Origin of the sequence: Gordonibacter sp. 28C (assembly GCF_003339845.1) — a bacterium.
Lineage (GTDB): Bacteria > Actinomycetota > Coriobacteriia > Coriobacteriales > Eggerthellaceae > Gordonibacter.
In genome coordinates this window covers 55,331-113,001 of record NZ_PPTR01000003.1, presented here as the reverse complement: position 1 = coordinate 113,001, position 57,671 = coordinate 55,331, and the positions used below count along the sequence as shown (strand labels likewise).

The window sequence follows — 57,671 nt, the reverse complement described above, 5'->3', positions numbered from 1 at the left end:
TCGGCATCGAATTCGTGCGCCAGCCCGACGTGCAGCTAGGATATCTGTGGGGCGGTTGGCTGACCATGGGCCAGCTTCTGTCCGTCCCGCTCGTGCTCGTGGGCATCGGGGTGCTCGTTTATGCTCTTCGGATGAAAAAGCCGCAAGCGGGTCTTCCCGAAATGACACAGGCAGAGTAACATATAAGCCGTACCATCAAGAAGACGAACCTGAAACCCGGACGGCGGACATGGCGTGCGAAGCGCGCGACCCGCCGTCGGGGACGACCTCGAAGGGGGAACCATGGAACTCAAGTTCTACAAGTGCCAGCATTGCGGGAACATCGCCGTCAAGCCGTTCGACTCCGGCGTGCCGCTGGTGTGCTGCGGCGAGCAGATGGAAGAGCTCACCGCCAACACGACCGACGCCGCCGTCGAGAAGCACGTGCCCGACGTGAAGGTGGACGGCTCGAACGTCCACGTGCAGGTGGGCAGCACGCTGCATCCCATGACGCCGGAGCACTACATCACGTTCATCTGCCTGCAGACGAAGAACGGCTACCAGTTCGCGCAGCTCACCCCCGAGGACGCCCCCGTGGCCGACTTCGCCGTGGCAGAGGGCGACGCGCCGGTGAAGGTGTACGAGTACTGCAACATCCACGGCCTCTGGGTGGCCGAGGTCTAAGCATCCAGGTTGAACCGTATCGAGCGCCCGTCCCGCAATCGCGCGGGGCGGGCGCTCGCGTATTCCCTTTGTGGAACTCCGCTTCCGATTCACGCGCCTTCGAGCGCGCGGGGCGGGTTCACGGTATGATGCAACGAATAGGGCCCGATGGGGCACGGTTTCGAGGCGAGGATGGGAGAAGCATGGCGAAGCGCACGAAGATCGTTTGCACGCTGGGGCCCGCGGTGGACGGCGAGCCGACGCTGCGGGCCCTGCTGGAGGCCGGCATGGACGTCGCGCGCCTGAACTTCTCGCACGGCTCGCACGACGAGCACCGTGAGCGCATCGAGCGCTTGTGGGCGGTGTGCGGCGAGCTCGACTCGCCCTGCGCCGTGCTGCTGGACACGCGCGGCCCGGAGATACGCACGGGGCGGCTGGCAGGCGGCGCGCCGGTGCAGCTGGTCGCCGGCGACGAGATCGTGCTCACCGAGCGCGAGGTGGAGGGCACGGCCCACCTGGTCACGCAAACCTGCCGCGGGCTCTCCCAAGTCGTGGCGCCCGGCGCCGCCATCCTGGTGGACGACGGGCTCGTCGAGCTTCGGGTGGAGGGCACGGACGGCGGCGACATCCGCTGCAGCGTGCGCAACTCCGGCCTTTTGGGCGAGCGCAAGTCCGTCAACGTGCCCGGCACGGCGGCGCCCCTGCCGGCCATGACGGAGCAGGACCGCGCCGACCTGCTGTTCGGCATCGAGCAGGACGTCGACTTCGTGGCCGCCTCGTTCGTGCGCGACGCCGACGGCGTGCGCGAGATACGCCGCTTTTTGGACGAGCACGGCGGGCAGGGCATCATGCTCATCGCGAAGATCGAGTGCTCCGAGGCCGTGGACAACTTCGGCGACATACTCGAGGCGGCCGACGGCATCATGGTGGCGCGCGGGGATCTGGGCGTGGAGGTGTCCGCCTACCGCGTGCCCCATATACAGAAGGAGATCATCCGCGCGTGCAAGCGCGCGTCCAAGCCGGTCATCACGGCCACGCAGATGCTGGAGTCCATGGTGCGCAACCCGCGCCCCACGCGCGCCGAGGTGGGCGACGTGGCGAACGCCGTGTACGACGGCACCGACGCGGTCATGCTGTCGGGCGAGACGGCGGCGGGGCTCTACCCGGTGGAGGCCGTGCGCATGATGGCGCTGGTGGCCGAGGCGAGCGAGCCCTACCTGTACGACGAGGCCGCGCCCGACCGCAGCCGCGACCACGCGCCGCGCGTGGCCCTGGCCGTGGGGGTGGCCGCCGTGCAGACCGCCGAGACGCTGGACGCCGCGTGCATCGTGGCGCCCACGATGTCGGGCCGCACGGCCCGCCTCATGTCGAACCTGCGCCCGCGCGTGCCCATCTACGCGGTCACGCCGTTCCCGCGCGTCATGCGCCAGCAGCAGCTCAACTGGGGCGTGACGCCCATGCTGGGCGACGTGCAGGGCGACATGCAGCGCGTGATAGACCACGCCCGCGCCACCGTGCTGCGTTGCGGCTTGGTGGAGCCGGGCGACGTGGCAGTGTTCACAGCGGGCGATCGCGGCACGAGCCCGCTGGAAGACGCGGGCGGCGGGCGGGCCGACGTCGCCGCGACGAACGCCATGTACGTGGTGCAGATTCGGGAAGACTAGGCCGTGAGGCCCCGCGGATCGACGTCGCGGGGCGACGGACGGAAGGGCCGCACGGGCGGCCGGACAAGGAGCAGACATGGGTTTCTTCGACAACGCGCAGGAAGTGATCGATCGGGGCGTCTCGGTGGCGAAGGGCGCCGTCTCGGGCGTGGCCGTCGAGCAGCAGGGCTTCGTGAAGGGCTTCGTGCGCCTGTGCAACGACGGCTGGGAGCAGGGCTGGCACGAGCGCAACGGCGGCAACGCCACGTACCGCCTGACGCCGGAGGACGTGGCGTCGTGTCGTTCGTTCTTCTACGACACGGCCAGCTCGTGGGTGCCGCTGGGCCTGGCCGCGCCGGGCATGCGCCGCGCGTTCTTCCTGGTGACGCGCGCGGGGGCGTTCATGCGCAACGTGGCGCTGGACCCGGACGCGACGCTCGGCATCGTGGAGCTGAACGACGAGGGCGACGCCTGGCGCATCGTGTGGGGCTTCAAGAACGGGGGCATGCCCACGAGCGAGCTGGCCAGCCACGTGCTCATCCACGAGCGCCGCGCCGCCGCCACGGAAGGCGCCTGCCGTGTGCTGTACCATGCGCACCCGGTGAACGTGGTGGCGCTGTCGGCCGTGATGCCCCTCGACGCGCGGACGTTCACAAGGGCGCTCTGGAAGGCCATGACCGAGTGCGTGATAGCCTGCCCCGAGGGCGTGGGCGTGGTGGAGTGGATGGTGCCGGGCGGCGCGGACATCGCGCGCGCCACGGCCGATCTCATGGACCGGTACCCGGCCTGCGTGTGGGCCCAGCACGGCCTGTTCTGCTCGGGCGCGGACTTCGACGCCACGTTCGGCCTCATGCACGCCGTGGAGAAGGCCGCGGCCGTGTACGCGCAGGCGCGCCTGCTCAACGGCGGCCGCGACGACTTCCCGAACACGATACCCGACGCCGGCCTGCGCGCCATAGCCGCGACGTACAACCTGCCCATCAACGAGGCGTTCTTGGAGGGGTAGGTTTTCGACTTTGGGAAACGCCTATTGTCCGATTCGTTTGAATTTGCGAAGTATTCCCCGCAACCTCTCGCGTGTGCGGCGAACCTGTGCTATAGTGCAAAGGCTTGTCTTCGCCTTGGTCGGAAACCAAGGCCCGTAAAGGAGAACCAAATGAAACAGGGAATTCATCCGGAATACGTCGAGTGCACGGTGAAGTGCAGCTGCGGCAACACGTTCACCACCATGTCGACGAAGCCCGAGCTGAAGATCGACATCTGCAACGTGTGCCACCCGTTCTACACTGGCCAGCAGCGCTTCGTGGACACCGGCGGACGCGTGCAGCGCTTCGCCGACAAGTTTGGCTCCGCCAAGGAGACCGTGGCCGAGCGCGAGGCCGCGAAGAAGGCCGCCAAGGCCGCTGCCGTCGCCGAGGCCGAGGCCAAGAAGAAGGCCGAGCGCGAGGCAAAGGCCGCCGAGAAGGCCAAGCGCGCCGAGGAGTTCGCCAAGAAGGCCGAGGCCGAGGCCGCCGCTCCCGTCGAGGAGGCCGCTGTCGAGGCCACGGCCGAGGAAGTCGCCGCCGTGGACGCCCTCGTGGAGGCTCCCGCCGAGGAGAAGGCCGCCGAATAGCCGATCGGCACCAGCACCGAGATTCCTGCGAGCGCCCCGACTTCGGTTGGGGCGCTCGTGCGTTACGGGGTTCCGGTGGGATAGCGCTCGCTTGCGATCCGCGATCGTCTCCCGAAAAAGAAGAGCGCCCGGTCGAAGCCGGGCGCTCTCGGAAGCGACGTTCGAGCGTGCGTCTAGCGGGGGAGCGCCTTGGACATGAGCTCGTCGTAGTCGGCCTGCGACAGGTCGTAGTCGTAGAACGTCTTGTAGTAGCTCGTCACCACGTCCTGCAGGTCGTTGTCGAACTTGTCGGGGTAGCACAGGCGCGGGAACCACTGCAAGCCCATGATCTGGTTCACGGTCGGCGGGTTGTTCAGCCAGCACCACGGCTCGCTGGGAACCTCGTAGTAGTTCTTCGACTCGACGGCGGAGATGCCGGCCCACGCGGCGTCGTCGCCCACCGTGTCGTAGATGCTCTTCGTGCCGAACACGATGAGGTCGGGGTTCCACACGGCTATCTGCTCGAGGCTGATCTCGTTGCCCGCGCCGCTGGCGGAGGCCTTCTCCAGCTGCACGACGTTGTTGGCGCACATGTCGATGACGGTGCCCTGGTAGGACGTCTTGGCGATGGCGTTCAGGCCGGAGTCGCCCATGAGGTACGCCACGTTCACGCGCTCGCTCTCGGGGATGGCGGCCATGACGGTTTCAACCTCGTCGTAGGCGTTCTTGCAGTAGTCGCCCAGCTCCTTGCCGCGATCCTCCATGCCCAGCAGGTCGCCGAGCATCTCGTAGGACTTGTCGTAGCCGTCGAGCGGCGTCTCGATGAACACCACGGGGATGCCCAGCTGGGACTGCAGGTTGTCCAGATCCTCCTTCAGGCCGTCTTTGTACTCGCCGGTGTCGATGACCACCTGCGGGCCGGCGGCGGCCACGGACTCCTTGTTCATGTCGCCCTTGGCGCCGAACGCCGCGCCGAACACGGGCAGGTCGGCGAGCTTGCTGTCGAAGTACTTCAGCTGGTCGGCGGTGAGCTCCTGGGACAGGCCCACCAGCTTGTCGGGGGCCATGGTCAGCAGCACCTGCATGGCGGTGTGGCCCGACGGGGCGATCTTGTCGATCTGCGCAGGCACCTCGACCTCGCGCCCGGCCGAGTCGGTGAACGTGCGCGTTGCCGCCTGGTCCGTCTGGGTTTGCTCGGGGGCCTTCGACTCTTCCTTCTGGTCGCCTCCCGAGCATCCGGCGAGCGCGGCCAGGCCGCAGCACAGCACGGCGGCGCAGGCCACCGTGGCGATCCGCTTGCGCCAGACCCCTGTTCTCGTGGTTCTCATGTTTCCCTTCCCTTCTGTCTTGCCGTTGTTGGTCATGCGATCTCTTGCACGGGCACGCACACGCGCACCTTGTCGCCGTAGAGGGAGTTGACCTCGACGTTCACACCGTAGATGGTGCTCACCAGCTCGTTGGTGATGACGTCTTTGGGGTCGCCGAACGCGTGCACGCGCCCTTGGTGCAGCACGAGGGTCTTGTCGGAGTAGAGGAACGCCTGGTCGGGCTGGTGGGTGGACTGCACGATGCTCAGCCCCTCCTTCGCCAGCTGGCGCACGCACGACAGCACGCGCACCGTGTTGCCGTAGTCCAGCGCGCTCGTGGGCTCGTCCATGATGATGGTCTTGGCGTCCTGCGCCAGCGCCCGCGCCACCAGCACCAGTTGCTGCTCGCCGCCGGATATCTGGGTGTAGGTGCGCTTCGCCAGGTGCGCGATGCCTATGCGCTCGAGCGCCTCGTAGGCCTTGCGCTTGTGGCGCGGGCCGGGGGAGCGCAGCATCCCCAAATCGGTTCCGGTGCTCATGAGCACCACGTCGAGCACCTCGTAGTCGTACACCGGGGCGTGCGACTGGGGGATGTAGGAGATCTCGCGCGAGCGCTCGCGCACGCTCAGGTCTTTCACGTTCTTGCCGTTCACCAGGACGGTGCCCGTGAAATCGCCGTTCAGGCACAGTATGCAGCGGAACAGCGTGGACTTGCCCACGCCGTTGGGGCCCAGAACGTTCACGAGCGTCGCGTCGGGGATGGAGATGCTGACGTCGCGGAGGATCTCGCGCTTGCCGTACGAGAAGCCCAGGTTGCTGATCTCGATGCTCATTGCTGCTTCTTCCTCGTGATGAGGTACAGGAAGAACGGCGCGCCCACGAAGGCGGTGAGGATGCCCACGGGGATCTCCGCCGTGGTGGCCAGCCGCGAGATGTTGTCGACGATGAGGAGGAAGCTGGCGCCCATGAGCATGCTGGCGGGCATGAGCTTGCGGTAGTTGGCCCCCACGACCATGCGGCACAGGTGGGGGATGATGAGGCCCACCCAGCCGATCATGCCCGACACCGACACGCTGGCGGCGGTGACCAGCGTGGCCGCCAGGATGACCACCAGGCGGAGCTTGCGCGCGTCGATGCCCATGGTGGCCGCCTCGTCGTCGCCCATGGTGAGGATGTTGATGCGCCAGCGCAGGGCGAACAGCACGATGAGCCCGATGCCCATGGGCACCGAGGTCATGAGGAGGTTCGTGTCGAGCTTGGCGCCGGTCAGGCTGCCCATGAGCCAGTACGTGATGGCGGGCAGGTCGTCGGTGGGGTCGGCCACGAGCTTCGTGAACGAGACGCCGGCTTGGAACAGCATGCTTATCATGACGCCGGCCAGCACGGTGACGAGCACGCGGTTGCCCTTGGCCCGGCCGCTTACCAGCAGCACCAGCAGCACGGCGAGCAAGGAGAACCCGAACGCCGACATGGACACGGCGAACGCCCCGCTGCCGGCGAGGATGGCGAGTGCGGCGCCGAACGCGGCGCCTTGCGAGGCGCCCAGGATGTCGGGCGAGGCGAGCGGGTTCTGGAACGTGCCCTGGAACGCCGCGCCGGCCGCGGACAGGCAGCAGCCCACCATGAGCGCCAGCATGATGCGCGGCAGGCGCACGTTGAAGAAGAGGGTCTCCTGCTGGGCGGTCCAGGTTTGGTCGACGGGGAACACCTTGCCGAGCAGCATGCTCACGGCCTCGTCGGGGGCGATGGGGTAGCGCCCGAGCATGAGGGACACGCCCACGGCAACCACCATGAACACCGCGAGGCCGACGATGATGTAGTTCGCCCGGCGCTCGACGGCGCTGGGGGCGAGGCACGCGCAATCCTGGTCGTCCCGCTTCTTCCGAGGGCTCTCAGGTTCCGCCGCGCGACGGGGTACCCCGTCGGCGCTTCCGATGCTAGACGCATCGGAAGCGCCCTCCTCCCCAATCAAGGTCTGTTCAAGAGCCTCGATCGTCCTCGCCCCCTATAGTCTGTAAACAGAATAATGCTTCGACAAATATATCCTATAAACGGAATATTATCAATTGGGTATATAAAAAAGAAACCGGTTGTGGAATCGGTTGAAGCTGGTAGGGGCCTATACCAAACGTCTAGGGTGTCATCGCCCCTCCTCCCTTCTATAGTTAAATAAGAATACTTTACGACGAGACCCCGACAGGCGAAAAGAGCTTGAGGGGGCATTGGATGGGGGGCTTGCGTGGGCGAGACGAGGGAGTTGGACGACGGGTTCGCGAAAGCGGCCGAATCGGAGCGGCCGCGCGTCGGCCGCCCCCTCTTCGCGCGAACACGTCGCACGGACACGCCGGCCTCTACTTCTGCGGAAGCGACGGTTGCGGCTCCCGCTTTGGCATCTGCCGCGATCCCCGTTTCGCCGTCGAAGGCGAAGGCTGGGCTTCTGCAAGAGCTGGACGCGTCCGACGAGCGCGCCGAGGAGGCTCTGAACAAGAGGGTCCCCCTGTGGATCAAGGCGGCCATCGCGGCCTCGCTGGTGGGCATCATGGTGCTGTCGTTCGCGTTCGGGCGCTATCCCATCAACCCCGTCGAGTTGGTGCAGACGCTGGGGGGCCTCATCAACAACTGGCTGGCCGGCGTGATGCAGGGCGCGTTCGGCGTGACCATCCCCTTGGTGGACGTGGATCCGAAGATGGCCACGGCGTTGGTGAACATACGCCTGCCGCGCATCTTGGTGGTGGTCATGGTGGGCGCGGCGCTGGCCGTGGCCGGTGCCAGCTACCAGGGCATGTTCAAGAACCCGCTCGTGTCGCCCGATTTGCTGGGCGCCTCGGCCGGCGCGAGCTTCGGCGCGTGCCTGGCGTTGCTTTTGGACCTGTCGAACATCTACGTGCAGCTGTTCGCCTTCATCGGCGCCATGGTGGCCGTGGGGGGCGCCGTGTGGATGAACAAGATGGTGAACAAGTACGACGCCATACTGGGCCTGGTGCTGGGCGGCATGCTGGTGTCCACGCTGTTCCAATCGTGCACGTCGCTCGTGAAGTTCATGGCCGACGCCAACGACAAGCTGCCCGCCATCACGTTCTGGCTCATGGGCAGCTTCTCGCGCATCGACCAGGCCGACTTCTGGATGATCCTGCTGCCCATGGTGTTGGGCTTCGTGATGCTCATCCTGGAGCGCTGGAAGCTCAACGTGCTGTCGTTCGGCGAGGAGGAGGCCAAGAGCCTAGGCATCAACACGAAGCGCGTGCGGCTCATCGTGATATTCGCCTCCACGCTCATCGTGGCGTGCTCGGTGGCCGTGTCGGGCATCGTGGGCTGGGTGGGCCTGGTCATCCCTCATTTGGCGCGCGCCATCGTGGGGCCGAACTACAAGGTGCTGCTGCCCGCCTCCATGTTCATAGGGGCCAGCTACCTGCTGCTGGTGGACGACATCGCCCGCTTGGTGTCGTCCACGGAGATACCCATCGGCATCCTCACGGCCATACTCGGCGTGCCGTTCTTCATATTCATTTTCAGGCACAACATGAAGGGGTGGTAACGTGGCGCTCGAGGCGATGGAGAAGGGCGGCGCGGCCGCGGCGGTGGATAGGGGCGCGGTTGCCGGCGGTGCCGGCGCGTCCGCTGCGGCGTCGGCGTGGCGCGTCCACGAGTCGGGAGGATCCCTGCTCAAGGTGCACGACCTGCACTGCGGCTACGGGCGCAAGGAGATCGTGCACGGCGTGTCGTTCGACGTGGCGCGCGGCGACTTCGTGTGCGTCATCGGCGCGAACGGCTGCGGCAAGACCACGCTGCTGAAGAACATCCTGGGCCTTATCAAGCCGCTGTCGGGCGAGGTGACCATGGAGGGCAAGAGCGTGCTGCACCTCACCGACCGCGAGCGTGCGCAGATGTTCGCCTACATCCCCCAGGCGCACACGCCGCCGTTCCCGTTCAGCGTGGCCGACGTGGTGCTCATGGGGCGCACGCCCTACGTGGGGCGCATGTCGCGCACCACGCCGGAGGACCGACGCATCGCATGGAGGGCCATGTGCCTTCTGGGTATCGACCATTTGGCACAGCGCACGTACACGAAGCTCTCGGGCGGCCAGCAGCAGCTCATCTTGGTGGCGCGGGCGCTCACGCAGCAGCCCGACCTCATCATCATGGACGAGCCCACGGCGAGCCTCGACTTCGGCAACCAGCAGATCGTGCTGTCGCGCATGAAGGACCTGGCGAAGACGGGCGTGAGCGTGCTCATGGTGACGCACGACCCCTACCACGCGTTCTACTGCGCCGATCGCGTCATCGTGATGAAGGACGGCCTCATCGGCGCCGAGGGCGCGCCCCGCGACGTCATGACCCGCGAGCAGCTGGAGGATATCTACCACACCCAGCTCAACGTCATCGACGTGGAGCTGTCCACCGGCAGCCGCACCACCGTGTGCGTGCCGCTGTAGCGGGGTGGGGAATGCGGCGCGGCCCGCGCAGGGCGAGCCGGGGCAGGGCCAATCCTGCAAGGAGGAGCGCTACCCCTCCATCCCCAAGATCCGCTCGGCTTGGGCGCGGCTGATGTCGCGCCAGTAGCAGGTGGAGCAGAAGTCGCGCACGACCTCCACCATGTCCACGTCGTAGTAGCCGGGGTAGAACAGGTTCGCCAGCCACTGGATGCCCAGGAAGCGGTTCACGCCGGGCGGGCGGTCGCAGAAGGGGAAGGGCACGTGCGGCATGGCGTACACGCGGCCGTTCTTCACGGCGGAGACGTCCTGCCAGGCTGACGAGGCGCGGATGAGCTGGTCGGCGCCGCCCCTGCTCTGCCAGTCCCACGCGACGATGACCTCCGGGTCCCACTCCGCGACTTGCTCCACGGTCACGTCGGCCATGTCGTTGCGCCCCAGGGACAGCGGCGCGTCGGCGGCCACGTTCGCGCCGCCCGCCACCTGGAAGGCCAGCGAATGCTGCGAGGCGTTCGGTTCGGTTTGCAGGCCCTCGGGCCCTTCGGCGAAGTAGTAGCGCACGCGCTGCGACTTCGGCACGCCGGACACCGCCTGCGTGACGTCGCGGTAGATGCGCTCGCAATACGCCGCCAGCTCCTCGGCGCGCTCGGGCCGGCCCAGCGCGTTGCCCAGCAGCCGGTACGTGTCGCCAATGCGGTCGAACGAGCCGTCGATCAGGAACACGGGTATGCCCGTCTGCTCTTGCAACGCCAGCGCGTCGGCCACGTTCACGTCGGTGAGGTCGGTGCCCGAAATGGAGAAGATGAGCTGCACGTTTTGATAGCGCAGCATGTCCTTGTCGATGACGCTTCCTTGGGAGAGCGAGCCCATAAAGGCGAGATCGCCGGTTCCCACGGGCAGAAGCTCCAGTTGCTCGTTGGTGAACGAGATGGCGGTTCCCGCCAGCAGGTCGGGTGCCATGGTGAAGCAGAACACCTGCGCCAGACCGGAGGTGAAGTACACGTTCGAGAGCGCGGAGGGCGTGGGTATGGTCACGTCGCGTCCCGTGTCGTCGGCCAGCACGCGCTTGCCGGTGAAAAACTCGTCGAACGCCGTGCAGCCGGACACGAGCCCGCCCGCCGCGCCGGCCGCCAAGGCGAGCACGGCGCCCTGCACGAACCTGCGACGCGTGAGAGGGGAACGGTGTTCACTCGGCATGCGGCGTTTCCTTTCCCTCGTCCACGATTGCTTCCTCGCTGCGTTTTGCCAGCTGGACGAGCTCCGATTTGGATTGGATGCCGATTTTGCGATAGGCGTTCCCCAAGTGGAACTTCACGGTGGCGATGGATATGCCCAGCTTTTCGGAAGCGGCCGCAGCGGTGAAGCCGTCCAACACGAGCAGCGACACCTGCAGCTCGCGGGGCGACAGCTGGTAGGGGGCGAGTACGTCCTCGTGCGTCTTCTCGATGATCTGGCGGGCCGAGGCGGCGTCGAGTTGCGGTTCGGGCTCGGGAGCCTTCCGCGTTTCGTCGGCAGACGCTGTGCCGTCGACCGACGTATCCTTTCGAGCTCTCGGGTTCGCGCCGCCCCTTGCGGTGTCGAGAGCCTCCGGCGACTCGCTTGCGCGACCCGGCCCGCGCACGAACAGCAGGAAGAAGGCGGCGGCCAGCACGGCGGTGCATGCTGCCGAAAGGGGTGCGAGCGTCTGCAGATCGTAGCCGAGAAGGCGTTTCGCGAACACGCCCAGGTCGTAGCCCCAGAAGAGCCCCGTGCCCAGCATGCCCAACGCGAACGCGGGCAGGAAGGGCAGCCGGTATTCCCGAACGAGGCCGCAGAACAGCACGAGCGCCACAGCGAAATAGCAGTCGCGCGCGGCATCCAGCATGCCGCGCGCGACCACGGACACCGCCGGGTCGTTCACGGTGAGGGCCGAAAGACCCAGCACCGTGAGCAGCAAGCTGAACAGCAACAGCACGTTCGCGTGGGACAGCGTGAGCACCGGCTTTCGCAGCAGGTACCGCCCTGCGCAGACGGCCGCTGCCAGAACGATGGTCGAACGCAAGCTGGCCGTGAGGTTCCAATCAACGTAGTGGGGCAGATAGGTGAACCCGCTCACGAACGATGCGATGAACGAGGCCAGACAGAGGATGACGGTGTAAGAAAGGGGCACGGATACGTGCGTGGCCTTTGATCGACTTTCGCGGACCGGCTCGATCGCCGCGTCTTCCGGAGGCGCGAAAGCCGCGTCCGAACCCTCCGTCCACAGGGCGTCGCTCGCATGGGGAGTCGTCGGCCAGCCCAACATGCTGGAAGCCGCTGGCAGCAAAGCCAAAGCCCCCAGCATGAAGTCCGAAAACGCATGGGCGTTGCCCAGCAACGAAACGGCGGCGCCTAAACCCACAACGAGGAAATGCAGGGCGGCGGTGGCTGCAAGAGCCCCGAGCGCGCAGGCGAACAGCTTGTCCAGCGGCTGCGACGCCAACAGCCGCCCCCAATGCAACAGCAGGCCGATGCAGGCGGCCATCTCCGCTGCAAAGCAGGCGAACCTCGCATTCGTCCCCGGTTGGGCCAAAAAGGCCAATCCCGAGACGGTGCCCACGACGGCGCACAAGACGAGCAGTATCCGCTCGCCTCGGCCTGCACGCACCGCGTCGGCAGCGGCCAACACGACGAACAGCGCGACGAAAACACAACCGAGGGCGAGCGCGTGGGAGTGCATGACCGTCGAGTTCGTCATGACGGTGCGCGGCAGCAGCACGAGCCAAGCTGCGAACAACGAGAATCCGCACCAGCGGCGCAGCTCCTCGTTCGATATGTCGCGCAGGTGCAGGGACACGGTTCACGCTTTCGTGGTCGATCCTCTTCGATATTCTTTCTTTAGAATACTCTCATAATAATACAATGTTGACCGCGATACATGGAAAACTGAATCAGATAGTCCGCATGATTTTTATGTTTTGCACCTGCCTTGGCTCGCATGGCTTCTCGATCGGCTTCGATGTTGAAAGGCGCAATCAACATGTTAAAGGTTTGCCGATTCCACGTAACCTAAACCAAAGGTCTAGGTTCCCGTTTGTACTAATAAAACTATAATGAAAATCGAAATATATTCTTAAAATTGAATAATTCGTGCACGAGATAAAAGATGTAGAGAGGAAGAGCATGCGGGGTAGCGATACGAAACGGGCGAGCGAAGCACGCGGTGCGGCGGGCGCTTCTTGGCGCCCGCTTTCGGCGCACGGGCACGCTCGCGTCGAAAGCGGGCGACCTATGTGTTCGGGGCCGGAATCGACGTACAGGGGGAGGGCTCTTCGATGAAGGCGCCATCGCACCGCTTTGTGCAACGTCCGTTCTCGTTCGTTCGCGTTGTTCTCGCTTCAAACGACGTCGCTCGACGTATGCTAGCTCTGTTTACGGCGTCTGTTCTGTGCGTCTCGTTGTGCGTTCCTTCTATCGTTGTCGCCGATACGGGCTTTTCCTTGGAGACGTCGCACCAGGCCGCCTTTGCCGCAGACGGCGATGAAGGCTCTGTCGAAGAAGGCGAAGGCGAGGTCGATCCTCCGGTTGAGCCGACGTACGTCAACGTACCGTATGTGATGGGCGCTGCGGTTCCCGCCGCGCGCTCGCAGATCGAAGCCCTTGGACTTTCCGTCGCTGTCAACGGCCCGGAAACCAGCACTTCAGTCGTTACGAGTCAGGATCCTGCGGCGTCAACTTCTGTGGTGCCTGGAAGCACGGTTACCTTGACAAGCGAGGAGCGGCAGGCGGAGACGCCCGCATTGACCGATCTGATCGTCGGATACTACGATGCGGAAGCGGACAACCCCGTTTGGTATCCCGATGTCGCGCAGGGGCAGATTCCGACGGTGAAGCAAAAAGGCGGCAAGATTCAGCTTCTCGCATCGGTCACGTGGAGTACGGGAAAGACGGAGCCGGCGGCATCGCAGAGCGTACCTTTGCTTTGGACTTCGGGCGATACCGGCATTGCGACCGTCGACCCCGCCGGTATGCTGACGGCTCTTGCGGACGGAATCGTCACCATCACGTGCACCTCGCAGAAATACGGAGAAGTGGTTGGACGAATCGATGTCAAGATCGTCGGACAGGATGGTGCCTATGTGACCGAAGTTGCCGTTACCAAAGCGGACGGCACGCCATACAGAGACGAGCGCGTCATGTTCAAAGAGACGCTCGACGGCACCGAAGGTGCCGATTTGTACGCTACGGTCTACTATAGCGACGGTACAGAGAAGCATACCTGGGAAGGCGATCGGATAGACAACCTCGTCTGGTCGGTCACCGATTCGGAGATATGCTACATCAATCCCGACACCGGCAGGATAAAGCCCAAGGACGACGGCTCCGTGCGCGCGGTGGCGACGGTGTCGGGAGGCATGGATGGCAGTGTTTCGGGGTACGTGTACGTTGTCATCGACACAGGGCGCTACAACGCCGAGAACTGGCCGTCGAATTCGCTTAAGGTGGAGATAACCTACGAAGAGGACATCGCGAACGGCATCGATACGCCGGCGAAGACCAAGGTCTACGACGTCGGGTCCTTCGCGGCACTGGGAACCGCGCAGGCCGCATATACGGTGGTGACGAACAACGGCCATTACGCGACGCTGTCCGCCGAGGGCGTGACGCTGTCGAGGTTTCTCGCTGATCTCGAGCTAGTTGCGGGCGAGGTTTCGTATTTCCAATTTTTCGCGAACGACAACAAGGGCGGTGGCGGCGGCAACAAGATTTCCGCCGATTATCTGTTCAACCGTCCAAGCTATTACTTCCCGAACATGGACATCGGCGTTGAGAACGGAAGGGTCGCAGCAGAGCCGATGCTGGCCTTGCGCGACAGCTGGCGCCCCGATACGACGGAGAAGGACTTCGGCGGCATGGGCGAGGGGCGCCGGTTCCGCTTGGTGCTCGGCTCTTCGAGCCTAACGGACTCCGCAGGCGAAAAAACGGTCAAATTCATCAACACTGTCAAAATTGTCATGCAAGGAGCCGCGCCGATACGGGAAAAGAATCCTGGGAACGAGACGACCAACCCCTCCGGTCCGAACGGCGAGGGCACCGGAACCGTTGGCACGGGACCAGGATCCGATGCCGGTTCTTCTGACGCGTCCGGCACCCAGACGGTGCTCGGTCTGTCCAATCAGACAGAGTCCAACGCCGACGCCTCCCAGGGAGCCGATTCGGGCGCGGGCGGAGGAGACGGGAGCGGCAAGCGTTGGCAGGTGTTCGAGATGATGAGCAAAGCCGAGTCGAATATCGATCCCGTTGATTTATGCAATCCGCTCGAGCCGTTCCTGCTGCCAGGCGTGCTCGCGGTGATGACGGTGGGTGGATTCATGTCTAGGACGAGGTTGAGAAGGGAAATGGCCCTATGAACGGTGAGCTGTACTTGAAGGATATTCTACATTTGGTGTCTCAAGACCTGCTTGTACCGGTGATGATCGTGTTGGCCGCGCTCATCGTGTACGCAGTGTTCTGCGTCGGTTCGCTCGTTGTCGAGGTGATCATGGAGCGGCGGCACTATCGCGAGAACGTGCCGCGCTTCGTGAACGCCGTGTACGAAGCGAGCTATAGCGAAGTGGACGATGTTATCGGGCAGAGCGGCATGCTCAAGCACCAGAAGCAGGCGCTGCTCACGGTTTCGCGAAACATGGGGTTGCCCCAAACCGACCTCTACGCGCTTGCCAAGCGCGAGGTGGCGGGGCTTGACGAGCGGTATCGGCGTATCGCCGGGCGAACCGATTTCGCATCGAAGGTGGCGCCGATGTTCGGTCTCATGGGCACGCTCATTCCCCTGGGTCCCGGCATCGTCGCTATGGGTCAAGGAGATATAGATGCGCTGTCCACCTCGCTGCTCATCGCATTTGACACCACGGTCGCCGGTCTTGTCGCTGCGGCTATCTGCCTGTTCGTGAGCCGTATTCGCAAGGCTTGGTACGGAAAGTACCTGTCGGCGGTGGAGGCTGCGGTCACGGCCATTCTTGAAAAAGCCGATGAGGCGCGAGAGGCCGGAGTGAAGCTGCCTCACGGTTACGAGGTGCCGGCGAAGCGCGGAGATCCGGTGCGCACCGACGAGGCGGACCTGCCCAATGCGGGAGGTTCACTTCCCGCCCAAATGGGAACGACCCAGCGTATTCCGGTATCGTCGCAGGCTTCTTCGGCCATGGTGGGCGACGCGACTGCGGCGACGGAGTGAGCCATGCGGTACACCTTCGGCAACAGCAGTTTTTTGGACAAGCCGTTCGACTCAGACGACAGTGCCGACCCTATGAGCTCGCTTGCGAATTTGGCTGACGTCATGCTCGTGTTCGCTTGCGGTTTGATGATGGCTCTGGTGGTTTTTTGGAACCTCGACTTACCCAACATCACGGAGTTCGACCAAGCGGACATGCAACAGGTCGACGACGTGGAGGAGATCGTGGGAGAGATCACGTCCACCACGAACCCTTATATGGAATTGGGAAAGGTGTATCAAGATCCCTCGTCGGGCAAGCTGTACATGCTGACCGAAACCGATGGGGGCGCGGAGGAGCCTTCGGAGGAGACGGGCGGCACCGAGGTGGCCTCCTCGGACGAGACGCAAGGCGGAAACGACGGAGAGTCGTCTGGTGAGGGCGAATCCCCGCTGCAATAGGGTGACAACGCGATACGCGCAGAATTCGAACAAGGAGCACAACGTGACTACGACAACTGGAACAACGACGCATCAGCAAACGCCTGCCGGTCGTCACGCCCGAGCGGCGTCGGATCCACCGCTCGGGCGGAAACGGCGGCCTGGCTCTGTCGTCCCCAGGAAGCGCGGTCGCGCGGTCCGCATGGCGGCCGTCGTCGCGCTGGCTTGCTGCCTTGTGGCGGGTGGCGCGTACTCTGCGTATGCCGCTTGGGGCGATGCTTTGAACGACGAAGACTACGGATGGTATTACGAAGGCCTCGACAGCGGCGTTTACACGCTGGGGTCGTCCAAAGATCTGTACTCGTTCGCGCGCATGGTGAACGGCACGGCGGACACAGGCAACACCGGCACGTACGCCCCCGCCCACAGCTTCGAGGGGGAAAGAGTCGTTCTGGCCAACGACATTTCCGTCAACACGCCAATCACTTCTCACGAGTTCGTTCCCGTGGGGACGGACGCCGAACATGCCTTTAAAGGCGTCTTCGACGGCAACGGGCACAAGGTTTTGAGCCTGATGATATCGCAACGCGCCGAATCGAATACGGGCTTGTTCGGGGTTGTGTCGTCATCGGGCTCGGTTCGCAACGTCGGCGTATTCGGCACGATAACGGTTGACGCCAGCACGTACGTGGAGAACATAGGAAGCGTCGTGGGCTTATGCGAGGGCTCGATTTCCGGGTGCGCGTCCAATGTGAACCTGACGGTGTCTAGTTCATTCGAGCCCACCGAGGAAGCGCCTAGGGTGGCGAAGAACATCGGCGGTGTGGCAGGGCGGGTCACCGGGAGCTTGTCCGGCTCGTCCTTCTCGGGCAGTCTCTCCATGGAAAACGACGCGAGCGCCGTTATCGACGGATGGGACAACACCGTTCCCACGGTGCAAAACGTCGGCGGCGTGGTGGGCTTGTTCGGCGAGGACGGGCTCGACGCGGGCGTCCGCGCTTCAGGTGACATAGACGGCTGCGCGAACAGCGGTAACGTGTACCTCTCCTTCACGGGCGAGGGCGGTAGGGATCGTTTCGAGCAGCTGAGGTCTTCCCATCCCGGCTGCGTCGGCGGCATTGCCGGGTATTCCGACGGCAGCATCTCAAACTGCTCGAACACCGGCGAGATACGCACGTCGACGCTTGGGGACTGGAGCACCGATGGCTATGGGTACGACACCACGTCCAACAACGGCGCCACCCAGTGCGGAGGCATCGTCGGCAATCTTCGAGCCGTGGTTTTGGAGGACAAATACTCGGTGAAGCTCACTCCGGACAACGGCTCGAAAGACGATGTTCTGACGGTGAAGAACTGCTACAACACCGGCAAAGTGTTCGCATTGGCCTCGACTGGGGGCATTGTCGGTCGTGCCGGCACGTACACGGTCATCACCGAGTGCTCGAACGGAAACTACTTGGACAATAACGGCAAAACGGGCGTTTTCGCCGATCCGGAGCAAGGCGCTGTGATCTCTACGCGCTGGAACAAACCGTTTGCCGGCGGCATCGTAGGCCTCACCTTGGGCGATGTGACGTTCAGCTACAACCGCGGGCAGGTCAACAACACCCAGTCGGGTTTTTACCTGGCCGGCATCGCGGGTGGAATAGGTAGCGACAAGCTCGATACGCTCGAGGCCATCAAGAACGACGATCCGGATTACAAACCCGAGATACACTCTTGCTGGAATTCGGGCATGATAGGCCTTGGACATCAGGCTTCGAACAAATTCGGCGCGTTGGTGGGCTCAAACGACGGTTACGTGCACGACTGCGTTGTGCTCGAAGGTTGCGTCATCGTGGGCAAAGACGAGGTGGGCAGCGATGCGGTGGGCGATGCGGCGTGGAAGCAGTATCGCAACATCAACGTGCTTTCCCTCGCGGACCTGCAAACGAGCGACGGTCTGAAAGTGCTCAACAACTATTGCGCAAGCGCCAACGGGTTCAAGGTGTACTGGTACGCCAACAAGGAGAAAAACGACACATACCCTGTTTTGAACTCGTGGGCGGCCCCGACCGGTCAAGTCGAGCTCGCCACGATCAGCCTTGAAGAAAAGAGCGTGAAAGACGCCAGCTTCTCTACGGCCGCCGATCCAGTGCCGACGGTGTCTTTGGTGTCGGGTGAAACCGAGTTGTTCCAGAACGTGGACTACATCATCGTCCCGCAGGCCGGCGCGCGCGACATCACGGTGAACGACGAGGACAATCCCCGTCCGTATCAATACAGCGTGCAGGGCATCGGCAACTATAAGGGCGAGTTGGTGAACTTCGGCCATTACGGCATTGGGGCCGGAACATTGGACGATGCCAGCGTGCAGGCGTCCAGCCCTATCTTCAACTGGGAAGTGCAGTTCCCTGAATCCGTGCAGGTGCTGGATGCTGCGGGCAACGCGATAGACGACAGCATGTACTCGTACGTTATCTACGACAGCTTGACGAACAACACGACTTCGGTGCTCTCGCCGAAGTACGTGGCGTTCGACAGCGAGGGCACTATCCAGTTCTTGGACGGCGACGGCAACCCCGACGGCGAGCCGGTGCCGGCGCTCGACGCGGACACCTCTCACAAGGCGTTCAAGGTGTACGATCGCGACGGAAGGCTCATCTCCGACAGCGATGCTCAGGTGTACGATCCGATAACCGGCGAGAACGTGACCGGGCGTGTCGTGGACTTCCACAAGGACGAGCAAAATGGCACGAACGCCAATATCACCTGCGGTTCAAGCTGCATCAGCAACAAGAGTGCTAAGAAGTCCCAGTCGTACGGCAACGACGGCGAAGCCGGGTACGTATTGCAGGTTCGCGGCAAGGAGTCGTTCGCGGGATCGACTCAGACCGGCCAGTACATCATAAGGCCGGCCGACCTTGTGCGCGATTGCACGGTTGAGTCGATCGCATACAACGGCGAGACCTGGCAGTTCGACAAGAGTACGCAGAAACCGTACCGACAGGACGGTGAAGGCGGTCGAATCGAAGGGATGCAGGTGACCTTCACGGGCGAAACCATCAAACCCGAGATGACCATCACCTATTTGGACAAGACGCTGAAGGCAGCGGACTTCGGCAGCTTGAGTCAGGCACCGACCAAGGGCGACTACTCGTACCTGTACGGTCCCACTGATTCCAGCGATGGGTATCCGCAGGAGGACAAGGACGAAAAGAACCCGAATCGAAACGTCACCGGAGACCTCGGGCGGGCGGCTGTTACAGCTCGGTACGACAGCCTCTCCCATGTGGATAACCTTGAGACGGCAGGCACGTGTTTCACCAGCTACATCACGTGTCCGTTCGACATCGAGCCTGCCGATTTCGATGCGTGCACGGTTGAGGTTCATGATCAGGCGTTGAAAGAAGACGGGATCGTCGATGCGCCGGTTGCGGTCAAATTGGGAGACGTGACACTCGAAAACGAGAGGGACTACACGGTTTCTTACCAGAAAGCCGACGGCACGCCTCTCGATGGGACGCCGACCGAGGTGGGCGCATATAAAGCCGTGGTGACGCCGAAATCCAATCTTACGGGCGATCCTGTTACGACGGGGGTCTTCAACGTGGTGGAGGCTCAGGCGTTCACGCTCGACGACATCGTCAATCCCACGTGGGATCCGGTCGACGTGCCGTTGAACCTCACCTTTACGGACTCTGGCGGGCAGGCCGTCGAGCTGAAAAAGGGTGTCGACTACGAGATGGAGATTTACTACTGGGCACAGATGGGCTCCGATCCGACCGCGGGCGTGAAGCCCGAACCCAAGAAAACGCTCATCTCCAACGATGACGGCAAGGCGGACCATTTGGAGCCGCAAAGCGCCAACACGAAGATCGACTGGCATGTCAGAGTGATCGGAAAGGGCGTCTACAGCGGGTGCGAGCAAGACAAGACGTTCAGGGTGAACGTGCTCGATCTGTCGACGACCGATCGATCCGCTTGGTCGGTCGAGGGATCGGCGAGCTACCTATACCTGAACACGGGACAAGTTAGCTGGGACCAGTTGGAACCCTACAAAGTGACGTATCGAGGCGTCACGATGCTCGACTCGACCAATATGAACATTCGGTATATCGGCGGCTTGGGCACGTACGGATGCGCGGGCGTCGGGGAGCCGTTCTCCTGGTTCGTTCGCGGTGACAACTCGATGACGACGGGGAGGCTCGAACTCGAGCAGGGTGATATTGCCAAGCCGTGCTCCATGCTCGATGACGGCATTCAGCCCACGACCGGGTCGGCTTCGCTGGTTTATACCGGCAAGGAGATCAAGCCCGTTTCGACGGCTTTCCTCGCGGAGGGCGAAGACTACGATATCGCCTACTACGACAACGTCGACGTCGGCACGGCTCGCTACGCGATGACAGGCAAGGGAAACTACGTCGGAACGCGCACGGGCTCCTTCGTCATCGCGCCCGCCGACTTGTCATCGTTCGATGTTGAAGTCGATGACGCCGTCGCCAACGGCTCGAAACTCAGGCCCGCCGTGACGGTTACCGCGCCGGATGGCGAAACGACTTTGGAGAAGGACAAGGATTACACGGTTTCCTACACGTCCAATATCGATCCGGGAACAGGGTTCGCATGGATAACCGGCATCGGGAACTACACGGGGAGCGCGAGCCGGTCGTTCAAGATCGACGAGCCGTCTGTCCAGAAAAGCGGCTATACCGTCAGCTACGTCGATGAAGGTGGCGACAAGGTAGCCGATGACAAGGTTGTCGACGACTGCGAGGTAGGCAAAGAGGTCGAGGAGGCCGCGCAGGCGGTGGCGGGGTACGAGCTTGTGGATCCGAATTCGTCGCCCGCGAAGATCGTGATCGATGCGGATGCGTCGAAGAACACGATAACGTTTGTCTACCGTGCGGTTACGTCCGGCACCGACCTGTCCTCCGCCGAGATCGCCCCCGTCAAGGGCCAGATCGTCGAGGTCGCCACGAAGCTGGGCGGCGCGGCCGACGTCAGGGCCCTGCTCGCGCAGCGCGCCGGCTCCGGCGAGCCGTCGCTGGCGGACGACGAGATCGCGTGGACGCGCGGCGCCAAGCCGCCGCTCTCGGTCTCTCTCGGAGGACGCGAGCTCGCGGAGGGCGTCGACTACGTGGTCGAGTACTCCAACAACGGCAACGTGACCACCGCCGCCCGCGGCGGGGCCCTGGCCGTCGTCAAGGGCGTCGGCTCCTACCGCGGCGAGGCCTCCGTCGAGTTCGACGTGGTCGGCTACGCCCACCACATCATGAACGCCGACGGCTCGATCGTCTGGGAGACCCAGAAGAACTGGGGCGCCGACGTGGGCGGCCAGGTCTACGACGACTCCGACGGCGGCACGGTGTTCTACGCCGACGGGACGCCCGTCAAGAAGGCCGAGCGCACGGTGGACTACGACCTTTTGCAGGCCGCGCCCGCCGACGGCGAGTTCCCCGACACCCCCGAGTCCTCCGGCACGGCCGGCTCCACCAGCCTCAAGCCGAACGCCGTCGTGCACCTCTCCACCAACGACGGGAGGGCCGAGGGCTGGCTGGGCCTGAACTTCGCGGAGACCGTGGTGTCGTCCAAGGGCCTCCTGGCGAAGGCCGGCGCGCCCTCCCCGGCGCCCAAGGTGGTCAACGTCCGCTCGGGATCGTCCTTCTCGGACGCCGTGGCCGCGGCCGTGGCCGCGTACCCGCCCTCCGTGACGCTGCTCCCGTCCTACTCGCCCATATGGCGGGCCATGGGCCTCGACCCCGACGAGCGGCTGGGCGAGGGCTACTACGACATGGGCGAGCTCGCGGTGCCCGAGGCCGCCTCCGAGCCGGCCAAGTACTCCTTCGCGAACAAGGACGGCGTGAAGGTCATGGCGGCGCTGGGCGTGGGCGACCGGCTCTACGGGGAGATGCAGGCGCTCATCGACGCCAACCCCGTCCTCGAGGGGAGGCTGTCGCTGTCCGAGGGGCTCATCGGGTCCCCGATCGCCTCCAGCTCGAGCGTGGCCACCTCGGTCGTGATCCCCTACGACATATCGTCCGAGGGGGCCTACGCCTCCCTCTCCGAGGCGACCAGGTCCGCCGTGGCCAACAAGGCCGCCGACGGGTCCCTGCCCTCGGGCGTGGAGGTGGCCTTCCCCGAGATGGTCTGGGACGGCTCCGCGGTGGCGGCGGCCGACCTGGACCCGGAGGTCGTCGACGCCTTCGGCAACAGGCTCGCGAAGGGCTCCGACTACGCGCTCTCCGTGCTCGACGCCTCGGGCGCGGAGGTGTCCGAGATATCCGGGCCGGGCTCCTACACCGCCGTGCTGTCCGGCAAGGTGACGGCGATCAGGGACACGGGGCTGGTGGAGGCCTCCTCCGAGCTGGGCGCCTACATGGGCTCCGCCACGGCGCCCTTCGAGGTGAAGGCCGATCCTAAGTACGACTTGTCCTTGGGAGCGGTCGTGAAGGTCGATGACGAGAGCTACACCGGATCGGCTCTAACGCCGAAAATCACGGTGCTGAATTCGGCGCAAGAGCGAGTTGACGGCGCTAACTACCATGTTGCGTACTATGCGAAGAACGCCGACGGAACGCCGGGCGACGCGATCGCTCCCGAAAGCCTTATAAACGTCGGCGAGTATGTCGTTGTCGTCACGGGGGCGGGCACGCCGGACGATCCGCTGTCTTACATAGGCAGCGCGCAAGGGTCGTTCGCCGTCAGAGCGGTGCCTTTCCAAGTGGACGATATCGATGCCGTTACGTACGACGGAGGACGGCATACCCCCAGCTTGACGGTGAGGGGCATCGGTTCGGAATCGGCTTCGTTAATAGAAGGGAAAGACTACGCGGCCATCTATCTCGACGAGGAAAAGAACATCATTTCCTCGTTCGGCGGGTATAGCGAGGCGGGCACCTATTGGGTGCGCGTCGAGGGGATAGGCAATTATTCCGGATCCATCGACAAGAGCTTCACCATCGAGCGCAAGGACATCTCCGGCATGACGGCAGTTGCTCGGGCGATGGGCGCCTATGCGGGCATCCCCGTCGAAGCGGCGATTTCCATCGAGGGCTTGGTGCCTGGGATCGACTTCGAGGTCGTTTCGTACGCGGGTAACGCGAAGGCCGGTATGGCGACCGCGACGATACGAGGTTTGGGCAACTACGGTGGTACGATCGAAGCATCGTTCAAGGTTCAAGTTGATTTGTCGATAGCACGCATCGAAAGCATTCCCGATCAGGACTACATCGGTAAAGACAAGCCCGTCGAGCCTGAGCTTGAAGTGCGAGTTGGCGAGGCGATCCTTCAAAAAGGCGTCGATTACACGGTCGACTACGCTGGAAACATCGATCCCGGTGCGGCCACGGCCACGATTGTCGGATCGGGCGAATGGTATGTTGGCGCCAAAACGGTTTCGTTCTCCATTCTCGAACCCGTCCTTCGCGACGCCGACACCGGCATAACGGTGTCCGGAACGATTTTGGCCGATGCCAAAGCCGATGGATCGACGTTGCTGCTCGAGGTAAGTCGGATTGCCGAGGGTGACGAAGCGTTCGTCTCGACACGCGAAGGCTACGCCCCGGGCGACACCGAGACGATGCTGGGCTATGCGATTACGTTGAAGTGCATAAGCCCCGACGGTAGGGTGACCTTGTTAAAAGACGATCTCAACCTGGCAATTGCATTCCCGGTGGATGCTGCTTATGACGGACGTCGGGTCGTCGTTGTCATGCGACACGACGATGGCGGCGGAGCGTATTCGTATGAAACGAATACGGTTATCGCAGAGAATGGCGCGGTGTCGATAACTACGGACCGTTTGAGCGAGTTTTTCCTTGCCATTGCGAAAGCTTCCGGAGATGGCTCGCCTGCAAAGGGGGATGGCGCGACTTCCGAGGCTTCGGGGATGCCTGCTTCTGGTGCTTCGAGCACATTGGCTCCAACCGGGGATGGCGCGAACGCCATCGTCGGCGCGGCCGGTTTGCTCTCCGCGATAGCCCTTTGCGTGCTGGCCTACGTCGAAAGGAGGTGGTGCAAACCGCGCAAATAGGCGCGTGGCGCAGAGCCGACTCGAAGCAGAGCATCCAAACGATCGACGCCGATGGGCGTCAAGTAAGGAGCAATAGATGGATAGTACGATAAAGGCGAAGCCTGGCAAGATCCTGATCGTTGCGTTGGCGGTGGTTTGCGCGGCTGCCATGTGGTTGTTCGCATCTGCGGATCGCGCTTTCGCTGCCGACCCCAACGAGGCCATCACGGTTCAGCAGGAGGTAAACGGCGTGACGACGGAAATCGGCACGATCAGCTATGCGGAGCTGCAAGAGGCCGGTTTGGTGAACTCCGACACCATCGGGGGCCTGTTCGACAAGCCGGGCACCGGATTCAATGTGGTCGGCGGCAAGAACTACGTCAAGATCGACGACCTTTTCGCTTACATGGAGGTGCCGTCTAGCGTATGGACGGCCGGTGCGAAGCTGCACTACACCTGCGACGACGGCGATTACGGCAAGTGGGAGTCCGACTACAACGAGATCACGCGCACGCAGTTCTTCTTCTCCGCCACCACGCTGCTGAACGGAATCGCCACCACTGCAGTTCCGACTTATGGCTCCATCGCTTTTGACAACGCCCAGGTCAAGATTCCGGTTGCGACCGATACGGTGACTCCGACGGCGGGTACCACGCTTGCCAACATCTCTAGCTGGGACACGACTCCGCGCATCATCGTCGGCCTGACCGCCGACGAGCTGAACGATTCCAACTACAACATGGGCAAGCGCATGCCCGGAGGAATCGACACCATCACGATCATCGCTCCGACCGCTGCCTAAGAGAGCAGACGAATGGGGCGGGCGCGGAGTCGTTCGCCCCATTCTATCGCCGATGATGAAGAAACGCAAAACAATCAGCGCGCTGCTGTTCGTAGCGGCTTTCGCCGTTGCGGGTCTTTCGTTTGCCGGATGCGCAAGCGGTTCGGGAGATGCGGGCAGCGGGACGGAAGAAGTGCAAAAACCTTATTTTACCGAGAACGATGTGCAAGGCGCGGCGAGCCGGGTCTCGTTGTCGTTTGCGAGCGACCGGATCGTCGATCTAGCGGTTTCCGTGGACACGGGATCGAGGGTCGTGTATCTGGATGTGGTCGCGATCACTGGCGATGTTAAGGTTGCCGAAGAGGAAGTAGAGGACGTGATCCGTGCCGTTTCGGTGGAAACAGCGCGCTACGCTTTGAGCGAGGCGGACGATCGCGGCGACGAGCAAGCCGTAGCGACGATAGAGTCTTTCGTCGATTCGGACGACGCTTACGCTTCGGGGTTGGGACGTCTGTTCGAAACGTACGGCCTGAACATCCATGTAGACAACCCGGACGGCACGCTTGCCCTTGACGGCATGCGGGAAGCCGGTGAGGCTGGATCGGTGAATTGGCAATAGACGCAGCAGCGGAGCCGCTGAATCGCGGCTTCCGCCGCTGCACGCGTTGAGAGCGTTTTGCCGGAAGGCGCGCCACATAGCGTGCTTTCCGGCAAAACGCTCATTGCGGTGCGATCCGGCGGCGCAAGCGGCGCATCGTTCGAGGAGGAGGACAAGCTATGACCGACGATCGGTTATCGGGCGATCGCGTCCGAGAAGAGACCCTTTCCGAAGGGCGCGACAACGTTTGGGGAGAGCCCGTTTCAATCATGGGACGTCGCGCGTTCGTGAAAGCGTTGGGCGCGGGACTGTTGTTGACCATGGCGGCTCCGGTGCTTTCGAGCTGCGAGAGTTTCGGGGAAGCCGTGACCGGCGAGCGTACCATTTCCGATCATGTTGGCCGTGAACTGGAGATACCCACGCCCAGCAAATTGGAGAAAGTGTACTTTACTAGCGGCCTTGCTCAAGTGTTCTGCTTCACCTTGAACCCCGAGCTGCTCGCCGGTACGGCCATCCAGTTCACCAAGAGGCAGCTTCAATACTTGCCCGAAGAGGTCAACGAGCTGGCGTACATGGGCTCTCTTTCCGGCGATGGCGAAATAAACCGCGAGATGCTCATGGTCGAAGGGGTTCAGCTGGTGTTTTCCATTTCGGCCATTGGGCTTACCGAGGCAAATATCTCCGAGGCTCAGAAGCTTCAGGACTCCACCAACATACCCGTGTGCCTGCTGGACGGCTCGATGGATAGGATATCCGACTGCTATTCCATGCTGGGTTCTATCTTAGGGCGCGAGGATCGCGCTTCGAAGCTCGCCGCGTATTGCTCGGACGTGTACGAACGGGTCACTGCTGCCGTTGACGGGATTCCCGAAGACGAGAAAATATCGTTGTATTACGCCGAGGGTCCCGAAGGCCTGCAGACCGAGCCCGATGCCTCGCAGCATGCGCTCGTGCTGGCTGTCGCAGGGGCCAACAACGTGGCCGCGGTTCCCGAGAACGAGGGCTTGGGCATGTCGAACGTATCGTTGGAACAGGTAATGGCGTGGTCTCCCGATGTGATCATCTCTTGGGATTACGAAAACATGGGCGGTGCCGTGGAGGACATACGCTCGAACAAGAACTGGGCGCAGATCCCCGCCACTCGGAGCGGTCGCGTGTACGCCATGCCCTCTGTTCCCTTCGCCTGGCTCGACCGTCCTCCCGGAGTCAACCGCTTCCTGGGCGTGCAATGGGTGGCCAACATGCTGTACCCCGACCGCTACGACGTGGACATGGTACAGGTGGCGCGCGAGTTCTATCGGCTGTTCTACTGGGTCGAGCCCTCCGAAGACGAGATCAAGGACCTCCTGGGCAATAGCTACCCGCCGTACCGGGGGTAGCGCCTCCCGCCTCCGTTCGCCTTCATCTGAAGCCCCCGTCCGCCTCTTAAGCCGAAAGCCCCCTGAATCGCGCGGACGGGCGGCTTTTCCCCTTGCACGCGCGAGGGGCCCGCGCCATGTCGTTCGGCGCGGGCCCCTCGTTTTCCGTTTCGTTTCGGGCGGGCCGCCTTACGCCTGCTGCCGCGTGATGCCCGTCATCTGCAGGGCCTCGCCGAAGAACTGGCCGGAGCCGTTCTTCACGGCGAAGCGCACCTTCTCGGGGTCGGCCACCACGCTGCCTGCCAGCATGTCAGCGCCCCAGTCGAACAGGAAGGGCGACATGACCACGCTGGGGCCCACGAACACGGTGGTGGCGTTCTTCGTCAAATCCAGCAGGCGCGGGGCCGTCTTGTTGATGATGGTGACGCCGGTAACGAACGCGAAGTCGGTCTTGGGCAGCACGTACTCGCAGGCGGGGTCGGGCGTGTCGAGCGCCTGCGTGCAGTTGCGCTCCAGCACGGTGAGGTTCGCGTACTCGGCGATGCGGTCGACGTGGGGGAAGTGGCCCACCACCGTCACGTTCCTGCGTGGATGCGCCTCGATGCGCGGACGGTACAGCTCGAAGGCGTCCATCTTGCGGATGGTGCCGTCGGGCAGCTCGACCGGCTCGTCGTACGTCGCGCCCAGCGGGTCCAGCAGCTCTTTGCGCGCGTAGTAGGCGTTGATGGCCGCCACGCCCAGCGTGGCCTCCTCGAAGCACCACGACTTCGCCAGCTGGGCCACCGTGCGCAGCGGCAACCCGCGCATATCGAGCGTGTACGCGCGCTTCGCGCCGCCTTTGCACGTGAAGCTCACGCCCATGCCGCAGTCGGCCTCCACGTAGGACCAGTGCGTGCCCAGGCAGTAGTCGCGCACCACGATGTCTTCGGGAATGCCCCCTATCAGGTGGTTGTAGAACTTCCACGGCGTGTCGTGGTCCTCCGTGCCGGGGAAGCTTATGACGTCGTTCTCCGGGTTGTTCGCGCAGCAGTCCTTCTCGGGGCATCCCATGGCGTTCGTTCCTCCTTGCGTTGCGTCGTCGGCCCGGGCCTTCGTCGTCGTCCGGTGCGGCGGCAATCTTATACCTGTTGCACTATAATACATCGTCAAGGAGAAACGAGGAAGGGGCGCAGACCATGCTGTTCATCTTGACGGGGGACGTGCAGACGGGCAAGTCGCGCTGGCTCGAGCGCACGTTGGCGGAGCTGGCGGGCGACGGCGTGGAGGCTCGGGGCGTGGTGGCGCCCGGCGTCTGGCGCCGCCGCGAGCCGGGGGAGCCTGCGGAGGACCGGCCCCTCGGGTCGGGGCAGGGCGACTACGAGAAGCTGGGCATCGACAACGTGCTGCTGCCGCAGGGCGAGCGCCTGTCCTTCGCGCGGCGGCGCGACCTGGCCCGGCGCGAGGGCGCGTTCGACCCCGCCAGCCAGAGCGCGGCAGCTCGGCTCGCCTGGGAGATACCCGACGAGGCCATCGACCGCGTGAACGCGCACTTCGAGGCGCTCGCGCGCCGCATCGCCGCCGGCGAGGGGCGGCCGGGGCTGTTGGTGGTGGACGAGCTGGGACGGCTGGAGCTGGAGCGCGGCTGCGGGCTCACCTCGGCGGTCGACCTGCTGGACCGCGGCCCGACGGCGGTGTGCCCGCACGCCGTCGTCGTCGTGCGCGAGCGGCTGCTCGGCTGCGCGCGCGAGCGCTTCGCCACCGCATGGGGCGGTTGCGAGCCCCTCGCGCCCGACGACGCCGCCCGCACCGCCGTTCGCCGTGCGTTCGGCCTTGCAACTCTTATTGATAACGAGTATCATTAATGGCAGAGAGAGCACTTGACCGGGGATTTGCCGGGGCCGCGTGCGGCCGGCGGCGGAAGGGACTTCCATGATCGACAACACCGCGTTCTTCAGCCTGAGCTACGGGCTCTACGTCATCTCGTCGAAAGCGGGGGACAAGGCGGCCGGCTGCGTCGCCAACACGTTCGCCCAGGTGACTTCGACGCCGCTTCAGGCCAGCGTCGCGCTGAACAAGGAGAACGCCACCACGGCCGTCGTCCGCGAGGCCGGCCGTTTCGAGGCGGCGTGCCTCTCGCAGGAGGCCACCATGGAGCTCATCGGCAACTTCGGCTTCCATTGCAGCAACGACCGCGACAAGTTCTCCGCGTGCTCCGTGGCCATGGACTCCGCCGGCATCCCGTACGTGGCCGAGCAGGCGTGCGCCCACTTCTCCGTGCGCGTGGTGCAGGAGGTGGACCTGGGCACGCACATCCTGTTCGTGGGCGAGGTGGAGGAGGCCGAGAAGCTGGGCTCCTGCGAGCCTATGACCTACGCGTACTACCATCAGGTGAAGGGCGGCAAGACCCCGCCGAAGGCGTCCAGCTACCTGCCGGAGCAGCAGCCCGCCCCGGCGGCCGGCGGCGCGCCCGCGCCGAAGTACGCCTGGCGCTGCACCGTGTGCGGCCATATGGAGTACGTCGACGAGCTGCCCGACGACTTCGTCTGCCCCGTCTGCGGCGTGGGGAAGGACATGTTCGAGCGCGTGGAGGTGTAGCGGGCAGACGGGGTTGTATCAAAAGCTTTGAGCATCGGATAACGATCCTCGAAAACGAATAGCGACGGCCTTGCGGTCGCCGTTATTCGTTTCGCAGAAACCTTGTGCGGCTTTTAGAAGCTTTTGATGCAATCAACCTGCGGCTCGTCGACGCGCATACCGACGAATAAGGATTCCTGCATGCGTTTGGTCGGCGACCGTTTAGGGCGCATGTGGCAAGCGCATAGTTTAAAACAATCCTAAACGGTGTACTTGGTGAGGTAGTGCCGGTGCTTGAATCCGATTAAGGCGCGGAGCTGCTGAACATAGGCGCGCTGGCCGGCGTTGTTCTTCAGGGCGGGACTCTCGAGGACTCCCACATGGAACCACTGCGATGGCTCCAGATCGAGCAAAAGCGTATCGTCCGAGTGCTTTCTCATCGACTGAGTGAAAGTATCGCTGAAGGTGACCGCTTTTGAGCTTCTCACGAGGGAGTTAATCCGCTCGATATTGGTGCTGTGCAGGATTAGTGTTGGGTACTCCAAGTCAGATTCCTCGAAAGCCCGTTTGACGAATTTGTTGAGTACCGGTTCGTTGAAATAGGCCAAGGGAAGCTTCGACAGTTGCTCTAGGGTAAGCACGCCGCTTCGCGACGGGGGGGGGGGGCTAGATTCTTTGAGGCCCTGACGGTGATTTTCATCGAAAGAAGCGGAGTGAATTGAAGGTACGGAAATTCTTCGAGTTGCTTCACGTCTTTCTCGAGGATGTTGACGAGACCGAAGCCGGTTTCGCCACGGTCGATAGCCGAGATTATCTCGTTGAGCTCGCATTCGCTAATTGTGCAGTTATCCAACCCGTATTCACTCAGCTCATTGTCGAGCAAGTTGTATATCGCGTTGCAAACATACGAAGTCGCATATACGGACACGGTCTCGTTCGATCCTGAGCGATTGACTTGTAGCTTGAAAAGACGTTCGCGCAAATCGTCGTTTTGCCGCACTATTTCCAAAGCATGCGATTTCAGCACTGATCCTTCTTCGGTTAGCTCGATCCCCCTTCCCCTTTTTCGAAACAGGGTGATACCGAGTTCCCTCTCAAGCGCACGCATGGATTTGCTTAATCCTTGCTGTGAAATGAAAAGCTTGTCCGAGGCTTGCGAGAAAGATTTGCAGTCGGCAATTTCCAAGAAGTACTCAAGAACTTCGATGCGCATGATTGCCCCCTAGCTCATGCCAATTCGAAAGCAATGTTTCCATGGTACGAGTTTTATTCATTCTATCGGTTATTTCCGAATTATCAAACTCCATTAGGTTGGGCATAAACGGAACAAAAAGTTGTCGAAAGAAATCGGTTTTTAATAAAATCAGCTTGTTATCTGCGATTTCTATAAGCGTTATAGTCTTCGATGGAGGCGTCTGAGCCGATGAGGTAGAAACCTTTGGTATCGCTTCGCCCGAAGCAAACCCTGTTGGATTGTTCCGGGCGAAGTCCTTACAATCGTCTCATGGGCTTTAACGAAAGCACCGCGAGTTCGATGCATTAATCGGCTATTCGACGTACCACATCCTATTTCGCCCGAAAGAAACGAACCCATAAGGGGCTGGTTTCGTGCACTTTTTTTCGCGGGGAAGGGATCGTCGCTGGCGAACACGACTCTGCTCAAAAAGGCTTTTCGCTCGTTAGCCTGCACGTGCCGAACGCCGTGCAGGTGCGAACGGTGATATCGGGTAATACAGGTCAAGCAGAAAAGGAGGGGGCTATGGTTTTGAAGGTTCCGAAAAGGTGTTCGCAACCGTTCTCGATTCCGTGAAGCGCATCGATGGGGATTCGAAAAGCTTCGTCAATCAAGCGCAGTTGAAGAAAGGGGATGAATCATCATGGGCTACAGCAAGGGAAAAAGGATTTCCGCAGCGGTCGGAGTGACGCTCATTCTGGCAAGCGCCTCGGGCGGTACGTCGGTCATGAACGCCATCGTCCCGTTTTTGCTCGAAGGCATGCAGGTGAGTCTCACCACCTTTATGATCGGGCCGACGGTTGCGACGATCCTCTCGTTCGCCATGAGCGCGGTGGGCATCAAGATCATCGACATCATTTCCCCGAAATGGTGCATGCTCATCGGCTCGGTTTGCAGCGCGCTCACCATGTACATGGTGGGAACCGCGACCTCGTTCGTGCTTTGGATTATCGCGAATATACTAAACGGCATTGTGCTTGCGTTCGCGACCTATGCTGCAGCGGGCGGTGTCGTTGCTGTTTTTTTCAAAGAAAACACCCAGAAGGCATTCGGCGTCGTAGGCGGCCTTGCGGCGTTGCTCATTGCCATTTGGATGGCCGTCACTTCGGTTTTGCTTAATGTCATGCCTTATCCGCAGCTGTTTACCATCTATGCTGTGGGTATCGTTGCGATCGGCGTTTTTTGCAACTTAGTCCTTATCGGGAAGATTCCTCGTCGCAAGGTTTCTGCGAAAGCGCAGGAATCCGATGAGGCGGCTGGGACAAGCCAGGCCGCGCCCGAGCTACCTGGATTCACTTTTGCAGAGACCCTTAAAAAGAGCGCTTCGATTTACTGCTTCCTTATTGCGATGTTCCTTGTTGCCTGGTGCGCGTCGGGTATAACGTCATACGCGAGCGTTTACTACGCTTCGTTCGGGATGGCCGCGACGACTGCGGCGGCGATGCTCAGCGTCTACACGTTCACCTCTGCATTCCTCAAGCTTGCGTCGGGCTTCATTTTGAAGAAGATTGGCGCAAAGGCCATGAGCATCGTGATCTACCTCGGTTTCGCCGTCGGCATCGTCTGCTTGCTTGTCTGGAGTCAGACGCAGTTGTTCCCGCTAGCAATAATCGGCATCGTATTCTGCGCCTTCATCTCGTACGCGACGATGATCCCAGGTTTGTTCGTTCCCGACTTGTACGGCATGAAGGACTACACGGGCATCAACTCTGCGGGAATGGCCGGCTATTACGCAGGCGCCGTTACGGTTTTGTTCGGCCTGTCGATCGTCATCGGCATGCTCGGTTACTTCAATGCCTTCGTGGTGCTTGCGGTAGCCGCTCTTGTGACGATGGGCTTCATGTTGGTGGCGGTTGCCACAAGCCCCATGAGGAAGACGAAGGGCGAGCGGCGAAGCCAGGGAAGCGAGGGTTGAGGCCCTGGGTTTTGAGAAGCACTGCCCTGTTATGCGTTCCCGCCCCTTCTGCGTTCGGCGCGCAATGCGGGAGGGGTTCTGGCCACCAAGCTTGAAGTCCTCGGGAGGTCATGAACTCACGTGGACGGTTGTGGGGCCAATGCAAGAGTTCTTGGTTGGGGGGAACTGATGCAAACGATCTGTCAAGTTGACCGTTTGCCAAACACTGGAAGGAGAGGAGAAGCAATGGCACTGAAGAAAACGCGTACTATGTGCACGACCTGCCATGCACGCTGTGGCGTCCTTGTCTATTCGGATGAGGACAATCAGATTGTGAAGGTCGAGGGCGACCCCGACAACATCAAGTCGAAGGGCGTGATCTGCGGCTCAGGCATGTCCGAACGCGAGATCCACAACAATCTTGACGGGCGCTTGCTCTATCCGATGAAGCGCGTGGACTGGGATCCCAAGGGGGATCGCCACCCCGAGAACCGCGGCAAGAGCGAGTTCGAGCGCATCAGCTGGGACGAGGCGATGGACATCATTGCCGACGAATGCATGCGCATCAAGGCCGAATACGGCCCCGAGGCAATCATCACGGGCCAGGGCACGGGCCGTGTGGCCAATCATTGGCACTGCCGGTTGAATTCCTCGCTGGGTCTCGAAGGTTGGTCTCTCGTTCCGACCCACGTGTGCCTCATGCCGCATATCCTTCCGAACGCTTTTACCCTCGGCGTGTTCAGCTCTGCCGCTGGCGATATGCGCAATGCTCATTGCGCCGTACTGTGGGGTCAGAATCCCGCGATGGAAACTGCTTGGTGCAAGGAGGTTTTCAAGAACCAGGCGGAGGGAACGACGAAGCTCATCGTTATCGACGTTCGCTTCCACGACATGGCGAAGCATGCAGACGTCGCTTTGCAGCCTCGTCCCGGAACCGATGCCGCTCTGGCGATGGCGTTCATGCACGAGATCATCGAGAACAAATGGTACGATCCCGAGTTCATCGAGAAATGGACGTATGGCTTCGACGAGCTTGCCGAGCGCGTGAAGGATTGGACTCCCGAACGCGCCGCCGAGATTTGCCAGGTGGACGCAGACGACATCCGCCTCGCGGCAGAGTACATGGGCAACTGGGGCCCCGTTGGCATGTGCATCGGCCTTGGGCCGGGGTGCATGCACACGAACGCCATACAGAACGGGCGCTCCATCGCCTGCTTGCAGGGCATGCTCGGGTATCTCGACGTGAAGGGCGGCATTCCCGTTCCGCTGTCCTTCTCGGTCATGCTGGACGACAAGATCACGCTCTGGGACTCGACGAAGGATCCGGGGCGCCCCGACCTGTTCACGTTCGGCGGCGAGGAGCATCCGCTGTACAAGTCGTTCGGCCGTTCGAACGACCCGCATGCCGTGTTCAACGCGATCATCACCGGCGAGCCTCGCCCGATCAAGGCGTACATCGCCATCGCAAACGACCCGCTGCTCTGCTACGAGAACACCAACCTCACGTACCAGGCCATGACCTCGTCCAACCTCGACTTCGTGTGCGTGAAGGACTTCTACATGTCGCCGACCGCCAAGATCGCCGACATGGTGCTGCCTTCGGCCGACTGGTCGGAACGTTACTCATACGACGAGGAGCTCGACGGAAACTTCCTGTTCACGTTCGACAAAGCGGTCGACCCGCCGGGCGAGTGCTGGTGCGACTGGGAGTTCTTCCTGGAGTGGGGAAAGCGCATCGATCCTGACAATTGGTGGTGGAACGACGTTCAGGAGATGGTGCTGTGGCGCATGAAGGAGTTCTACGGCTTCGATTTGACCTGGGACGAGTTCCAGTCTGAGAAGTGGCGCTCGACCGAGCCCGGCGGGGAGCAGGGCGAGCTCGTCGAGAAGAAATACGAGAAGGGCCTGCTGCGCCCCGACGGCTCGCCGGGAGTTCCGACTCCGTCCGGTCGCATCGAGTTTTGGTGCGAGTCGTTGGCCGCTTTCGGCTACGATCCTCTTCCCGATTTCGAAGAGCCTGCGGAATCTCCGATCTCGACGCCTGAACTGGCAGAAGAGTATCCTCTTGTTGTCGTCACGGGCATTCGCATCTACTCTTTCTTCCATTCCGCATGGACCAATACCCCCGCCCAGCGAAAGATGTACCCCGACCCGTTTGTGATGATCCACCCCAACGATGCCCGCAAGTACGGCATCACCGATGGGGAATGGATGACCGTCGAGTCTCGCGTGGGCCACATGATCTCGAAGGCGTACGTCACGCGCGAGATCAAGGAGGGCGTGATCGGCGTTCCTCGTCCCGGTTGGCGTGACGAGTGCAAGGAGCTCGGTCTTCCCGGGTACGGCTGGGACAAGGCGAACGGAAACGTCCTGATTCCCTCAACGCCCGCCGAGCCCGGCTATGGGGCGACGCCCATGCGTTCTTCTCTTGTCAAAGTCTATCCCGGAAGAGGTGATCTGTAATGAAGAAGCGTGTCGATGGCGAGGGTATAGCCCTTCTTCATGATCTTGACGATTGCACCGGTTGCTATGGTTGCGAGGCTGCGTGCCGGGAAACCTGGCGCTATCCGTACGACGAGGACTGGATGCGCGTGCTTCGTCGCACCCCGTTCGTGGTTGATGGGAAGCTTCGCACCTACCATGTTGTGGCACCTGTGCTCGACAAGTGCGCTGCATGCTACGCAAAGGATCCGAATCCCCTGTGTGTCACCGGATGCCCTGGTCAGGCGCTGAGGATCGGGCCTCTCGCCGAGGTGGTCAAAGAGGCAGAGGGCCGTCACTGCAACATCTATACGGCATAGGTGCTGTTTAGCCAGACGGATGGTTTCGACAAACGCCGCCCGCCCGATGTTGCGGGCGGGCGGCGGAAGACGAAAACAGGTCGAGCGAAAAGGGGGTTTGTTCTAGATTGCGTTTCGCTCGCTCATTTCACAGGGAGGAAAAGAAATGGCAGAAACAAAGAAGGGCTCTGCGTTCTTTACACCAGGCTGGATTCAGGTCGCCATTGCCTTCGTTGTGGCTATTGTCACGCAAGGTTTCGGTATATATCACTTCGGAATACTCAAAGTGCCGATGACCGAAGCGCTGGGGGCCCAGCCGGCGGAGGTGGCGCTCGGTTTCTCTATCTACGCTTTGGCTGCAGGTTTTGCCAGCTTGGTTGTCGGCGATATCATCAACAAGATCAAGCTGCGCGGTTCCATGTTGTGTTCTGCGGTCCTGTTTTCGGGAGGCTTCCTTATTCTGGGGCTTATGACCGAAATCTGGCAGGTCTACGTCGCCTACGTTGTTATGGGCATCGGTTCCGCTCTTGGAGGGATGGTCATACTCTCCGGCATTCCGAACAACTGGTTCAACAAACGCCGCGGTATTGCCACCGCGATCGTTTGGTCGGCCATGTTCCCGGGCTCGCTCATCGTGGGCCAGATCATCCCTGCGGCAACCGCCTCGGGCAATTGGCAGATGGCTCCGTTCGCCCTCGCCGGCATCGCCTTCGTCGTTCTCGTTGTTGGAGCGTTCCTGCTTAAGTGGCAGCCTCAAGAGGTTGGTTTGCTGCCCGACGGAATGACGGAAGAGGAGGCTGCCGCCCAGGCAGAAGCCGCCGGCGCAGCAAAGCTCGTTGGGCTGACTCGAGGCGATGCTCTCAAGACCACGACGTTTTGGTTTATCGCCATCGCTTTCGCTCTCATCGGCATCGGAGAGCAAGGGCCTTTCCAGAACTTCCCCGCCTATATCGTAGGGAACGGTTTCGATCTGGCCATCGCAGGTGCTTTCATGAGCGCTATCTCACTCTCCGGCGTTGTTGGCAAGCTGGCCTCCGGTGTGATCATCGATGCCGTTGGGCCTCGTATCGCCTATTGCATTCTCAATTCGCTCGCCGTGATCGGCTTGATTTTGATCGTGTTCGTCGGCGACAATATCGTCTTGCTGTTCGCGTCCTCCATTCTCTTCGGTGTCGCTCTTAGCTCTTCTGCCGTGTGCTTCTCGGCTGCGACTGCCATGTATCTTGGGCCGAAGCACTTCGGCGCGATTTACGGCTTTGTGTTCCTTGGCAAGCCTATCTGCGATGCTATCGGCGTTCCGATGGTCGCCGCGATTTCCGGCACGGCTCTTGGTTTTTCCGGCGCATTCGGGATCTGTGCCGTCTTCGTTGCCGGTTCGACTATCTCCATGTTCATGGTTCGCAAGAACAAGAGGCTTATCGAGATGGAGGAAGAGGCTGCCGAAGAGCTTCGGGCGGAAGTTGCCGCTCAGTAGCGCTCGGCGAAGTTTCGAGGCCGTTTCGGGCCGCCTGCTCGCACGAGCTTGAAAGCTCACAATCCTTAAGGAGTTTCGAAAATGTGTTTTAGACCCGCCGCCACCACTCCCGGTGGCCCCATCAAATGTCCGAAGTGCGGCACCGTAGTTCCTGCAACCGCCGACGCCTGCCCTGGCTGCGGCGCAACGGCCGGTCCCGCTAGGCCCGCGGCGCCGGGCGTCCCCGGCGCCCCAAAAGCTCCAGGCGCGCCTGGAGCTCCTAAGGCTCCGGGTCAATAGGACGGCATAGGATAGACGGTAACGTCGAATGTCGGACGAAGGCGAAGCCTGGCGAGGACGTCCGTCAGGCTTCGCCTTTGGATCAACCGATGCGTCGTGGCGTGCCGCATCGAAGGAGGGAGTCGAAGGTGGCTTGTGGATTTGCATGTGAACTTTGCGGAAAGTGCAACGGCGAGAACAAGAGACGCGCCGGCGCCGCCTCGAAGCTTGTTACCCAGCCGCGTGGGCTGTGCGCGGAATGCGGCACGCTCAACAAGCCTTCTGCCAAGTTGTGCGCGAGTTGCGGTGCGGAACTCAAGGTCCCCGAGCGAAAAATCTATGTTCCGGGGTTGGACGATTCCGACAATGGGTAGCTGGCGGGATGGGTTTCGTGTCGGATGGCGGGCTTAGAGTTTCGCTCGTGAGTATCCGGTTCTTTTATCCGGCTCGATAACGTCTTGGCGTATCGTCCGAGAGGGGGAGAGATGGAGCTCGTTTATTCCGAGGTGCCCCTGGCGCTGTCAACGACGTTTTCTTTGATCGGCGCCGGTGCCATCATAGTGATTGCCCTGCTGGCCAACGTGTCTAGACTAGAGCAGAAGCACCTCAAGAACATCGATGCGCTTTCCGTTATGCCGGGCCTTGCAGTTGTACTCGGCCTCGTTGCTGCGTGTTTCGGATTTCAAGACCACACGAATGCTGCGGTCTTGCTTGGCGGCCTTGGCGATGCTGCGCGCTTCGCCGTCATCGGTGTTAGCGGATTGTTCGCGTTCTCGGTTGTCGGTTACTGCCTTCGAGTGGCTTTCGGGGGGCTCGCGGAAGGTCGACGAAGGCTTCTGCTTGATATTGCTGGCGCGCTCGGACTGCTGTTCGTTTGCATAGTCGGCGTAGCGCACATGATGGTTCCCGATCCTGCTTGGAATACGCTTGCGACGCCGATGCAGATGCTCGGTTTCGCGTTGCTCGGCGGTTCGGCGCTTGCGGCGATGATGTTCGAGAAAGCGGACGCCTTGGGAGGCTCCTCTCAGAGAAAGACGTTGACCATCTTTGCGATCTTCGGCATTGTGCTTGGCGTTGGCGGCTTCGTTGCGCAGATAGCCGCCATTTCGAGCATGGCGGATGCGTCTGGTGCGGGATCCTACCTTGTGCACGCTGCTTCCATGCATATCACGGTCGGTCTCTTCTGCCTCGTCGCCACGTTCGTTTTCGAGATGATGGCAATCCGTATGAAAGAGACGGGCTTTCATTCTGTCGTTGCGGTCGCGTGCTCGTTCGTCGGGGTGTTTTGCGCGCGCCTGGTTTTCTATGCCCTGCATATTTCGTAAGGGGGTCTGGATGCGATGGCGACAACGAGGGAGTTTGGTTTGTTGAACCGCATCGGAATAGACGTCGGCTCCAAAACGATCAAAGTGGTTGTCCTTGATGGGGGCGGCAACACGGTTCACTCGGTTTATCGGAGGCACCGATCGGACGTCAAGTCGACGCTTTCCGAAGTGCTTCACGAGCTGACGTGGCAATTCGGTGACATCGCAGGAACCGTGGGAGTAACCGGATCGGCCGGTATCGGCATTTCCGAAATGCTTGGATTGCCCTTCGTGCAGGAGGTTGTCGCCGTGACGAAGGCGGTGCAGCGGACGTATCCCCAAGCGGATGCCATCATCGAACTGGGCGGCGAAGACGCGAAGCTCGTTTATCTCACCCATGGCCTCGAGCAGCGCATGAACGCCACCTGCGCAGGCGGCACCGGAGGGTTCATAGACACGATCGCGTTCATGATAGGCTCGAAATCGAGCGAGATAAGCAAGCTCGCGCTGGGAGCGAAGCGCATTTATCCTATTTCGTCGCGTTGCGCCGTGTTCGCCCAGACGGATATCCGCCCGTTGCTCAACAGGGGGGCGGAAACGTCCGACATCGCTGCGAGCGCGCTCGAGGCCGTGGTGCGCCAAACCTTGGGAGGGCTTGCCTGCGGTCGCCCCATCGAAGGCACCGTCGTGTTTCTCGGCGGACCTATGGAGCACATTCCCGAGCTTGTGCGCCGGTTCCGATCGGCGCTGGGTCTCACCGTGCGGGACGGTATCAAGCCGATCGATGCCCATTTGTTCACCGCTCGAGGTGCGGCCCTCTTCGGCGCGGAAGCTTGGGGTAAGGGAGGAGGCCGTCGCCCGCCCGTCTCCCTTCTCACCATCGAAGGGCAGTTGGCTCGCCTGCCAGCCCTTGAGAACGATTTGGGAAGGCTGCCCCGCCTGTTCGAATCCGAAGAGGACTACGCTTCCTTCAAACGTCGCCACGCTTTGTGCAAGATGCCGCGCGTGCGGCTTTTCGACTGCGAAGGGCCACTCTACCTGGGCATAGATGCAGGTTCGACCGCCGTGAAGATTGCCGTTCTCGACGAAAGAGGGCGGCTTGCCTATTCCGAATATCGGCAAACGGGCGGCGAGGTGCTCCAAACGACGATCGACATGTTGAAAAGATTCTACGCTGCTATGCCGCGCGCCGTGAACGGAGTGCCTTATGTCCACGTCGCCCATGCTGTGGCGTGCGGGTACGGAGAGGAAGTGCTCAAGGCGGGTCTGGGCATCGATTCGGGAGTTGTTGAAACCCTCGCTCATGCTCGGGCGGCCCGAATGTTCCAACCCGATCTCACGTTCTTGCTCGACATAGGCGGACAGGACATGAAAGCCATCTGGGTGCATGAAGGGCGTGTCACGGATGCCGTGCTGAACGAGGCCTGCTCGAGCGGATGCGGATCGTTCGTCGAGGGGACGGCTTACTCCCTGCGCTCGACCCCGGATCGCTTCTCCGACGAGGCGCTGTTTGCCCAATCGCCCGTCGATCTTGGCGCTAAGTGCACCGTTTTCATGACCTCGCGCGTGCGCCATGCGCAGAAGGTCGGGGTTGCCGTGTCGGACATCGCTGCGGGTATCGCATACTCCGTGGTGCGAAACGCGCTCTTCCGAATCATCGGCGCCGAAAAACTCGATACGCTTGGAGATTGCGTGGTGGTGCAGGGCGGAGCGTTTATGTCCGATGCGGTTCTTCGAGCGTTCGAGCTCGTGAGCGGAACGAGCGCGATTCGTCCCGACACCGCGCACCTCATGGGGGCCGTTGGCGCGGCGCTCACGGCCCGGTCAAGGGCGCAGGCTGCGCAGAAACAAGGGGGCGAGGGCGTGCGAAGCGGGCTTGTCGAACAGGCGGAGCTCAACCGCCTCTCGCCAGTGCGTCGCAGCATGCGCTGTCCGGGATGCGGCAACGGTTGTCCGTTGTCGTTGGTGGACTTCGGTGAGGGAAGGCTCTTCATCAGCGGCAATCGATGCGGACGCGCTTATGAAGCCGTAGGGGCGGAAAGGGGCGTTGGAGCTCGCCGCGCTCGCCGCCCTCCGAACGTGGTCGCGCTCGGGCAGAAGTTGCTCCGGCGTTTTTCGAGTGCCGATGGTTCCGGTCGTCGCGCGCATGTTCGTATTGGAATCATGAACACGCTCTACCTTTACGCCCAGATGCCGTTCTGGCATGCCTTCTTTGAAAAGCTGGGTTTTTCGATAGCGGTGCCCGATGATCGGCGAGCAGAGGCGGGCGGGGTCGCCCGCGAGGGTGCGGCGACCGTTCCCTCGGAGAGCGTCTGCCATTCGGCGAAGCTTACGCATATGCGTTTGTACGACTTGTTCCGCAACGGGCGAGCCGATGTCGTCTTCATGCCCCGGTATGTGCGAGAGGGGCGTTGTCCTGTTGTCTGCGGGTACGCTGGGGCCGTCGCCGACTGCACCCCTGTCGTTCGCGAGGGGGAGGTCCTTCTCGTCTCGCCGATGCTTCGCGGCGCGAGATCGATCGCTTCTGCCGACGACGATGACGACAGGTATGCTTTGCTCGAGAGCATCAACGATGTGTCCGGTGTTGCGAGGTTTTCTCCGGTGACGGCTGAGGAACTCGAGGCGGCAATCGCTTCTGCCCTTGAGGCCCAAGAGAAATTCGAGAGAACCGTAAGCGAAGGCAACGTGCATGCGCTGGCTTGGGCTCATGGGCCGGGGAGGCGGGGCGTGGTCTTGGGAGGGCACCCTTATCATAGCGATCCTGCCGTCATGCACGGTATCGACAACGTGCTTGCGGATCTGGGCTTCGCTGTGCTTTTTCCCTCGATGTCGGATGCGTCCGAAGCCGATCGCGGATCAAAGGGCGACGGCTCCTGGGGACGGGAGTCTCGCCTTGCGGAGCTTGCTCGACTAGCGGCATCGGATCCGGCTCTCGAATTCGTGGGCCTTCAGTCGTTCGGCTGCGCGTACGATGCCGTCAGTCTGCCCTACGCGCGCAAAGCGCTTGAGGGGGCCGGCAAATCCTTCACTTCGCTCAAGATCGATGGCATTGCCGACACGGCGCACGTTCGTATTCGCTTGCGTACGCTTGCCGAAGCGCTCGAAGGCGGAGGAGCTGGCGGCAGGGCCGAAGCGACGGAGCTCGATCCGTCGGCCTTTGCCGATTCAGCCGGGGGAGTGCGATTGGGCGCACGATGCGTCCATCTGCTCGGATCCATTGAGAAAAAAGATATCGATGTAGCGTTGCGCGCGGTTCCCGACGGCGCCTGCTTCGTGGCGAAAGCCCTTGCAGGTCGGGCTATACGTATGGCGAATGGCGACCGAAGCCTGAGTGCCGTCAGGGCGCCCCGGGTCTGTAGCCGTTGCGTGCTCGATGCCGTTCCCGATATCGTCGCCCATGCCATCGGGCGCAACTTCGACGTTTGTTGGACAGACGAATGGCCTAGCAGTATTCTGCTCGAAGCAAGCCGTCGGTCTTGCAGTTCAAAGCGCCCGCGTGTCGGGCTCGTTGGCAACGCGCTGTTCGTGTTCGACGTCTTCATGAACAACGGTATCGTCGATCTGATCGAGCGTGAAGGGTGCGAGGTTGTCCTGCCGCGTCCTGAAGGTCTTTTCGTCGACGATGCGCGCTACCTGTCCGAGCTTAACCGATTCGTCGAGCTCGGTGTTGACCACGTGATCTACCTGCAGGCTTTCGGCTGCCTTAAAGGACATGTCCATGCTCGCGGAGCCCTCCATGGACTGGCGAAACGTTACCCGAACATGTCCTTCACCGTGATCGACTACGACCCCGAAGCCTCGGCGCTCAATCGGGAAAATCGCGTACTTCTCGCGGTTGAGGCTGCCAAGCGGTCTTTTTTCGAATCGGCATCGTCCGCTGCTCCCGATTTATGAGTTGGGAACCAGAATACGCGCCTTGGCTTGATCCGCCTCGGTCTGTTCGTGCCTCCTACTTGTCCCAGGCTATGAACGCCCAGGTGACCACGCGGGGTTCGCGCAGACGCAGGCGCTTTTGGGGCTGGTCGTCCTGGTCGGCCTTTCCGGCGTCCGGGTTGTCCTCTAGGTTGCCGTCCAGCCACGTGCGCAGCCGTTCGAGCGCGGCTTCGCGCTCGGCGGCGGGTACCATGGCTCCCGAGGCGCTGTCCACCATGCGGGCGAGTTCCTGGTACGCCTCGTCGAACGAGTCGTACGTGTCGGTGCGCGTGCTGGTGATGTAGGCCACCTCGGGCCTGATGCCCCGGTTCGCCAGGATCATGAACGCGTACAGGTAGTCGCGCCCGAGCGAGCGCTGCAGGCCGATGGCGCTTAGGATGCGCTCGTCGGTGCGCGGCGACGAGCCGGTGGGCAGCGTGATGCACACGCGGCGGCGCGCCACGGCGTCCAGGCGCATGAGCGAGTCCTCCAAATCGGCCGTGGCGATGGAGCGCGACGCCACGCACACGTCCGCCGAGCCGGGCTCCACGCCGTGCGCGGCCCAATTGTCCTCCCAGCTCATGCGCACCGGTTTGACGCTATCCACGCCGTTGCGCGCGAGCGCCTCGCCCATGCGGTCGAGCATGCCCTGCGAGAAATCGGCGGCGACCACCTTGTGCCCCCGCTTGCCCAGCGGCAGCGACAGCGCGCCGGTTCCGCATCCCATGTCGAACACCGTCTCGCCCGGCTCGATGCCGGCCAGGTCCAGGAAGCGCTGCACGTAGGGCGTGGGGGAGTCCTTCGAGGTGAACGTGGAGGCGCGCTTGTCCCAGTAGGACGAGTCGTCCGCCCGTCGGCGGGCCTTCTGCAGCTCCTTCCATTCCCCGTTCCAGTCGCGTGTGGTGAGCAGCGGCGTGAAGGCGCACGTCGCGTCGTCGGAGGGTGCGCTCGCGGGCGCTTCGGGCGTGGAGTTTTCGGTCATGGGGAAGCCTTTCGCATCGCGGGTTGTCGGCATCGGTTACTATACTAGCGAAAGAAAACGTCAAGATGCGCGCGAACCGCAAACTTATCCCGAATCGAGGAGCATCCGTCCCATGCACGTCGAATTGCTGTACCACACGCCCGATCCCGAACGCGCCATCGCCACGGCGGCGCGCCTGTGCTACGCGCCCGTGGGCGCCGCCGAGCTCATGGAAACCATGCCCGAGGAGCGCGTGAAGAGCGTGCTGTCCACCATCATGGGCAGCGGGCACTTCTCCACGCTGGAGCACGCCAGCTACACGTTCGCCGTAGACGGCGTGTCGCGCGCGCTCACGCACCAGCTGGTGCGCCACCGCATAGCCAGCTTCAACCAGCAGAGCCAGCGCTACGTGAAGTTCACCGACGGGCTGGCCACGGTGAAGCCCGAGAGCATCGCGGCGGACCCGGACGCCGAGGCCGTGTTCGACCAGGCCATCGAGGCTGCCATCGCGGCCTACGAGAAGCTTCTCGCGGCGGGCGTTCCCGCCGAGGACGCGCGCTACCTGCTGCCGAACGCCGCCGAGACGAAGATCGTCATCACCATGAACGTGCGCGAGCTGCTGCACTTCTTCCGTTTGCGCTGCTGCAACCGCGCGCAGTGGGAGATCCGCGAGATGGCGCACCGCATGCTGGAGCTGGCCCGCCCCACGGCACCGTTCGTCTTCATGGACGCCGGCGCGCCCTGCGTGAGCGGGGCCTGCCCTGAAGGCAAGATGACCTGCGGGAACCCGTACCCGCGCGTGACGAGGGGCTAGGCATGGCGGAACAGAAGAGCGACCTTTCCCGCGCGTTCTCCGAGGACGGCGCACGCAAGACGCACGTGGGCGGCCAAGCCCTCATCGAGGGCATCATGATGCGCGGCAAGTACAACTGGTCGGTGGCCGTGCGCGAGCCCGCCGGCGACATCTACGTGGAGGAACACGACCTGGCAAGCGGCCGCAAGAAGAACGGGTGGCTGCACTGGCCGCTCGTGCGCGGGTGCCGGGCGCTCGTCGAGTCGCTCGTGCTGGGCTTCAAAGCGTTGGAGATCGCGGCGGAGCACGCGTTCGCGGAGGACGAGGCGACCGGCGAGGGCGCGGAGGGGGCGGAGGGGGCCTGCGGCTCGGGCAGTCCTGCTCGCACGGACAGTCCGCTGGACTGTCCGGCTCGTGCGGAACTCGCCTCAGACCCCTCCCGCCCCCTCCGCTCCGAGGGTAACGCTTCCTCTGGCGATGCCGCCACGATCGAGGGCGTCGAGGGGGGCACGGGCGACTCGCTCGCTGATGAGAAGGGGTTCTCCTGGAAGGACGACTTCGGGCGGCCCGAGACGATGGTCGACGCGTTGGGCGCGCAGACGACGCTCGAGGTGGTGTGCGACCCGGCTGCGGACGCCCCCGTAGGGGCGGGCTGCTGCCCGCCCGGCGCGGACGGCGCCGAGCCCGAGCCCGAGCCCGAGAAGAAGCCTTTCCTCGACCAGGAGGCGGAGTTCGGCAAGGGCGCCATGGCGGTGTCCATGGTGCTCGGCCTGGTGCTGGGCGTGGTGCTGTTCATCGTGGCGCCGGCGTTCATCACGAACCTCGTGGTGGGCGAGTACGACCAGAACACGGTTCTGTGGAACATCGTGGACGGCCTTCTGCGCGTGGCGGTGTTCGTGTTCTACCTGTGGCTCATCGGGCGCATGCAGGAGATCAAGCGCATGTTCGGCTACCACGGCGCCGAGCACAAGACCATCCACTGCTACGAGCACGGACTTCCGCTCACGCCCGAGAACGCGCGCAGCTTCCCGCGCCTGCACGTGCGCTGCGGCACGGCGTTCCTCATCATGGTCATGATCATCGCCATCATCGTGTACACCGTCACGCCCATCAACGGCCTGATCGCCGCCTGGGGCGTGCCCGACGGCGCGCCGAAGCTGGCGCTGGTCATACTTGTGCGCATTCTGCTCATGCCCGTGATAGCCGGCATCTCCTACGAGATCACCGTGCGCTGGGCCGGCAGCCACCCCGACAACCCGCTGGTGAAGGTTATCCTGTGGCCCGGCATGCAGATGCAGTACCTCACCACGAACGAGCCCGACGACGGCCAGATCGAGTGCGCCATCGCCGCCATGCAGCGCGTGCTGGAACGCGAGGAGGCCGAAGCCGCGAACGCGGCCGGTTCGAGCGTCGATGCCGCCGAGGGCGAAAGCGCGGCGTCGGCGGCAGCCTGATCGGCCGGTCTCAAGGGCGCCAACGTCCTTGGGATTGTTAGTGCACCGCGCTTATGGTGAGCGGATAGTCTTTCAGGAAAGCCTCGGTGAGCGAGAAGACGCGATCCGTGCTCAGAGTGTAATCCGGTTCGTGACTATAAGGGCTTCGCTCGCTGTCGGGCGGGCACAGACTTCCTAGGTATTCCTCGAGGTCTTCGGCCTTCGAGCGTATCGCGTCGAAGTCGCCTTCGGCATACAGTTTCTCAATTTCGAGATAATAGCTTCTGAACTGGGGCATTGATCGGGGAAATACCTTGATGGCGTTCAGATTGCTTATTTCCCGATCCGCCAGATTGCATTCCCTTTCGAGGGATCCCATGCGCTCGTCTTCCAACCAGTTTGTTTTCTCGGCTTCGAGAGAGGCCACGCTCCCTGTCAAAACCTGCATGTTCGACAGGCTGGCGTTGAGGGAGTGCTGAAACGATTTTTTCGCTCCGTCGTGGGTGACGAGCAACATCGCGTTTGCCGACAAGGATACGATGAGCACCACCGCAACGGCTGCGATAGCCATCTTCCGTTTCTTCATAGCGCCACCTGCTTCCTTGCTTTCCACTGTAGCGAAGCTCGATCATGCATCGAGATGCGCCGAACAGAGGGGGCGATCCGTGCTGCTTGTTGAGGCATTATACTCGGCGAGAAGGCAACCGTCATGCTGCATCGTAGGCGCAGCCGTCTGGCTGATCGCATTGCCGCTATGGAGGCTGGCTTCGTGGTTGGGGGCGCGCGGCGGTGAGTTCATGTCGAAAAGCGTGGTGCGCGCTCGTTTTATGCCATTCCGCAGGGCAGAGCCCTTGCCCTACGGAAGACGTTCGCTTGGGCACGTTTGCCTGCTAGTCCGAAAACCGCGCCTCCCGCTCTGGGACCGGCCAGATCATGCAGCTCCAGACGATGTTCTGCTCGTAGTCGAGCGCGCATTCGCCCGTTTCGGCGTCGACGGTCGCGTGGCGCTCGACGAAGCGCCGCAGGGCGTCGCGTTCGGCGGCGTCCTGCGGGCGGGCGGTGGATTCCGCCGCCTCGAGAAGCTGCTTGCGGCTGGGGGCGTGCCAGCGGCGAGGGTAGGCGATGTGGCTCACCGAGGGGCGCCGCCCGCTGGCGAACAGGTAGTTCAGCGCGGCGACGAACCCGCGCCGCTGCTCCTGCTCGCTCGCCGGGCGGCCCATGGTCCGCAGCATGCGCAGGTCCACCATGGGGGTCTCGCCGCCCGGCATGGTGACGGCCACGCGGCTGCGGGCCTTGCTCTCAAGCTTCGCGCAGGCGCCTGCCAAGTCGTCGGTGATGAGCGAGCGCGACGCGACGGCCACGTCGGCGCACGGCAGGTCCGTCCAGTCGTCCTGCCACGAGCGCTCGAACGCGGACACCTCCACGCCGGCTTCCCGCGCCCCGGCCGCGAGCTCGCCGAGCATCCCGGGCGAGAAGTCCACGGCGACCACGGCGTGGCCGCGCTGTGCGAGCGGGATGCTGAGGGTGCCCGACCCGGCGCCCATGTCAAACACGTTCTCGCCCGGCTCCAGGGCTAGCAGGTCGACGAGCTGGTCGATGTAACTGCTGCGCCGGCTCTTGTGGGCGAATCCGCGCGCCTTCGCGTCCCAATCCTTCTTCGTGCCGGGAGCGTCTTCGCCCACCGCCCGGCGATAAGCGTCTGCCCAGTACGCGCTGTCCACCAGCAAGTCCATGGCGTTCCCCTCTCATCGACGCCAGCTGTGCCGGTTCCGTCGTCGAGCTGCGCATCTTCTCTATTACTCTCAATTCAGTATAGCATTGAGGATCGGAGCCGTCGTGCACGGGACACCCGTAACCATTTGACCCGAACTTTCGCTTGGCGGGAGGTTTTCGGCCGGGGTGTGCGCACGCAGATCGCGTCGAAATGCACAAAAACCGCCGACGTCTGATGTTCGGCGGAGCGCTCTCTTCCCACAGAGTCTGCGCCCTGCAAGAAAACGCCTGTTTGGAAGGGCGACATGCTCGCGCCCGCGCGACACCGTTCGCGCAGGGGCGCCTTTTCGGCCCTCCAAACATCGGACGTCGGCGGTTTTCGTGCATTCCCGGAGGGTTTTTCGTGCATGGGGCCTCTGATGCAGCCGGTTTGTCGGCGGCATGAACCTTCGTCGCGAGCTAAATGGAATAAGGAACAGATGTTTGCGCTTTGGACCGAGGCTGACACTTTCCTGCTATACTGGTGCGATCCGAAAACGAACCGACGAGACGAGGCCCGCCCTGTGGACAACGCCATCACCGTGCGGAACCTGAAGAAGACCTTCAGGCTCTCCGCGAAGCAACGCAAACTGGAGCATACCGAGGCACGTACCAAGATCGCCGTGGACGACTTGTCGTTCGACGTGCGTCGCGGCGAGATATACGGCCTGCTGGGCCCCAACGGCGCCGGCAAGACCACCACGCTGCGCATGCTCGCGGCGCTTGTGAAGCCCGATGCGGGCGACGCGGTCGTGAAGGGCGCGTCCGTCGTGTCCGACCCCATGGAGGTGCGCCGCCTCATCGGATTCCTGACGAGCGAGCTCAAGCTGGAAGAGGCGTTCTCGCCCGACTACCTGTTCGACTTCTTCTCGGAGCTGCACCACGTGGACGCGGCCGTGCGCGACGAGCGCAAGCGGGCGCTGTTCGAGCGCTTCGGCATCGACCGGTTCGCGCAGACGAAAGTGGCCGACCTGTCCACGGGTATGAAGCAGAAGACCTCGCTCGCGGTGTCGCTCGTGCACGACCCCGGCGTCATCATCTTCGACGAGCCCACGAACGGCCTGGACGTGCTCACGGCCAAGACGGTGACCGACTTTTTGGCGGAGCTTCGGTCCGAGGGCAAGACCATCCTCTTGTCCACGCACATTTTCAGCCTGGTGGAAAAGGTGTGCGACCGAGCCGGCGTCATCATCGACGGCCGCATGGTGGCCGCGGGCACGCTGCCCGAGCTGACGGGCGGCCGTTCGCTCGAGGACGCGTTCTTCGACCTGTACGCCGCCTGCGCAGGGGAGGCCTCATGAAAAGCAACGCGCTCACGATAGCCAAGAAGGAGCTGGCGAAGTTCTTCAGCAACAAGGTGTCGGCCGTCGTCTCCATCGCGCTGCCCGGCCTGCTCATCTTCCTCATGTGGACCGTCATGGGCGACGCCATGGGCAGCATGTTCTCTCCGGACGACACGAAGCAACCGGTCGTGGCGGTGGTGAACGAGCCGGCGAGCATCGAGGGGCTGGCGCCGCAGGCCGGCATCGACGCGGTGCCCGAGGCCGCCCTGCCCGATTCCGACGAGATGCGCAAGCGCATAGAACGGGGCGACGTGAAGGCCTTCGCCGTGTTCCCCGAAGGGTTCGACCGGGACGTGGCCGCGTACGATCCGGCCTCGGGCGATCGGGCCCCGCAGGTGGAGATCTACTTCAACTCCACCGACCCCGATTCGGCGAAGGCGTTCTCGGCGTTCACGTCCCTGCTCGACGCCTACGAGTCGTCCCTGGCGAACCGCTTCGACGTGAACGCGGGGCAAGGCGCCTACGACGTGGCCGAGGAGCGCGACATCGCCGGTTCCGTCGTGGTGTCCATCGTTCCCATGCTGCTGCTCATCCTGCTGTTCACCAGCTGCATGTCCATCGCGTCGGAGTCGGTGGCGGGCGAGAAGGAGCGCGGCACCATGGCCACGCTCCTGGCCACGCCCATCAAGCGGCGCGACATCGCGCTTGGCAAGGTGCTGGCCGTCACGCTCATCGGCCTGGCCATCGCCGCGTCCAGCATGCTGGGCATCTTCGCGGGGCTGCCCAGCATCATGCAGGGCGCCGTGGACATGAACGTGTACGGTCCGACCGACTACCTGCTGCTCGTGCTGGTGGTGGTGTCCGCCACGCTTTTGGTGGTCGTGCTCATCACCATGGTGTCGGCGCTGGCGAGGACCACGAAGGAGGCGGGCATGTACCTGACGCCGCTCATGATCGTGGTCATGCTCGTGGGCATCCTCGGCATGTTCGGCGGAGGGGCGAAGGCGGAGTTCTGGTACTACCTTGTCCCGCTGTACAACTCCGTGCAGTGCATGATCGGCATATTCACGTTCGACTTCCAACCGGTGAACGTGGCCGTGTGCGTGCTGAGCAACCTCGTGTACACCGGCGCGGGCGTGCTCGCGCTGCAGCGCATGTTCAACAGCGAGCGTCTGATGTTCGCGCGGTAGGGCGGCTCGCCGTCATCCTCTGGGATCGAAGCCCTCCCCTTGTCATCCTGAGCGGAGGCCGTAGGCCGGAGTCGAAGGATCCCGTGCGGCGATAGCCGGAGGTCTCGCGGTTGGCACCGCGCGGGATCCAACGAACCCGCTTCGCTCGCTCATGATGGCATGATGCGCAGCCTCCGCACGCCGCTTTCGCTATCGTCAATCTCCCGTAACCTCCCTGCCATCTGGGGAGATGGCGTGCGTGCTAGACTGGGCGACGCATGTTGTCATGAATTCTGGCAGGACCGCGGCGCGCAGACGATCGCGGCCTTTCACGCGGGAAACGGGAGGCTTCTGCTGTGGGCAGCGCTATATCGGTCAAGGACATACGCAAGAACTTCGGCGCGGTGGAGGCGCTTCGCGGCGTGTCGCTCGAAGTCGCCTCCGGCGAGAAGGTGGTGATCATCGGCCCCTCGGGCTCGGGCAAGAGCGTGCTCATCCGCTGCATCAACGGGCTCGAGACGCCGGACTCCGGGTCCATCGTGGTGGACGGCATGGACCTCGCGGACCGCAAGGTCAACGCCCGCGCCCTCGCGCGCGACGTGGCCATGGTGTTCCAGAGCTACAACCTCTACCCGCACAAGACCGTGCTCGAGAACGTGACGCTCGCGCCCATCAAGGTGCTCAAGGTGCCGCGCGAGCAGGCCGAGCGCGACGGGCGGGCGTACCTTGAACGCGTGGGGCTGGAGAGCAAGCTCAACCAGTACCCCGACCAGCTCTCCGGCGGCCAGCAACAGCGCGTGGCCATCGCCCGCGCCCTCAACATGCATCCGAAGATCATGCTGCTGGACGAGCCCACGAGCGCGCTCGACCCCGAGATGGTGCAGGAGGTGCTCGACGTCATCAAGTCGCTCGCCGAGACCAGCATGACCATCGTCATGGTCACCCATGAGATGGGGCTGGCCCGCGAGGCGGCCGACAAGGTCGTGTTCATGGAGAACGGCCTGGTGGTGGACCAGGGATCGCCGCATTACCTGTTCGACGAGACGGACAACGCCCGCGTCAAGAGCTTCCTCTCGAAGATACTGTGAGGCGCGCCATGCTGACCAGGAGAGGCTTCATACGCGCTTCGGCGCTCGCGGCGGCCGGGCTCGCGTTCGGCGCGCCCCTTGCCCTCACGGGGTGCACCGCCGACGCAGACGTGCTGCGCGTGGGCACGAAGATCGACGTGCCCGGCTTCGGCTTCCAGAACCCCGAGACGGGCAACATCGAGGGCATGGAGGTGGACATCGCGCGCGAGCTGGCCAAGCGCATCAAGGGCAGCCCCGACGCGTTGCAGGTGACGGGCGTGAACGTGACCACGCGCGGCGCGATGCTCGACAACGGCACGCTCGACGCGACGCTGGCCACGTTCACCATCACCGACGCGCGCAAGAAGAGCTACAACTTCTCGCGCCCCTACTACACCGACCACATCGGCGTGCTGGTGAAGAAGTCGTCGGGCATCACCGACCTGCGCGACCTGGACGGCAAGACCGTGGGCGTGGCGCTGTCGGCCACGACGCGCGACAAGCTCACGGCCGCCGGCGACGAGATCGGCATCCACATGAAGTTCGCCGAGTACTCCACCTACCCCGAGATCAAGATCGCGCTGGTCACCGGGCGCGTGGACGCGTTCTCGGTGGACCGCTCCATCTTGAACGGCTACGTGGACGGCTCCACCATGCTGCTGGACACGCAGTTCGCGCCGCAGGAGTACGGCGTGGCCACGAAGAAGTCGAACACCCAGCTGGCCGACCAGGTGGACGCCGCCATCGCCGCCATGGCCGACGACGGCACGCTGCGCTCGCTCGAGGAGCGCTGGGGGCTCGTGGACGACGCGCCCGCCGGCGACGGGAAGGGCGGTGGCCAGGATGCTTGACATCTTCGCCCCCTACAAATGGGAGGCGCTCTTCCAACGCTGGCCCGACATCCTGGCCGCGTTCGGCACCACGGTGGGCATCTCGGCGCTCGCCCTGGTCATCGCGCTGGTTTTGGGCATCGTGTTCGGCGTGCTGTCCGTGTCGCGCATCGCGCCTTTGCGCTGGATCACCCGCGTGTACGTGGAAGTGGTGCAGAACGTGCCGCTGCTTCTGCAGGTGTTCGTGTTCTACGCCATCTTCCCGCTGCTGGGGCTTTCTCTGGCCGCGTTCTGGATCGGCGTGCTGGCCATCGGCATCTACCACGGCGGCTACATATCCGAGGTCGTGCGCAGCGGTATCGGCTCCATCCACCGCGGCCAGTTCGAGGCGGCGAGGAGCCAGGGCTTCTCGTACTGGCAGACCATGTTCGTGATCATTCTGCCCCAGGCCATACGCATCATCATGCCGCCTTTGGCCGTGCAGGCGGCGAACCTGGTGAAGAACACCTCGGTGCTCGCGCTCATCGCGGGCGGCGAGCTCATGTACTTCTCGAACTCGTTCGCCGGGGCCACGAGCTACTACGGGCCCGTGTACGTGGTGGCCGCGATCCTGTACTTCGTCATCTGCTTCCCGCTGTCGCGCTTGGCGCTGTACCTGGAGCGCCGCACCCGCGCGCACCGGCACCTGGCAACGGGCGACGCCACCGAGGAGCTGGGCGAGGACACGATGGAGGTCACGCCGGGCACGCACGACATCACCGGGCGCGCGGCGGCCGACGCCATGGCCGGCGGCGTGGGCACCATGCTCGACACGGTGGACATAGCCCCGGCCCGGCAGGCCCCCTCGCCGCGCCACCCGCTGCACGTGCTGGGCGAGGACGCCGACGCCGAGGCGGGGGAGCGCGGGCCGCTGGAGCAGGCGTTCACCGGCCGCGTGGCCGCCGAGATCGCCGACGAGATCGGCCGCGAGATAGCGCAGGAGATAGCCGAGGAGTGCGGCGACGACGAGGCGTGCGCGGCCCGCATCATGCGCACCAAGGCCGGCCGCGTGAAGGCGCATCGGCGCCTGGAGCGCCGCGTGGCGGCCCGTCGCGGCGTCGAAGGCGTGGCGAGCGACGGGGTCGAGCCGGGCGCCGCCGAGCCGGCTTCCTCCCATGCCGTGGCGCAGGGCGTGCGCGACCTGGGTTCGAACCGCACGCCGGCGGCCGACGAGGCGCTGGCTTCCCGCGCCGAGACGGCCACGAGCGACCGCATCACGAAGGACGTGCGCAAGCGCGTGGACGGGCGCGGCGAGGCGCCCGCAGCCGGCGAGACGCCTGGAACCGACGAGGCCGAACGCGCTCCCGAGCGGGCCGCGCGCGAGGAGGGCCCCCGCGCGGTGCGCCACCTGCGGGCCGACGCGCGCGACGAGGCGGAGCTGGACGAGGAGGCCTTCCTCGACAACGACTACCTGCCCGGCGAGCTGGACGCGCCCGGCGAGCGGGACGCCCACGTGCGCGCTCCGCGCGACGAGGCCGATTTCGATGCGGAATCGCAAGACGCGGTCGTCCGCCGGGAGCGTCGGGAACGTCGCCGCGCCTTCGACGTGCGCGAGGCGTCGGACGGTCCCGAGACGGTGGAGCACGACGACGTGAGCATGGAGGCGTTGGCCAACGAGGCCGATCGCGTCGCCTCCGAAGCCGCCGAGCGCGACGCGCGTGCGATGCGGATGGAATTGGGCGAGATCGCCGCAGGCGAGGAAGCGGCCACCACGCCCGGGCCTAAGGGCCGCAAGCGCCCGGACGGCGTTGCGCCCGCGGACGGCGACGGCGGACGAGAGGAGGACCGATGAGCGATATAACCGCGCTGTTCACCTGGGTGAACCTCCGATTCCTGCTGCAGGGCCTGGGCATGACGCTGCTCATCTCCGCGCTTGCCATCGCCTGCTCGGTGGTGCTCGGCACCGTCATCTCCGTCATGCGCACGTCGAACAGCCGCGTGCTGCGCGGCGTGGCCACCGTCTACATCGAGGTGTTCAAGAACACGCCGCTGCTTTTGTGGATCATGTTCACGTTCTTCGTGGCGCAGCTGCCGCCCATCGGCGCGGCCGTGCTGGCGTTCACCCTCTTCACCAGCGCCAGCGTTGCCGAGATCGTGCGCGGCGGCCTGGCGAGCGTGCCGTTCGGCCAGTACGAGGCCGCAAGGAGCCAAGGCTTCTCCACCGTGCAGACCTACCTGCTGATCATCCTTCCGCAGGCGCTGCGCAACATGGTGCCCGCGCTGCTGTCGCAGTTCGTCACCACCATCAAGGACACGAGCTACCTGTGGGGCGCTATGGCGCTGCAGGAGCTCATGGGCCGCGGCATGATACTCATGAACAGCTACAACTCCACGGTGCAGATATTCGCCATCTTCGGCATCATGGCCGCGATCTACTTCGTCGTGTGCTTCACGCTATCGCAGATCGTGCGCGCCTACCAGCGCCGCCTGAAGGAGGCCCGCGCGGGGTAGGGGGTTTGCGGACGCCGCCTGCAGAGCCGGCTATCCGAGCAGCGTGAGGTACGGCAGGTAGGCTTGCGCGCTTTCGGGCACGGCCAGGGTGACGTTCTGCCCGTAGGCGTTCACCGTGACGTAGGAGGGATCCTCGTAGGTGGTGATGGTGCCGTCGACCCCCAGGGCGCTGGCGCTCTCCGTGCCGGTTGCCACGGCGTCGCCCGGCAACGCGACGGCTTGCCAGTCGTTTATGGCCAGGCCGGCCACGGCTTCGTCGAACTGCTCGTCGGTCAGGCCGGTGGCGGCCTGGATGGCTGAGCGGTTCGATTCCACGGCGTCGTTGATCTTCCCCTTGACGTCGGCGGCGTCCATGGCGACGTTCGCGACGGCCGCCTTGGCGCTCTGCGCCGCGTCGCTCACCGGGCCGAGCGAGGGGTTCGAAAGGGCCACCAGGCCCACGCCCACCAGCACCACGACGACGAGCAGTCCGAGCAGCACTCCAAGCAGTTTCTTCATGGAACGACTCCTTGCGGTCTTCGAGGGGCGTTTGCGGCGCTCCGAGCGGAGCGGACGGACGGGCGATGCCGCCGCTGGTGCGTTTCGTGGTCGATACGCGCGGCGGTGAGTGGGTCGGTTCGGCGGCTTCACCTTGAAGGATAGCCTAACCGAGAATCGCCCGGTTCACGAAACGCCCGCAGCTTCTCCAACGCGCGGTAACGAAATCCCCATCGCATTTCCCGAACTCGCTTTGGCCCCGTCGCCCGTTTGTTGTGGGGCGATCAGGGGTTTTCTGGCCGCGTTGAAAACCTGCAAGGTTTGATCCCTCGCCGGTCCGCCTATCCGCCCCTTTCCAGCCCTGTCGGGAAGGTTCGCGCTTTCTTCAAGAGAATCGCAATTTTCACCGCATTCGCGAAAAATCGTGTATGCTAACGTCTGCTGCGCCCGACATCGGGTGCGCGCGCCGTTTCGACGGCCCGCGCCCGTCGCGAGCGCTTCATCCCCGCACACGTTAATAAACCAGTTGGGGCAATCGTGTGAACGTAACCAGGCCGCGGGAGGCGGCCCCGTTGAAACAGGAGGAACCGCGTGAAGCTGGTGGTAACCGAGAAGAACGACGCGGCTCAGAAAATCGCCGATTTGCTCGGCGTGAAGAAACCCAAGGCGGACAAGGTGTATTCCACGCCGGTGTACCGCTTCGACGTGGACGGCGAGGAATGGGTGACCATCGGCCTGCGCGGCCACATCCTGGAGCCCGACTTCACCCCCTCGATGGTGTACAAGAAGCGCGGCGGCTGGCAGGGCGTGACCGAGGAGGGCGAGACGTTTCCCGCCGACCTGCCCGCGACGCTGCCCAAACCCCCCTTCAAAAAGAAGAAGCCCTTCACCGAAGACGGCGTGGAGCTGAAGACGTGGAAGATGGACGCGCTGCCGTACCTGGTGTACGCGCCCATCAAGAAGCAGCCCAAGGAGAAGGAGATCATCCGCTCCCTGAAGAACCTGGCGAAGAAGGCCGACTCGGTCATCATCGCCACCGACTTCGACCGCGAGGGCGAGCTCATCGGAAGCGACGCGCTCTCGTGCATCCAGGAAGTGAACGACACGGCGCCCGTGTCCCGCGCCCGCTACTCGGCGTTCACGAAGGAGGAGATCACACACGCGTTCTCCAACCTGGTGGAGCTTGACGTGAACCTGGCGTCCGCCGGCGCGTCGCGCCAGGACATCGACCTCATCTGGGGCGCGGTGCTCACGCGCTACCTGACGCTCGTGAAGTTCGCCGGCTACGGCAACGTGCGCTCGTCCGGCCGCGTGCAAACGCCAACCCTCGCGCTCATCGTGGCCAAGGAGCGCGAGCGCCTGGCGTTCGTGCCCGAGGACTACTGGGTGATCCGCGGCGCGTTCGGCGCCGACCCGGACGCCTTCGAGGCCCCGCACGCCACGGCCCGCTTCAAGGTGGAGGCCGAGGCGCAAGCCGTCATGGCGCACGTGGAGGGCGCGACAACCGCCACGGTGTCGTCCGTGGAGAAGAAGAAACGCACGGTGCAGCCGCCCGCGCCGTTCAACACCACCTCGCTCATGGCCGCCGCGTCGGCCGAGGGCATCTCGCCCGCGCGCACCATGCGCATCGCCGAGAGCCTGTACATGGACGGCTACATCTCGTACCCCCGCGTGGACAACACGGTGTACCCCAGCTCGCTCGACCTGGCCGAGACGGTGAAGGCCATCTCCGGCAACCCCGCCTACGCGCCGTACTGCAAGGAGCTTTTGGCAAAAGGCGAGCTCAAGGCCACGCGCGGCAAGAAGGAGACGACGGACCACCCGCCCATCTACCCCACGGCCAAAGCCACGCCCGACGATTTGGCGCCGGCCGACTACAAGCTGTACAACCTCATCGCGCGCCGCTTCTTGGCGACGCTGTCCGAGGCGGCGGTCATCGAGGGCACGAAGGTGACGCTCGACGTGAACGCCGAGCCGTTCGTGGCGAAGGGCGACGTGCTGGTGAAGCCGGGCTACCGCGCCATCTACCCCTACGGCCTGAAGAAGGACGAGCAGCTTCCTGCGCTTTCCGAGGGCGAGACCATCGCGTTCGGCGGCGCCACGTGCACGAAGAAGCAGACCGAGCCGCCCGCGCGCTACAGCCAGGGCAAGCTCATCCAGGAGATGGAGAAGCTGGGCCTGGGCACGAAGTCCACGCGCCACTCCATCATCGAGCGCCTGTACACGGTGAAGTACATCCAGAACGACCCCATCGAGCCCTCGCAGCTGGGTATGGCGGTGTGCGACGCGCTGGACAAGTTCGCCCCGCACATCACCCACCCCGAGATGACGGCCGAGCTGGAAGAGGAGATGGACAACATCGCCGAGGGCCGCACGACGAAGTCCCAGGTGGTCGACACGTCCCGCAACCTGCTGTCCGAGCAGCTGGCGAGCCTGCTTCCGCACTCGGAAGAGGTGAAGGACGCTCTGGCAGACGCCGTGGCCGCCGACGCCTACGTGGGACCCTGCCCCAAGTGCGGCAAGGATTTGCAGCTGCGCGCGAGCCAGAAGACGCGCGGCATGTTCATCGGCTGCTCCGGCTGGCCCGACTGCGACGTCACGTACCCCCTGCCCAAGGGCAAGGTGGAGGCCGTGCCCGAGCCGTGCCCCACGTGCGGCATGCCCCAGGTGAAGGTGACGGCCTTCCGCAGCAAACCGCGCACCATCTGCATCGACCCGAACTGCTCCACGAACAAGGAGCCCGACGTGGAGGTGGGCGAGTGTCCCGCCTGCAAGGCGAAGGGCAAAACGGCCAAGCTCATCGCGCAGAAGAACCCGCGCACGCTGAAGCGCTTCATCCGCTGCGAGAACTACGACGAATGCGGCACGGGCTACCCGCTGCCCCAGTACGGGGCGCTGGCCGCCACGGGCGAGGTGTGCGAGCACTGCGGCGCGCCCATGGTCATCGTCACCACGAACCGCGGCCCCTGGAAGCTCTGCCCGAACTTCGACTGCCCCGGCAAGGAGCAGGACGAGGACAAGAAGGACGCCAAGGGCGGCGCCAAGAAGCCGGCCGTG

43 protein-coding genes (2 of these 43 running past the window's edge) are annotated in these 57,671 nt (G+C 63.3%); 31 read left to right on the top strand and 12 right to left on the bottom strand.

Annotated features, from left to right (window positions below; all coding sequences use genetic code 11):
* From lgt to rpmE, 5 genes are all read left to right on the top strand, one after another.
* Positions 1–179, top strand: the final stretch of a protein-coding gene (gene lgt, locus C1878_RS04735; RefSeq protein ID WP_114600550.1) for a prolipoprotein diacylglyceryl transferase. Its footprint begins 661 nt before the window's first position; 179 of the gene's 840 nt are visible here — the last part of the coding sequence; the start codon falls outside the window, past its left edge; the stop codon is at positions 177–179.
* A gap of 103 nt (positions 180–282) precedes the next feature.
* Positions 283–663: a desulfoferrodoxin family protein gene (locus C1878_RS04730; protein WP_114600549.1), complete on the top strand. Its 381-nt coding sequence runs from the start codon at positions 283–285 to the stop codon at positions 661–663.
* Between the two features lie 182 nt (positions 664–845).
* Complete coding sequence (pyk, locus tag C1878_RS04725) at positions 846–2,306, top strand: pyruvate kinase (protein WP_114600548.1); 1,461 nt, start codon at positions 846–848, stop codon at positions 2,304–2,306.
* Between the two features lie 76 nt (positions 2,307–2,382).
* Entirely contained in the window at positions 2,383–3,291 is a 909-nt protein-coding gene (gene rhaD, locus C1878_RS04720) for a rhamnulose-1-phosphate aldolase (protein ID WP_114600547.1), read from the top strand.
* A gap of 150 nt (positions 3,292–3,441) precedes the next feature.
* Positions 3,442–3,897 (top strand): 50S ribosomal protein L31, encoded by a 456-nt coding sequence (gene rpmE / locus C1878_RS04715; protein ID WP_114600546.1) that lies wholly within the window; start codon positions 3,442–3,444, stop codon positions 3,895–3,897.
* A gap of 173 nt (positions 3,898–4,070) precedes the next feature.
* Here the strand turns inward: rpmE and C1878_RS04710 are convergent, their stop codons facing one another.
* The 3 genes from C1878_RS04710 to C1878_RS04700 are packed head-to-tail and all read right to left on the bottom strand — an operon-like array spanning position 4,071 to position 7,155.
* Entirely contained in the window at positions 4,071–5,204 is a 1,134-nt protein-coding gene (locus C1878_RS04710) for an ABC transporter substrate-binding protein (RefSeq protein WP_241963608.1), read from the bottom strand.
* 32 nt (positions 5,205–5,236) lie between these two features.
* Positions 5,237–6,016, bottom strand: a complete 780-nt coding sequence (locus C1878_RS04705; protein ID WP_114600544.1) for an ABC transporter ATP-binding protein — start codon at positions 6,014–6,016, stop codon at positions 5,237–5,239.
* Complete coding sequence (locus tag C1878_RS04700) at positions 6,013–7,155, bottom strand: iron ABC transporter permease (protein ID WP_114600543.1); 1,143 nt, start codon at positions 7,153–7,155, stop codon at positions 6,013–6,015. The genes C1878_RS04705 and C1878_RS04700 overlap by 4 nt, the downstream gene beginning before the upstream one ends.
* A gap of 267 nt (positions 7,156–7,422) precedes the next feature.
* Here C1878_RS04700 and C1878_RS04695 point away from each other — a divergent pair, with 267 nt between their 5' ends.
* Complete coding sequence (locus tag C1878_RS04695) at positions 7,423–8,718, top strand: iron ABC transporter permease (RefSeq protein WP_241963607.1); 1,296 nt, start codon at positions 7,423–7,425, stop codon at positions 8,716–8,718.
* Position 8,719: 1 nt separating this feature from the next.
* Entirely contained in the window at positions 8,720–9,616 is an 897-nt protein-coding gene (locus C1878_RS04690; protein ID WP_241963606.1) for an ABC transporter ATP-binding protein, read from the top strand.
* A 69-nt stretch (positions 9,617–9,685) separates the two neighbouring features.
* On the opposite strand, the gene C1878_RS04685 is transcribed toward C1878_RS04690, so the two are convergent.
* Both C1878_RS04685 and C1878_RS04680 read right to left on the bottom strand, forming a co-directional pair.
* Entirely contained in the window at positions 9,686–10,810 is a 1,125-nt protein-coding gene (locus tag C1878_RS04685; protein WP_114600542.1) for an ABC transporter substrate-binding protein, read from the bottom strand.
* Positions 10,800–12,428, bottom strand: a complete 1,629-nt coding sequence (locus C1878_RS04680) for a LuxR C-terminal-related transcriptional regulator (protein WP_114600541.1) — start codon at positions 12,426–12,428, stop codon at positions 10,800–10,802. Before C1878_RS04680 ends, C1878_RS04685 begins: the two co-directional genes overlap by 11 nt.
* Before the next feature lie 478 nt (positions 12,429–12,906).
* Here C1878_RS04680 and C1878_RS04675 point away from each other — a divergent pair, with 478 nt between their 5' ends.
* From C1878_RS04675 to C1878_RS04645, 7 genes are all read left to right on the top strand, one after another.
* Complete coding sequence (locus C1878_RS04675) at positions 12,907–14,982, top strand: Ig-like domain-containing protein (protein WP_114600540.1); 2,076 nt, start codon at positions 12,907–12,909, stop codon at positions 14,980–14,982.
* Positions 14,979–15,803: a MotA/TolQ/ExbB proton channel family protein gene (locus C1878_RS04670; RefSeq protein WP_114600539.1), complete on the top strand. Its 825-nt coding sequence runs from the start codon at positions 14,979–14,981 to the stop codon at positions 15,801–15,803. Before C1878_RS04675 ends, C1878_RS04670 begins: the two co-directional genes overlap by 4 nt.
* A gap of 3 nt (positions 15,804–15,806) precedes the next feature.
* Entirely contained in the window at positions 15,807–16,241 is a 435-nt protein-coding gene (locus C1878_RS04665; protein ID WP_114600538.1) for a DUF2149 domain-containing protein, read from the top strand.
* Positions 16,242–16,422: 181 nt separating this feature from the next.
* Positions 16,423–24,234 carry a GLUG motif-containing protein gene (locus C1878_RS04660; protein ID WP_158539720.1) on the top strand — a complete coding sequence of 2,604 codons (7,812 nt, stop codon included), beginning with the start codon at positions 16,423–16,425 and terminating at the stop codon, positions 24,232–24,234.
* 76 nt (positions 24,235–24,310) lie between these two features.
* Positions 24,311–25,015, top strand: coding sequence for a hypothetical protein (locus C1878_RS04655; protein ID WP_114600536.1), 705 nt, complete (start codon positions 24,311–24,313; stop codon positions 25,013–25,015).
* A gap of 52 nt (positions 25,016–25,067) precedes the next feature.
* Entirely contained in the window at positions 25,068–25,613 is a 546-nt protein-coding gene (locus tag C1878_RS04650; protein WP_147272904.1) for a hypothetical protein, read from the top strand.
* Between the two features lie 158 nt (positions 25,614–25,771).
* Positions 25,772–26,971 (top strand): ABC transporter substrate-binding protein, encoded by a 1,200-nt coding sequence (locus tag C1878_RS04645; protein ID WP_114600534.1) that lies wholly within the window; start codon positions 25,772–25,774, stop codon positions 26,969–26,971.
* Positions 26,972–27,139: 168 nt separating this feature from the next.
* Here the strand turns inward: C1878_RS04645 and C1878_RS04640 are convergent, their stop codons facing one another.
* Positions 27,140–28,000 (bottom strand): DUF364 domain-containing protein, encoded by an 861-nt coding sequence (locus C1878_RS04640; RefSeq protein WP_114600533.1) that lies wholly within the window; start codon positions 27,998–28,000, stop codon positions 27,140–27,142.
* 125 nt (positions 28,001–28,125) lie between these two features.
* Between C1878_RS04640 and C1878_RS04635 the strand changes: the two genes are divergently transcribed.
* Together C1878_RS04635 and C1878_RS04630 are read left to right on the top strand one after the other, a co-directional pair.
* Positions 28,126–28,791, top strand: coding sequence for a hypothetical protein (locus C1878_RS04635; protein WP_114600532.1), 666 nt, complete (start codon positions 28,126–28,128; stop codon positions 28,789–28,791).
* A 67-nt stretch (positions 28,792–28,858) separates the two neighbouring features.
* The gene (locus C1878_RS04630; RefSeq protein ID WP_114600531.1) at positions 28,859–29,524 is read left to right on the top strand and encodes a flavin reductase; all 666 of its coding nucleotides are present in this window, start codon (positions 28,859–28,861) and stop codon (positions 29,522–29,524) included.
* Between the two features lie 239 nt (positions 29,525–29,763).
* On the opposite strand, the gene C1878_RS04625 is transcribed toward C1878_RS04630, so the two are convergent.
* A complete protein-coding gene (locus C1878_RS04625; protein ID WP_147272903.1) occupies positions 29,764–30,048 on the bottom strand; it encodes a hypothetical protein in 285 nt (94 codons plus the stop codon).
* Between the two features lie 83 nt (positions 30,049–30,131).
* Positions 30,132–30,716, bottom strand: a complete 585-nt coding sequence (locus C1878_RS04620; RefSeq protein ID WP_114600529.1) for a LysR family transcriptional regulator — start codon at positions 30,714–30,716, stop codon at positions 30,132–30,134.
* Between the two features lie 664 nt (positions 30,717–31,380).
* Here C1878_RS04620 and C1878_RS04615 point away from each other — a divergent pair.
* The 6 genes from C1878_RS04615 to C1878_RS04585 all read left to right on the top strand — a co-directional run bounded on the left by C1878_RS04615 (position 31,381) and on the right by C1878_RS04585 (position 42,341).
* A complete protein-coding gene (locus tag C1878_RS04615) occupies positions 31,381–32,652 on the top strand; it encodes an MFS transporter (RefSeq protein ID WP_114600528.1) in 1,272 nt (423 codons plus the stop codon).
* Positions 32,653–32,877: 225 nt separating this feature from the next.
* The gene (locus tag C1878_RS04610; RefSeq protein WP_114600527.1) at positions 32,878–35,094 is read left to right on the top strand and encodes a molybdopterin-dependent oxidoreductase; all 2,217 of its coding nucleotides are present in this window, start codon (positions 32,878–32,880) and stop codon (positions 35,092–35,094) included.
* Complete coding sequence (locus tag C1878_RS04605) at positions 35,094–35,432, top strand: hypothetical protein (RefSeq protein WP_114600526.1); 339 nt, start codon at positions 35,094–35,096, stop codon at positions 35,430–35,432. Before C1878_RS04610 ends, C1878_RS04605 begins: the two co-directional genes overlap by 1 nt.
* A gap of 145 nt (positions 35,433–35,577) precedes the next feature.
* Positions 35,578–36,885 carry an MFS transporter gene (locus tag C1878_RS04600; RefSeq protein ID WP_114600525.1) on the top strand — a complete coding sequence of 436 codons (1,308 nt, stop codon included), beginning with the start codon at positions 35,578–35,580 and terminating at the stop codon, positions 36,883–36,885.
* A gap of 743 nt (positions 36,886–37,628) precedes the next feature.
* Complete coding sequence (locus C1878_RS04590) at positions 37,629–38,468, top strand: DmsC/YnfH family molybdoenzyme membrane anchor subunit (RefSeq protein WP_114600524.1); 840 nt, start codon at positions 37,629–37,631, stop codon at positions 38,466–38,468.
* Positions 38,469–38,483: 15 nt separating this feature from the next.
* A complete protein-coding gene (locus C1878_RS04585; protein WP_114600523.1) occupies positions 38,484–42,341 on the top strand; it encodes a BadF/BadG/BcrA/BcrD ATPase family protein in 3,858 nt (1,285 codons plus the stop codon).
* 55 nt (positions 42,342–42,396) lie between these two features.
* Here C1878_RS04585 and C1878_RS04580 read toward each other — a convergent pair whose 3' ends face one another.
* On the bottom strand, positions 42,397–43,341 hold the full coding sequence (locus C1878_RS04580) for a class I SAM-dependent methyltransferase (protein ID WP_114600522.1): 945 nt from the start codon (positions 43,339–43,341) through the stop codon (positions 42,397–42,399).
* 112 nt (positions 43,342–43,453) lie between these two features.
* On the opposite strand from C1878_RS04580, the gene thyX reads away from it, so the two are divergent.
* Both thyX and C1878_RS04570 read left to right on the top strand, forming a co-directional pair.
* Positions 43,454–44,134: an FAD-dependent thymidylate synthase gene (thyX, locus tag C1878_RS04575; protein WP_114600521.1), complete on the top strand. Its 681-nt coding sequence runs from the start codon at positions 43,454–43,456 to the stop codon at positions 44,132–44,134.
* A 2-nt stretch (positions 44,135–44,136) separates the two neighbouring features.
* On the top strand, positions 44,137–45,567 hold the full coding sequence (locus C1878_RS04570) for a DUF1385 domain-containing protein (protein ID WP_114600520.1): 1,431 nt from the start codon (positions 44,137–44,139) through the stop codon (positions 45,565–45,567).
* A gap of 37 nt (positions 45,568–45,604) precedes the next feature.
* Here the strand turns inward: C1878_RS04570 and C1878_RS04565 are convergent, their stop codons facing one another.
* Entirely contained in the window at positions 45,605–46,132 is a 528-nt protein-coding gene (locus C1878_RS04565; protein WP_114600519.1) for a hypothetical protein, read from the bottom strand.
* Between the two features lie 304 nt (positions 46,133–46,436).
* A complete protein-coding gene (locus tag C1878_RS04560; RefSeq protein ID WP_114600518.1) occupies positions 46,437–47,279 on the bottom strand; it encodes a class I SAM-dependent methyltransferase in 843 nt (280 codons plus the stop codon).
* 543 nt (positions 47,280–47,822) lie between these two features.
* Here C1878_RS04560 and C1878_RS04555 point away from each other — a divergent pair.
* The 6 genes from C1878_RS04555 (at position 47,823) to C1878_RS04530 (ending at position 54,137) form a co-directional block, all read left to right on the top strand.
* Positions 47,823–48,599: an ABC transporter ATP-binding protein gene (locus C1878_RS04555; RefSeq protein ID WP_114600517.1), complete on the top strand. Its 777-nt coding sequence runs from the start codon at positions 47,823–47,825 to the stop codon at positions 48,597–48,599.
* Entirely contained in the window at positions 48,596–49,771 is a 1,176-nt protein-coding gene (locus C1878_RS04550) for an ABC transporter permease (protein ID WP_114600516.1), read from the top strand. Before C1878_RS04555 ends, C1878_RS04550 begins: the two co-directional genes overlap by 4 nt.
* Positions 49,772–50,106: 335 nt before the next feature.
* Positions 50,107–50,838 carry an amino acid ABC transporter ATP-binding protein gene (locus C1878_RS04545; protein WP_114600515.1) on the top strand — a complete coding sequence of 244 codons (732 nt, stop codon included), beginning with the start codon at positions 50,107–50,109 and terminating at the stop codon, positions 50,836–50,838.
* 8 nt (positions 50,839–50,846) lie between these two features.
* The gene (locus C1878_RS04540; RefSeq protein ID WP_114600514.1) at positions 50,847–51,668 is read left to right on the top strand and encodes a transporter substrate-binding domain-containing protein; all 822 of its coding nucleotides are present in this window, start codon (positions 50,847–50,849) and stop codon (positions 51,666–51,668) included.
* Positions 51,661–53,478, top strand: a complete 1,818-nt coding sequence (locus tag C1878_RS04535; RefSeq protein WP_114600513.1) for an amino acid ABC transporter permease — start codon at positions 51,661–51,663, stop codon at positions 53,476–53,478. Before C1878_RS04540 ends, C1878_RS04535 begins: the two co-directional genes overlap by 8 nt.
* Complete coding sequence (locus C1878_RS04530; protein ID WP_114600512.1) at positions 53,475–54,137, top strand: amino acid ABC transporter permease; 663 nt, start codon at positions 53,475–53,477, stop codon at positions 54,135–54,137. Before C1878_RS04535 ends, C1878_RS04530 begins: the two co-directional genes overlap by 4 nt.
* A gap of 30 nt (positions 54,138–54,167) precedes the next feature.
* Here C1878_RS04530 and C1878_RS04525 read toward each other — a convergent pair whose 3' ends face one another.
* Entirely contained in the window at positions 54,168–54,635 is a 468-nt protein-coding gene (locus tag C1878_RS04525) for a hypothetical protein (RefSeq protein WP_114600511.1), read from the bottom strand.
* Between the two features lie 570 nt (positions 54,636–55,205).
* Here C1878_RS04525 and C1878_RS04520 point away from each other — a divergent pair.
* Positions 55,206–57,671, top strand: the 5' portion of a protein-coding gene (locus tag C1878_RS04520; RefSeq protein ID WP_114600510.1) for a DNA topoisomerase I. 60 nt of this gene lie beyond the right edge of the window; only the first 2,466 of its 2,526 coding nucleotides appear in the window; the start codon lies at positions 55,206–55,208; the stop codon falls past the right edge of the window.

Excerpts from the sequence above, each read along its gene's own strand:
- thyX (WP_114600521.1), top strand. The coding sequence starts at position 43,454 with ATGCACGTCGAATTGCTGTACCACACGCCCGATCCCGAACGCGCCATC.
- C1878_RS04530 (WP_114600512.1), top strand. The coding sequence starts at position 53,475 with ATGAGCGATATAACCGCGCTGTTCACCTGGGTGAACCTCCGATTCCTG.
- C1878_RS04570 (WP_114600520.1), top strand. The coding sequence starts at position 44,137 with ATGGCGGAACAGAAGAGCGACCTTTCCCGCGCGTTCTCCGAGGACGGC.
- C1878_RS04660 (WP_158539720.1), top strand. The coding sequence starts at position 16,423 with ATGGCGGCCGTCGTCGCGCTGGCTTGCTGCCTTGTGGCGGGTGGCGCG.
- C1878_RS04655 (WP_114600536.1), top strand. The coding sequence starts at position 24,311 with ATGGATAGTACGATAAAGGCGAAGCCTGGCAAGATCCTGATCGTTGCG.
- C1878_RS04560 (WP_114600518.1), bottom strand. The coding sequence starts at position 47,279 with ATGGACTTGCTGGTGGACAGCGCGTACTGGGCAGACGCTTATCGCCGG.
- C1878_RS04605 (WP_114600526.1), top strand. The coding sequence starts at position 35,094 with ATGAAGAAGCGTGTCGATGGCGAGGGTATAGCCCTTCTTCATGATCTT.
- C1878_RS04730 (WP_114600549.1), top strand. The coding sequence starts at position 283 with ATGGAACTCAAGTTCTACAAGTGCCAGCATTGCGGGAACATCGCCGTC.
- C1878_RS04630 (WP_114600531.1), top strand. The coding sequence starts at position 28,859 with ATGATCGACAACACCGCGTTCTTCAGCCTGAGCTACGGGCTCTACGTC.
- rhaD (WP_114600547.1), top strand. The coding sequence starts at position 2,383 with ATGGGTTTCTTCGACAACGCGCAGGAAGTGATCGATCGGGGCGTCTCG.
- C1878_RS04580 (WP_114600522.1), bottom strand. The coding sequence starts at position 43,341 with ATGACCGAAAACTCCACGCCCGAAGCGCCCGCGAGCGCACCCTCCGAC.
- C1878_RS04620 (WP_114600529.1), bottom strand. The coding sequence starts at position 30,716 with ATGCGCATCGAAGTTCTTGAGTACTTCTTGGAAATTGCCGACTGCAAA.
- C1878_RS04635 (WP_114600532.1), top strand. The coding sequence starts at position 28,126 with ATGCTGTTCATCTTGACGGGGGACGTGCAGACGGGCAAGTCGCGCTGG.
- C1878_RS04665 (WP_114600538.1), top strand. The coding sequence starts at position 15,807 with ATGCGGTACACCTTCGGCAACAGCAGTTTTTTGGACAAGCCGTTCGAC.
- C1878_RS04710 (WP_241963608.1), bottom strand. The coding sequence starts at position 5,204 with ATGAGAACCACGAGAACAGGGGTCTGGCGCAAGCGGATCGCCACGGTG.
- C1878_RS04685 (WP_114600542.1), bottom strand. The coding sequence starts at position 10,810 with ATGCCGAGTGAACACCGTTCCCCTCTCACGCGTCGCAGGTTCGTGCAG.
- C1878_RS04600 (WP_114600525.1), top strand. The coding sequence starts at position 35,578 with ATGGCAGAAACAAAGAAGGGCTCTGCGTTCTTTACACCAGGCTGGATT.
- C1878_RS04705 (WP_114600544.1), bottom strand. The coding sequence starts at position 6,016 with ATGAGCATCGAGATCAGCAACCTGGGCTTCTCGTACGGCAAGCGCGAG.
- C1878_RS04615 (WP_114600528.1), top strand. The coding sequence starts at position 31,381 with ATGGGCTACAGCAAGGGAAAAAGGATTTCCGCAGCGGTCGGAGTGACG.
- C1878_RS04650 (WP_147272904.1), top strand. The coding sequence starts at position 25,068 with ATGATGAAGAAACGCAAAACAATCAGCGCGCTGCTGTTCGTAGCGGCT.
- C1878_RS04640 (WP_114600533.1), bottom strand. The coding sequence starts at position 28,000 with ATGGGATGCCCCGAGAAGGACTGCTGCGCGAACAACCCGGAGAACGAC.
- C1878_RS04525 (WP_114600511.1), bottom strand. The coding sequence starts at position 54,635 with ATGAAGAAACTGCTTGGAGTGCTGCTCGGACTGCTCGTCGTCGTGGTG.
- C1878_RS04540 (WP_114600514.1), top strand. The coding sequence starts at position 50,847 with ATGCTGACCAGGAGAGGCTTCATACGCGCTTCGGCGCTCGCGGCGGCC.
- C1878_RS04670 (WP_114600539.1), top strand. The coding sequence starts at position 14,979 with ATGAACGGTGAGCTGTACTTGAAGGATATTCTACATTTGGTGTCTCAA.
- rpmE (WP_114600546.1), top strand. The coding sequence starts at position 3,442 with ATGAAACAGGGAATTCATCCGGAATACGTCGAGTGCACGGTGAAGTGC.
- C1878_RS04585 (WP_114600523.1), top strand. The coding sequence starts at position 38,484 with ATGGCGACAACGAGGGAGTTTGGTTTGTTGAACCGCATCGGAATAGAC.
- pyk (WP_114600548.1), top strand. The coding sequence starts at position 846 with ATGGCGAAGCGCACGAAGATCGTTTGCACGCTGGGGCCCGCGGTGGAC.
- C1878_RS04675 (WP_114600540.1), top strand. The coding sequence starts at position 12,907 with ATGAAGGCGCCATCGCACCGCTTTGTGCAACGTCCGTTCTCGTTCGTT.
- C1878_RS04535 (WP_114600513.1), top strand. The coding sequence starts at position 51,661 with ATGCTTGACATCTTCGCCCCCTACAAATGGGAGGCGCTCTTCCAACGC.
- C1878_RS04610 (WP_114600527.1), top strand. The coding sequence starts at position 32,878 with ATGGCACTGAAGAAAACGCGTACTATGTGCACGACCTGCCATGCACGC.
- C1878_RS04565 (WP_114600519.1), bottom strand. The coding sequence starts at position 46,132 with ATGAAGAAACGGAAGATGGCTATCGCAGCCGTTGCGGTGGTGCTCATC.
- C1878_RS04550 (WP_114600516.1), top strand. The coding sequence starts at position 48,596 with ATGAAAAGCAACGCGCTCACGATAGCCAAGAAGGAGCTGGCGAAGTTC.
- C1878_RS04645 (WP_114600534.1), top strand. The coding sequence starts at position 25,772 with ATGACCGACGATCGGTTATCGGGCGATCGCGTCCGAGAAGAGACCCTT.
- C1878_RS04590 (WP_114600524.1), top strand. The coding sequence starts at position 37,629 with ATGGAGCTCGTTTATTCCGAGGTGCCCCTGGCGCTGTCAACGACGTTT.